The organism is Paraburkholderia sp. Ac-20340, assembly GCF_017104965.1.
Taxonomy (GTDB): Bacteria; Pseudomonadota; Gammaproteobacteria; order Burkholderiales; family Burkholderiaceae; genus Paraburkholderia.
In genome coordinates this window covers 1-57218 of record NZ_JAAGPR010000028.1, presented here as the reverse complement: position 1 = coordinate 57218, position 57218 = coordinate 1, and the positions used below count along the sequence as shown (strand labels likewise).

Annotated in this window: 56 protein-coding genes (1 of these 56 running past the window's edge); 26 read left to right on the top strand and 30 right to left on the bottom strand. The window is 61.1% G+C overall.

All coding sequences use genetic code 11. The annotated features are described in order from the left end of the window. The 5 genes from G3N59_RS27650 to G3N59_RS27630 all read right to left on the bottom strand — a co-directional run. On the bottom strand, window positions 1-76 hold the beginning of the coding sequence (locus tag G3N59_RS27650; protein ID WP_205986008.1) for a cupin domain-containing protein. It extends 293 nt beyond the left edge of the window; the window shows 76 of its 369 coding nt (coding positions 1-76); it begins with the start codon at window positions 74-76; its stop codon lies beyond the left edge, outside the window. A gap of 39 nt (window positions 77-115) precedes the next feature. Next, window positions 116-1417, bottom strand: a complete 1302-nt coding sequence (locus tag G3N59_RS27645) for an FAD-binding oxidoreductase (RefSeq protein WP_205986007.1) — start codon at window positions 1415-1417, stop codon at window positions 116-118. 106 nt (window positions 1418-1523) lie between these two features. Continuing rightward, complete coding sequence (locus tag G3N59_RS27640; protein WP_205986006.1) at window positions 1524-1883, bottom strand: cupin domain-containing protein; 360 nt, start codon at window positions 1881-1883, stop codon at window positions 1524-1526. Window positions 1884-1998: 115 nt separating this feature from the next. Continuing rightward, window positions 1999-3198: a porin gene (locus G3N59_RS27635; protein WP_277397944.1), complete on the bottom strand. Its 1200-nt coding sequence runs from the start codon at window positions 3196-3198 to the stop codon at window positions 1999-2001. Window position 3199: 1 nt separating this feature from the next. After that, on the bottom strand, window positions 3200-3469 hold the full coding sequence (locus tag G3N59_RS27630; RefSeq protein WP_205986004.1) for a hypothetical protein: 270 nt from the start codon (window positions 3467-3469) through the stop codon (window positions 3200-3202). 39 nt (window positions 3470-3508) lie between these two features. Between G3N59_RS27630 and G3N59_RS27625 the strand changes: the two genes are divergently transcribed. The 4 genes from G3N59_RS27625 (at window position 3509) to G3N59_RS27610 (ending at window position 8895) form a co-directional block, all read left to right on the top strand. Next, complete coding sequence (locus G3N59_RS27625) at window positions 3509-4516, top strand: LysR substrate-binding domain-containing protein (protein WP_205986003.1); 1008 nt, start codon at window positions 3509-3511, stop codon at window positions 4514-4516. Window positions 4517-4656: 140 nt separating this feature from the next. After that, a complete protein-coding gene (locus G3N59_RS27620; RefSeq protein WP_205986002.1) occupies window positions 4657-6612 on the top strand; it encodes a phosphatase PAP2 family protein in 1956 nt (651 codons plus the stop codon). A gap of 366 nt (window positions 6613-6978) precedes the next feature. Further along, window positions 6979-8403: a PLP-dependent aminotransferase family protein gene (locus G3N59_RS27615; protein WP_205986001.1), complete on the top strand. Its 1425-nt coding sequence runs from the start codon at window positions 6979-6981 to the stop codon at window positions 8401-8403. A 123-nt stretch (window positions 8404-8526) separates the two neighbouring features. Further along, on the top strand, window positions 8527-8895 hold the full coding sequence (locus tag G3N59_RS27610; RefSeq protein ID WP_205986000.1) for a Rieske 2Fe-2S domain-containing protein: 369 nt from the start codon (window positions 8527-8529) through the stop codon (window positions 8893-8895). A 51-nt stretch (window positions 8896-8946) separates the two neighbouring features. Here the strand turns inward: G3N59_RS27610 and G3N59_RS27605 are convergent, their stop codons facing one another. The 5 genes from G3N59_RS27605 to G3N59_RS27585 form a co-directional block, all read right to left on the bottom strand. After that, entirely contained in the window at window positions 8947-10335 is a 1389-nt protein-coding gene (locus G3N59_RS27605; protein WP_205985999.1) for a HAMP domain-containing sensor histidine kinase, read from the bottom strand. Further along, window positions 10332-11075: a response regulator gene (locus G3N59_RS27600; RefSeq protein ID WP_205985998.1), complete on the bottom strand. Its 744-nt coding sequence runs from the start codon at window positions 11073-11075 to the stop codon at window positions 10332-10334. The genes G3N59_RS27605 and G3N59_RS27600 overlap by 4 nt, the downstream gene beginning before the upstream one ends. 7 nt (window positions 11076-11082) lie before the next feature. Continuing rightward, window positions 11083-11271 carry a hypothetical protein gene (locus tag G3N59_RS27595; protein ID WP_205985997.1) on the bottom strand — a complete coding sequence of 63 codons (189 nt, stop codon included), beginning with the start codon at window positions 11269-11271 and terminating at the stop codon, window positions 11083-11085. Next, window positions 11268-11639: a GFA family protein gene (locus tag G3N59_RS27590; protein WP_205986064.1), complete on the bottom strand. Its 372-nt coding sequence runs from the start codon at window positions 11637-11639 to the stop codon at window positions 11268-11270. Before G3N59_RS27590 ends, G3N59_RS27595 begins: the two co-directional genes overlap by 4 nt. A 321-nt stretch (window positions 11640-11960) precedes the next feature. Further along, window positions 11961-12359, bottom strand: a complete 399-nt coding sequence (locus G3N59_RS27585) for a hypothetical protein (RefSeq protein WP_205985996.1) — start codon at window positions 12357-12359, stop codon at window positions 11961-11963. Window positions 12360-12630: 271 nt separating this feature from the next. On the opposite strand from G3N59_RS27585, the gene G3N59_RS27580 reads away from it, so the two are divergent. After that, window positions 12631-12879 carry a toxin HicA gene (locus G3N59_RS27580; RefSeq protein ID WP_205985995.1) on the top strand — a complete coding sequence of 83 codons (249 nt, stop codon included), beginning with the start codon at window positions 12631-12633 and terminating at the stop codon, window positions 12877-12879. Continuing rightward, the gene (locus G3N59_RS27575) at window positions 12879-13202 is read left to right on the top strand and encodes a toxin-antitoxin system HicB family antitoxin (protein ID WP_205986063.1); all 324 of its coding nucleotides are present in this window, start codon (window positions 12879-12881) and stop codon (window positions 13200-13202) included. Before G3N59_RS27580 ends, G3N59_RS27575 begins: the two co-directional genes overlap by 1 nt. A 27-nt stretch (window positions 13203-13229) precedes the next feature. Here the strand turns inward: G3N59_RS27575 and G3N59_RS27570 are convergent, their stop codons facing one another. The 6 genes from G3N59_RS27570 to G3N59_RS27545 form a co-directional block, all read right to left on the bottom strand. Further along, on the bottom strand, window positions 13230-14465 hold the full coding sequence (locus tag G3N59_RS27570; protein ID WP_205985994.1) for an MFS transporter: 1236 nt from the start codon (window positions 14463-14465) through the stop codon (window positions 13230-13232). Window positions 14466-14476: 11 nt separating this feature from the next. Beyond that, window positions 14477-14959: a MarR family transcriptional regulator gene (locus G3N59_RS27565; protein WP_205985993.1), complete on the bottom strand. Its 483-nt coding sequence runs from the start codon at window positions 14957-14959 to the stop codon at window positions 14477-14479. Between the two features lie 183 nt (window positions 14960-15142). After that, a complete protein-coding gene (locus G3N59_RS27560) occupies window positions 15143-16537 on the bottom strand; it encodes a cytosine permease (protein WP_205985992.1) in 1395 nt (464 codons plus the stop codon). A gap of 169 nt (window positions 16538-16706) precedes the next feature. After that, window positions 16707-18362 (bottom strand): GMC family oxidoreductase N-terminal domain-containing protein, encoded by a 1656-nt coding sequence (locus G3N59_RS27555; protein WP_241024288.1) that lies wholly within the window; start codon window positions 18360-18362, stop codon window positions 16707-16709. 267 nt (window positions 18363-18629) lie between these two features. After that, a complete protein-coding gene (locus G3N59_RS27550) occupies window positions 18630-18980 on the bottom strand; it encodes a PilZ domain-containing protein (RefSeq protein WP_205985991.1) in 351 nt (116 codons plus the stop codon). A gap of 282 nt (window positions 18981-19262) precedes the next feature. Then, window positions 19263-19499, bottom strand: a complete 237-nt coding sequence (locus tag G3N59_RS27545; RefSeq protein ID WP_205985990.1) for a hypothetical protein — start codon at window positions 19497-19499, stop codon at window positions 19263-19265. Window positions 19500-19917: 418 nt separating this feature from the next. On the opposite strand from G3N59_RS27545, the gene G3N59_RS27540 reads away from it, so the two are divergent. Further along, window positions 19918-21918 (top strand): SMP-30/gluconolactonase/LRE family protein, encoded by a 2001-nt coding sequence (locus G3N59_RS27540; RefSeq protein ID WP_205985989.1) that lies wholly within the window; start codon window positions 19918-19920, stop codon window positions 21916-21918. A gap of 107 nt (window positions 21919-22025) precedes the next feature. Further along, window positions 22026-23978 carry an EAL domain-containing protein gene (locus G3N59_RS27535; RefSeq protein ID WP_205985988.1) on the top strand — a complete coding sequence of 651 codons (1953 nt, stop codon included), beginning with the start codon at window positions 22026-22028 and terminating at the stop codon, window positions 23976-23978. A 16-nt stretch (window positions 23979-23994) separates the two neighbouring features. Here the strand turns inward: G3N59_RS27535 and G3N59_RS27530 are convergent, their stop codons facing one another. Continuing rightward, window positions 23995-24285, bottom strand: coding sequence for a DUF1330 domain-containing protein (locus G3N59_RS27530; RefSeq protein WP_205985987.1), 291 nt, complete (start codon window positions 24283-24285; stop codon window positions 23995-23997). Next, window positions 24282-24959 carry a GntR family transcriptional regulator gene (locus tag G3N59_RS27525; RefSeq protein ID WP_205985986.1) on the bottom strand — a complete coding sequence of 226 codons (678 nt, stop codon included), beginning with the start codon at window positions 24957-24959 and terminating at the stop codon, window positions 24282-24284. Before G3N59_RS27525 ends, G3N59_RS27530 begins: the two co-directional genes overlap by 4 nt. A 137-nt stretch (window positions 24960-25096) precedes the next feature. Here G3N59_RS27525 and G3N59_RS27520 point away from each other — a divergent pair, with 137 nt between their 5' ends. The 12 genes from G3N59_RS27520 to G3N59_RS27465 all read left to right on the top strand — a co-directional run bounded on the left by G3N59_RS27520 (window position 25097) and on the right by G3N59_RS27465 (window position 38463). Next, entirely contained in the window at window positions 25097-25699 is a 603-nt protein-coding gene (locus G3N59_RS27520; protein ID WP_205985985.1) for an amino acid synthesis family protein, read from the top strand. Continuing rightward, window positions 25668-26498 carry an alpha/beta hydrolase gene (locus G3N59_RS27515; RefSeq protein ID WP_205985984.1) on the top strand — a complete coding sequence of 277 codons (831 nt, stop codon included), beginning with the start codon at window positions 25668-25670 and terminating at the stop codon, window positions 26496-26498. Before G3N59_RS27520 ends, G3N59_RS27515 begins: the two co-directional genes overlap by 32 nt. Window position 26499: 1 nt before the next feature. Beyond that, window positions 26500-27474: a flavin reductase family protein gene (locus tag G3N59_RS27510; RefSeq protein WP_205985983.1), complete on the top strand. Its 975-nt coding sequence runs from the start codon at window positions 26500-26502 to the stop codon at window positions 27472-27474. Between the two features lie 10 nt (window positions 27475-27484). Further along, entirely contained in the window at window positions 27485-28522 is a 1038-nt protein-coding gene (locus G3N59_RS27505; protein WP_205985982.1) for an LLM class flavin-dependent oxidoreductase, read from the top strand. 12 nt (window positions 28523-28534) lie between these two features. Continuing rightward, window positions 28535-30004, top strand: a complete 1470-nt coding sequence (locus G3N59_RS27500; protein WP_205985981.1) for an aldehyde dehydrogenase — start codon at window positions 28535-28537, stop codon at window positions 30002-30004. Between the two features lie 116 nt (window positions 30005-30120). After that, a complete protein-coding gene (locus tag G3N59_RS27495) occupies window positions 30121-31533 on the top strand; it encodes a cytosine permease (protein WP_205985980.1) in 1413 nt (470 codons plus the stop codon). Window positions 31534-31586: 53 nt separating this feature from the next. Beyond that, on the top strand, window positions 31587-32144 hold the full coding sequence (locus G3N59_RS27490; RefSeq protein ID WP_205985979.1) for a GNAT family protein: 558 nt from the start codon (window positions 31587-31589) through the stop codon (window positions 32142-32144). A 151-nt stretch (window positions 32145-32295) separates the two neighbouring features. Next, window positions 32296-32850, top strand: a complete 555-nt coding sequence (locus G3N59_RS27485; RefSeq protein ID WP_205985978.1) for a sigma-70 family RNA polymerase sigma factor — start codon at window positions 32296-32298, stop codon at window positions 32848-32850. Continuing rightward, window positions 32843-33931 (top strand): FecR domain-containing protein, encoded by a 1089-nt coding sequence (locus tag G3N59_RS27480; RefSeq protein WP_205985977.1) that lies wholly within the window; start codon window positions 32843-32845, stop codon window positions 33929-33931. Before G3N59_RS27485 ends, G3N59_RS27480 begins: the two co-directional genes overlap by 8 nt. 96 nt (window positions 33932-34027) lie before the next feature. Beyond that, window positions 34028-36460, top strand: coding sequence for a TonB-dependent siderophore receptor (locus G3N59_RS27475; RefSeq protein WP_205985976.1), 2433 nt, complete (start codon window positions 34028-34030; stop codon window positions 36458-36460). A gap of 8 nt (window positions 36461-36468) precedes the next feature. Beyond that, a complete protein-coding gene (locus G3N59_RS27470) occupies window positions 36469-37467 on the top strand; it encodes an alpha/beta hydrolase-fold protein (protein WP_205985975.1) in 999 nt (332 codons plus the stop codon). A gap of 102 nt (window positions 37468-37569) precedes the next feature. Next, the gene (locus G3N59_RS27465) at window positions 37570-38463 is read left to right on the top strand and encodes a class I SAM-dependent methyltransferase (protein WP_205985974.1); all 894 of its coding nucleotides are present in this window, start codon (window positions 37570-37572) and stop codon (window positions 38461-38463) included. Between the two features lie 20 nt (window positions 38464-38483). Here G3N59_RS27465 and G3N59_RS27460 read toward each other — a convergent pair whose 3' ends face one another. Beyond that, window positions 38484-38771 carry a PAAR domain-containing protein gene (locus tag G3N59_RS27460; protein WP_205985973.1) on the bottom strand — a complete coding sequence of 96 codons (288 nt, stop codon included), beginning with the start codon at window positions 38769-38771 and terminating at the stop codon, window positions 38484-38486. A 68-nt stretch (window positions 38772-38839) separates the two neighbouring features. Next, window positions 38840-40171, bottom strand: a complete 1332-nt coding sequence (locus G3N59_RS27455) for a leucine-rich repeat-containing protein kinase family protein (protein WP_346777946.1) — start codon at window positions 40169-40171, stop codon at window positions 38840-38842. 196 nt (window positions 40172-40367) lie between these two features. On the opposite strand from G3N59_RS27455, the gene G3N59_RS27450 reads away from it, so the two are divergent. Continuing rightward, window positions 40368-40991: a glutathione S-transferase gene (locus G3N59_RS27450; RefSeq protein ID WP_205985971.1), complete on the top strand. Its 624-nt coding sequence runs from the start codon at window positions 40368-40370 to the stop codon at window positions 40989-40991. 58 nt (window positions 40992-41049) lie between these two features. Here the strand turns inward: G3N59_RS27450 and G3N59_RS27445 are convergent, their stop codons facing one another. Continuing rightward, window positions 41050-41979, bottom strand: a complete 930-nt coding sequence (locus tag G3N59_RS27445; protein ID WP_205985970.1) for a hypothetical protein — start codon at window positions 41977-41979, stop codon at window positions 41050-41052. A gap of 317 nt (window positions 41980-42296) precedes the next feature. Here G3N59_RS27445 and zwf point away from each other — a divergent pair, with 317 nt between their 5' ends. The 5 genes from zwf to G3N59_RS27420 all read left to right on the top strand — a co-directional run bounded on the left by zwf (window position 42297) and on the right by G3N59_RS27420 (window position 48209). Then, window positions 42297-43928, top strand: a complete 1632-nt coding sequence (zwf, locus tag G3N59_RS27440) for a glucose-6-phosphate dehydrogenase (RefSeq protein WP_205985969.1) — start codon at window positions 42297-42299, stop codon at window positions 43926-43928. Window positions 43929-43978: 50 nt separating this feature from the next. After that, a complete protein-coding gene (locus tag G3N59_RS27435; RefSeq protein ID WP_346777945.1) occupies window positions 43979-44767 on the top strand; it encodes an ROK family protein in 789 nt (262 codons plus the stop codon). Between the two features lie 289 nt (window positions 44768-45056). Further along, the gene (locus G3N59_RS27430; protein WP_205985967.1) at window positions 45057-46367 is read left to right on the top strand and encodes an MEDS domain-containing protein; all 1311 of its coding nucleotides are present in this window, start codon (window positions 45057-45059) and stop codon (window positions 46365-46367) included. A 92-nt stretch (window positions 46368-46459) separates the two neighbouring features. Next, complete coding sequence (locus G3N59_RS27425; protein WP_205985966.1) at window positions 46460-47119, top strand: M24 family metallopeptidase; 660 nt, start codon at window positions 46460-46462, stop codon at window positions 47117-47119. Window positions 47120-47288: 169 nt separating this feature from the next. Then, window positions 47289-48209 carry a LysR family transcriptional regulator gene (locus G3N59_RS27420; RefSeq protein WP_205985965.1) on the top strand — a complete coding sequence of 307 codons (921 nt, stop codon included), beginning with the start codon at window positions 47289-47291 and terminating at the stop codon, window positions 48207-48209. 171 nt (window positions 48210-48380) lie between these two features. On the opposite strand, the gene G3N59_RS27415 is transcribed toward G3N59_RS27420, so the two are convergent. The 9 genes from G3N59_RS27415 to G3N59_RS27375 form a co-directional block, all read right to left on the bottom strand. Continuing rightward, entirely contained in the window at window positions 48381-49565 is a 1185-nt protein-coding gene (locus G3N59_RS27415) for an FAD-dependent oxidoreductase (RefSeq protein ID WP_205985964.1), read from the bottom strand. Beyond that, window positions 49562-49729, bottom strand: a complete 168-nt coding sequence (locus G3N59_RS27410; RefSeq protein WP_027819204.1) for a rubredoxin — start codon at window positions 49727-49729, stop codon at window positions 49562-49564. The genes G3N59_RS27415 and G3N59_RS27410 overlap by 4 nt, the downstream gene beginning before the upstream one ends. Before the next feature lie 19 nt (window positions 49730-49748). After that, window positions 49749-50804 carry an aromatic ring-hydroxylating dioxygenase subunit alpha gene (locus tag G3N59_RS27405; RefSeq protein WP_205985963.1) on the bottom strand — a complete coding sequence of 352 codons (1056 nt, stop codon included), beginning with the start codon at window positions 50802-50804 and terminating at the stop codon, window positions 49749-49751. Window positions 50805-51052: 248 nt separating this feature from the next. Beyond that, window positions 51053-51925: a hypothetical protein gene (locus G3N59_RS27400; RefSeq protein ID WP_205985962.1), complete on the bottom strand. Its 873-nt coding sequence runs from the start codon at window positions 51923-51925 to the stop codon at window positions 51053-51055. 125 nt (window positions 51926-52050) lie between these two features. Continuing rightward, window positions 52051-52437, bottom strand: coding sequence for a hypothetical protein (locus G3N59_RS27395; RefSeq protein ID WP_205985961.1), 387 nt, complete (start codon window positions 52435-52437; stop codon window positions 52051-52053). 55 nt (window positions 52438-52492) lie between these two features. Continuing rightward, entirely contained in the window at window positions 52493-53485 is a 993-nt protein-coding gene (locus G3N59_RS27390; RefSeq protein WP_205985960.1) for a DUF6708 domain-containing protein, read from the bottom strand. 6 nt (window positions 53486-53491) lie between these two features. Beyond that, on the bottom strand, window positions 53492-55153 hold the full coding sequence (locus G3N59_RS27385; RefSeq protein WP_205985959.1) for a hypothetical protein: 1662 nt from the start codon (window positions 55151-55153) through the stop codon (window positions 53492-53494). 1 nt (window position 55154) lies between these two features. Then, window positions 55155-56153, bottom strand: coding sequence for a hypothetical protein (locus G3N59_RS27380; RefSeq protein WP_205985958.1), 999 nt, complete (start codon window positions 56151-56153; stop codon window positions 55155-55157). Further along, window positions 56150-57218: hypothetical protein (locus tag G3N59_RS27375; protein ID WP_205985957.1), on the bottom strand; the 1069-nt coding region annotated here is incomplete at its 5' end. The genes G3N59_RS27380 and G3N59_RS27375, both read right to left, overlap by 4 nt.

Below are 57218 nucleotides of genomic sequence, written 5' to 3'. Positions count from 1 at the left end.
CGCCGAGGTCGCTCAGTTTGCCCCATGCGTCGAGGTCGGAAAGTTGAATGCCTTGCTGGATTGCGGTGAGACTCACGTTTGAAAACTCCGTGTGAATAAATAAAAGTAGCAGCGCTCAGCGGCGGCCGTGCCAGTAACCCGACGTCTGGTGCATCACCTTGCCGAGCGTGACCAGCAGCGCGCGATATTGATCCTTGCCGCGAATGCTGGCGCGCGGAATCGAACTCACGAGCCGGTAACGATCCGATCCGCCCAGAATGCCTTCGGACAAAATCTTGCAGATGATCTGGCTGGGCGTGACGCCAAAGCCCGAATAGCCCTGCACGAAATATGCATTCGGCCTGTCCGGCAGCGTGCCGATCTGCGGGAACAGATTGAGCGTCGATGCCATCGGCCCGCCCCACGCCAGATCGATCTTGACGTCCTGAAGATACGGAAAAACTTCGAGCATCAGCTTGCGATTCCATTCCTTGAGATCGGTTGGAATATGCTCGACCAGCGACGTGGAAGAGCCAAACAGCAAGCGGTTTTCGTTCGTCACGCGGTAGTAATTGATCACCGGACGAATATCGCTATACGCGCCGCGAATCGGGCTGATACGTTCGATCAGTTCGTCGCTCAACGGCTCGGTCATCGAGTTATAGGCGTAGACGTTGATGGTGCTTTTGTGCAATTCCGGCTCGATGCCGTTATTGAAGCCATCGCAGGCCCAGACGATCTTCTTCGCGCGCACGCTGCCTTTTGCGGTGCGCACGTGGATCGTGTCGCCGTAGGTAATCTGCAGGGCCGGGCTGTATTCGAAAATACGCACGCCATAGATTTCGGAAACAGCCTTCGCCTCGCCCAGCAGCAGATTCAGCGAATGCACATGACCGCCACCCATATGCAGCAGACCGGCGTGATAGACATCCGATCCAATCAGTCCTTTGACGTCCGCGCCTTCCACATAGCGAATCTCATGCGGGCTGCCCAGCGACTTGAAATCTTTCTCCCAGCTACGCAGCGTTTTTGCCTGGCGCGCGTTGTAGGCCAGATAGCCGTAACCGCTGCAAAAATCGGCGTCGATGTTGTAGCGCTCGATACGCTCGCGCATGATCTGCGGGCCCAGATCGCTGAGCGCGAAGATCGTGCGCAAGCCCTCTTCGCCCACGTCCTGTTTGATAGCGTCGAGATCGTGGCCGATACCGGCCATCACCTGGCCGCCATTGCGCCCGGTGCCGCCAAAACCCAGGTAACGCGCTTCGAGCACCACCGTATCGGTCACGCCCTGTTCGGCGAGTTCCAGCGCGGTATGAATGCCCGAAAATCCGCCGCCGATAATCACGACCTCGGCCTGAATATCGTTTTCCAGCGAGGGAAAACTCAATTCGTATTTCCGGGTCGCCGTGTAGTACGTCGCAGTTTCATCTGTGTGCATCGTAAATCCTGCTGGCGCATTGCACCGTCAAAACGTGTGTCATTAATCGGGCAGCGCCGCTGCGCGGCTTCCCGTCCAACCTGCGGCCGCCCTCGGCAATAAAACCTCAGGCCACCGCAAAATAGTGTTTGACGAAGCGTTCGGTATGAATCTCCCAGCTCACCGGCGTGCCCTTTTGCACAAACCAGCTATCGCCCGGGCCGTAACGCATCGATTCGCCGGTCAGACCATTGCGCAGTGTGACTTCACCCGCTACGACAATCGCCTGCTCCGTGAACGGATAGACCATGTCGAAGCGGCCTTGCGTGCAGCCAAACCAACCGGCGCTGACCGGCGAAGTGGGCGAGCCGTGTGTGAGCAGGCCGAAGACCTTGAGTTCGCCTTCCAGAATCGTCGCGCCGAGGTCGGCGACTGTGCCCAGTGCTTCCATATCCGGCACGCTTTCGCCGGCTTTGATGCTGTACATCGTGCTGCTCTCCGTTCGGGTTTAAACGACTGTAAGTGCCCAAAAACGGGGAGCGTCAGCACAGATTGGCAAGCTGAAGCGTCCCAGGGATAATCAGGACGCCCGCCCGACTTCCTTAAAAATTCACCCGAATGCCGGCCATGACCGCCAGTTGCCGGTCGGAATTGCTATTCACGAGATTCGGAATCTGCGCGTAATTGGTGCTCGCGCCCGTCTGCGAATCGATGCCCAGCCCCGCGCCCGACGACTTTTGCGCAATCGCCACCGCATAAAGCGCGGTCTGTTTCGAGAGCGAATAGTTCGTGCCGAGGTTGATCTGATGAATACGCGTCGAACTTCCGCCGCTGACCTTCGCGTTGTTGAAGATATAGGCCGCAGCCACCGTCCATGCAGGCGTGACCGTGTACACGGCATTGAGTTCGGCGATATCGAATGAGACATCGGAACCGGACGGATTCGCGCTGCTGGCGAAATACTGGCTGTTTTCCAGGCGCGTATGCGTATAGACCGCCGCCAGCGTAGTTTTATCGATCACGACCGAGCCGCCCACGCCCCACGCTTTCATCGACGACGCATTCTGCAACTGGCAATAGGAGGCATCCGCATTGGAACAGGCCAGATCGCCGATATAACCGCTCGCGCCGCCCAGCGCCGCATCGAGCGGCTGGTTCAACGACAGATAACCTGCGCTCAGCGAGAACGGCCCTTGATTGAAGGCCGCCGCCAGCGCATAGCCGCGCTTCGTGGCAAAGTCCCCCGCCTGACCGCCAAAACTGAACGTGCCGCCGAACGTAAAGCCGCCAAAATTCGCGCTGGTGAATTTGAGCGCGTTATTGAAATTGAAGGCTTCATTCAAGTTGTCGATATCGCCGAAATGCGAACCGTACAGGGTCGCCCAGTTGTTGCTGGACGCGTAGACGCCCAGAAAATCCGAATACGAATCGTATTGGCGGCCTGCGGTGAGCGTGCCGTAGCGCGCGTCGCCCAGACCGACCCACGCCTGCCGGTTGAACAGCGAGCCGCTTTGCAGCATTGCGCCGGTGCCGGTCAGGAACTGGTTTTCGAGGTCGAAGCTCGCTTTCAGACCGCCGCCCAGGTCTTCGCTGCCCATCAAACCCCAGCGCGAAGGCACGAGGTTGCCGCCGCTCATCTGCACTGCGTGGCCGCCGTGAACCGAGCCATCGGCGCTGGTCGTCTGCTGGTTGGTCGAGTAGACGAGGCCGGCATCCACGGTGCCGTACAGCGTGACGCTGCTTTGCGCCCACGCGCCGCCAGAGATCCACATAATCAGGATTGCTAATGCTTTGCCGGTCATTTTATTGTTCATCGTCGTTTTGAATCGTAGGGTCGTGAGTGAATGTCCACGGCATGGCGGTGACGACCATGCGGAACTCCGGCAGATAAAGCGTCGGCGCTGCGTCGCGCTCAGTGGCAATGTAGAAGGCCAAAAATGCCGAACGGCAGCACAAATCGGCAAGCCGCATGCGATATGGGGAAAACCCGCGCTGGTCGGGCGCAATGAAGATTGGGAAGCAGAATGGGTTTTTGACGCCGCCCGCATTGCGCCGCGCCGCCGGTAAAATCACCCGGCTTCATCCGCAATCCGCCCCCAAGGACCCCATCCGATGAAACTCCACCAGTTGCGCGTGCTGCTCGCCCTCGCGCAGCACGGCAGCATGCATGAGGCGTCGCGCAGCCTGCACGTCTCGCAGCCCGCGCTGTCCAAAGCGGTCGCCGAACTCGAGCGCGAACTGGGCGTCACCTTGATCTCCCGTTCCGTGCGCGGCGTGAGCCTCACGAATTACGGGCGCGCGCTCGTCAAGCGCGCGAGCGTCGTCGAGCATGAATTGCGGCACGCGCTGGAAGATATCGAATCGATGCGCGGTCACGCCGAGGCGCAACTGAATATCGGTTTTTCCGCCGTCGCGTCGAGCGGCCCGCTGCCCGAAGCCATTGCGGCATTCCGTACGCGTTTTCCGGCCGTGACGATCCGCGCCTATGAGTTGCGTCCGCAACAGATTCAGGAAGGCCTGCGCGAAGGCCATCTGGATCTCGGCCTGATTTCCACCAACAGCGGGCCAGGCACGGCCGCGTTCCAGTGGGAGCCCTTGTTTTCGGTGGGCATGATCGTGGCGGCGCGTCCCGGCCATCCGCTGGGCCGCACCACGCGCATCCGCGCGCTGGCCGAAGCGGAATGGCTCACGCTCGATCCGCTCGACGATCCCGGCAGCCCGCTTGCCAGCCTCATGCGCCTGCACCGGCTGGAGATGCCGCGCAAGGTGGTGCAAAGCGGCTCCAACCTGCTGGGTCTGCAACTGGCCACCAAAACGGATCTCATCAGCGTGTGGTCGGATTTCGTGTTTTACGGCGGCACCGGCCCGCTCAAACTCGATCCCGAAGCGCTCAAGCCGCTGCCGATCCGCGACGATCTACCGGATTACGACGTCTATATGGTGTATCGATCCACCGATCTCATGACGCAGACCTGCCTCGAATTCAGTAAGGAAATCCGCCATCGGGGCCGGCAAATGGTTTCACCCCGCCTGTCCCCTCGGGTCACGCCCGAAACTGCCGCACAAGCCGCCCCGCGTGGCAGAAAGACGTCAAAAGCGTCGAGCGAATCCTCTGGCTAAAACTTTCAAAACTTCCGCGATTTAACGCATAAGTAATAAATTCGTAATTGGGGAGTAATCGTTCGTAACCATAATCCGCCGCCGTGATTTCAGTTTTCTAACGCTCGTTCGCGAGCCCTCACGACGACGGAGCCCCTTGCATGTTCGCTTCACGCACCCGTTTTCCGCTGCGCCTCGCGGTGCTTTCCAGCGTTGCCGCGCTGGCCGCCTGCGGTGGCGGCAATAACAACAATTCGACCACGGCGGCCACGCCGAATCCGCCCGCCGACCCGGGTTTCGTCGATAGCGCGGCCATTCCCGCCGTCCCCGCTTTCGTCGATAACATCGCCACCAACCAGCGCGGCGACGCCCGTTACGCCACGCTCGCCACCAACGCCGGCGTGCGCGTGGGCGCGCGTTTTCTCGACCTCTGGCAGCCGCTCACGCTGCTCGTGGATGCGGGCGTGTCCGCCACCGCGAACGGCTCGTTCCCGGCCGTCACGCAATCGACGTGGACCGGCGTCCCCAACGACGGCACGCCCGGCGGCGCGATCCTGAACAGCACGGTGCTCGGCGCGAACGTGCAATACGTGGTCACCGCCACGACGAACCGCACGCAGACGCAGGCCGACGCGGCCTATTACGACGACCGCCGCGGCAAGGGCTATAGCGTGACCGACGGCATGGGCCCGCTCACCACCGTCTGGCGCACGGCCGCGCAGCAGACCACCAGCATCACCTCGATTCCGGGCGACGCCACCACGACGCTCTACAACGATTCGGGCAACAACATCGGCGTGGGCAGCACGACCAACACGAGCTTCGGCAAGGTCGTCGATCTGCTCAGCACGATGGGCAACAACGCGTCGACGGAACCGGCCAAGCGCTTCTACAAATACGCGCGCCCGTTCCGCTGGAGCAGCAGCGTGGTGGTCGATCCGACGCTCGTCCCGGCGATCAGCACGACGCCCGCAACCGACGGCGGCTTTATCAGCGGTCACGAAGCCGAAGCGATGCGCGACGCCATGACGATGGCGTACCTCGTGCCCGAGCGCTTCCAGGAAATGGCCAGCCGCGGTCTCGAACTCGGCGAAAACCGCATTCTCGCGGGCATGCATTCGCCGCTCGACGTGATCGGCGGGCGGATGTTCGCGCTCGCGGCCACGGCGGCGAATCTCTACGATCCGGCCAACGCCACGCTCAAGAGCGCGGCCTATACGCAGGCGCACGACACGCTCATGCAGTTGACCAGCACGAGCGCGACGAACTTCGCCACCTACGCGCATTCGGGCACGACCACGACGGACCGCTTCGCCGACTACGCGACCAACAAGTCCGAATTCGCGCGCCGCATGACCTTCGGCTTCTCGCAGATCGAATCGACCGAAGCGCCGCCGGTGGTGCCCAAGGGCGCCGAAGTGCTGCTCGAAACGCGCTTCCCGTACCTGAGCGCCGACCAGCGCCGCGTCGTGCTGAAGACGACCGAAATCGCTTCGGGCTACCCGGTCATGGACGACGACGAAGGCTGGGGCCGTCTGAACATGTTCGCCGCCGCCGACGGTTATGGCGTGTTCAACGGCAGCGTGACGGTGTCGATGGACGCCACCAAGGGCGGCTTCAATGCAGCCGATACGTGGCGCAACGATATCTCCGGCTCGGGCAAGCTCACGCTGCAAGGCAGCGGCACGCTCAAGCTCGCGGGCAACAACACGTATAGCGGCGGTTCGCAGGTGACGGGCGGCGTGCTCGAAGCCGATTCGGCCAACGCATTCGGCAGCGGCGACGTGTATGTGGGCGGCGGCGCCGTCGCAATCGCAGCGAGCGCCACGCCGGTGACGGTCACGGGCAAGTACACGCAGCTCGCCGGCACGACGTTGCAACTCGCGCTCGACGGCAACGGCGGCGGGCGTCTGCGCGTGGGCGGCCAGCTCACGATCGCAGGCGGCACGCTGCACGTTTCGTTCGTGAACGGCTATACGCCGAAGGCCGGCGACACGCTCGACCTGATCGACGGCAGCGGCGGTGCGAAGCAGTTCACGACCATCAATGTCGATGGTTTCAAGGCCACGCCGGTGTACACGAACACGGGCGTGTCGGTGAAGCTCTCGGCGTCGTGATTCGCTTGTTTTAAAGCGTAAAAAAGCCCCGGCGCGTCGACACGCCGGGGCTGAGTGCTTGCCACGCTACAGGCAAAAAACGAGCTGCAAGCTCTGCGGGTTTTAAGGGGTGATGACCCAGGCACTCGCGCAGTAATCCTGATGCCCGATGTCGACAGATCTGGATGTAAGCAGCGTCGGGCACTGATGCAATTATTCAATCCGGCCGATGCAGCGTATAGAAGCAGTTGCGCGCGAGCCCATCGCAGCAGCGCGCAAAATGCCGCATGCAGACATGATCCGGACATGAGGATTCCGTAGCAGATTCGTGCGCATCATCGTAGGATGCAGAGTTTTCGACCTGATCGCCGCGCGCCTGCCACCCCGATGCATCGATACGAAACCCTCGCGCACACCATGGCCGAAGAGATCCGCTCCGGCAGCATTCCCGTGGGCGCGCGCATGCCTTCCTTGCGCCACGTGATCGCGCAACATAACGTGAGCCAGGCCACCGCCACGCGTGCGTATTATCTGCTCGAAGAATGGGGGCTTGTGCGCGCGCAGGAGCGCTCCGGCTATTACGTGGCGCCTGGTGCGGGCGTGTCGTCCCCAACGGCTGAACGTGTATCGCTTGCCACGGCTGGCAAGGTCGATATCAGCGATCTCGTGTTTTCAGTGCTCGACGCCGCGCGCGAGCCCGATATCGTGCCGCTCGGTTCCGCGTTCCCCTCGCCGCAACTCTTTCCGCTCGAACGTCTCGCGAAATCGCTCGGCACGGCGGCGCGTCATCTGAATGCGTGGAGCACGGTGGTCGATCTGCCGCCCGGCAACGAGGCGCTGCGCCAGCAGATTGCGCTGCGTTATATGGGCATCGGCATCGCCCAGCCGATGAATGAAATCGTCGTGACCAACGGCGCGCTCGAAGCGCTCAATCTTTGTCTGATGGCCGTCACGCGTCCGGGCGATTGCGTGGCGGTGGAATCGCCCGGCTTTTACGCGGCTTTGCAGGCGATCGAACGGCTCGATCTGCGCGCCGTGCCCATTCGCGTCGATCCCGTCACGGGGCTCGATCTCGATGCGCTCGCGGCGGCGCTGGAGCGTCATCCGATCCGCGCATGCTGGTTCATGACCAACTTCCAGAACCCGACCGGCGTGACGCTCGGCGTCGATAAAAAGCGCGCACTGGTGGAGCTGCTCGCGCGCCACGACGTGCCGCTGATCGAAGACGATGTCTACGGCGAACTGCATTTCGAATCGGACTATCCGCTGCCCGCTCTTGCGTTCGACAAGCACGGCCTCGTCATGCATTGCAGTTCGTTTTCGAAGACGCTCGCGCCGGGATATCGCATCGGCTGGACGGCGGCGGGACGCTACGCGCAGAAAGTGCAGCGCCTCAAGCTGATGTCCACGCTTTCGGCGAGTATTCCCGTGCAGGCCGGGATCGCCGATTATCTGCAGCACGGCAGTTACGATCGCCATCTGCGCAAGGTGCGTGCGGCGCTGCGCGCGCAACTCGTCGAAATGGAGCGCGCGATCCGGCGCTGGCTGCCGCGCGGCGTGCGCTATGCGCGGCCAGGCGGCGGCTATTTCGTATGGCTCGAATTGCCCGAGGCTATCGATGCGATGGCACTGCACCGGCTTGCGATTGCGAGCGGCGTGAGTCTCGCGCCGGGGCCGATTTTTTCGCCCGAGCATGGCTTTCGCAATTGCATCCGGCTCAACTTCGGCCATCCGTGGAGCGACCGGATCGAAGCGGCCATGCGCGGGCTCGGCAAGCTGCTGACCGATCCTGCGGTGCGTGTGTCGCGTTGAGCCAACGCCAGACTTTTGCCGGGTGTCGTAAGATGGGCTCTCCAATGCTTTCTGGATGAGTCGACAGGTATGCCACTTACGGGACGAGGTGCGAGCGCAGCACTGCAGTGCGAGGACGACGCGATGGACTGGTCACGGGTCTGCGCCAGCGATGAGGTTGCGGCGGGTACGGCGCGCGCCGTGACGCTCGGCGCGCTGCGCCTCGTGGTCTGGCGCGATGGCGAAGGCGACGTGCACGTCTGGGACGACCGCTGCCCGCATCGCGGCGACCCGCTTTCGGGCGGCGACGTGAGCGGCGGCCTGCTCACCTGCCCGTCGCACGGCTGGCGCTTCGACGTGAACGGCCAGCAGGTGCGCATGTTGACGGTGGCCTCGCAGCGAACGGCATCGCAGCGCTGCACGAGCGCCAACGATGCCACGGTTCATCCCGCGCGCGAAAGCGACGGCTTTGTCTGGGCCTGCATCGACGCCCTCTCCGCCACGCCCGCTTGACGCCACGTCACGCCACGTAATTCCGCTTCGGATTCCGCGCCGGATTCCGCTTCATGCGCGCTGCAAAACAAGGCGCGCTTCCAGACCGCCGCCCGCGCGGTTATGCAGCGAAAGCTGCGCGCCCATCGCCACCGCCAGTTGACGCGCGATGGCCAGCCCCAGCCCGGTGCCGCCCGTGCCGCGATTTCGCGACGTTTCCAGCCGGTAAAACGGCTCGAACACCGCTTCGAGCGATTCCGCGGGAATGCCCGGCCCACGGTCGAGCACCGAGATCGTCACCTGCCCTTTGAGCGGCCCATCCAGCACCGCGATCTCCGCCGCGCCCGCAAACTTCAGCGCGTTATCGACGAAATTGCCGACGATACGTTTGAGCGCCTGGGCGCGCGTCACCACCGCGAGCGGCGCACCGGCATCGGCGCGTGTTTCGTAACGCACGTCGCTGCCCGCATCGATGTAATCGAACACGAGGCTGTCGAGCAGCGCATCCAGATCGAGCCGCACGGGCACTTCAGCCGCGCCGTGCAGCGTGCGCGCGTAGGTGACGCCTTCTTTCACCAGTTGCTCCATCTCCTGCAGATCCTGGCGGAGTTTCGAGCCCTGGTTATCGTCGTCCATCACATCCACGCGCAGACGCATGCGTGTGATCGGCGTTTGCAGATCGTGCGAAATGGCCGCGAGAATCTGCATACGCTCGGCCATATAGCCGGAAATACGCGCCTGCATCGCGTTGAATGCACGTGCGGCGCGGGCAACTTCGGAGGGACCGTTTTCATCCAGATGCTCGGCCTTGAGGTCGGGGCCGAGTGTATCGGCGGCCTGTGCGAGCGCCTTGAGCGGACGCGTCGCCACGCGCACCGCCAGCCAGCAGCAGAACGCCAGCACCACCAGTTGCACCGCCAGCACCAGCGGCAGCCAGCGCGAAAGCGGCAGCGCATGTTGCGGGCGCACGTCGATCGTGAGCGGCGTGCCGTCGCTCAGATGCAGATGCACCTGGAAGTGTTCGTCGTGGCCGGGAATTGCGTTGGCCGTCATTTCGTAGTGTTTGCCGATGCCTTTCGATATCGCCGATTCGTAGCGTTTCGACAGTTGCGCATCGGGCGCGACACCGGGCACGCCCTCGCCCAGCACGAACGCATAGCTGCGCCGCGCGAGCTTCGGCAACCACGCGGCGCGCTCGGCGGCCGGCAGATTGTCGAGCAGCGCGACCGAACTGGCCACTTCGCGCTCGACGTAATCCATCATCATGTTGGCGGTGGTTTCGTCGCGTTCGGTGAGCGTGAGCCAGACCGAAAGCGTCTGCGTGAGCGCGAGTCCCAGACACAGAATCAGCGCGAGCCGCGCGAACAAGGTACGCGGCCAGTGCAGGAAATGGCGCGCCAGGCCTTCGTTGCGGGCCGATGCCTGAGTCACCTGCGGCGCGTGCTGGGTGGCGGCGCTCATGTCAGCCCTTCTTCGATCACATTCACCGACGCCGAGAACACATAGCCCTCGTTGCGCAGCGTCTTGATGTAACGCGGTTCGCGCGCGCCGTCGCGCAGACGCTGCCGCAAGCGGCTCACCAGCAGATCGATCGAGCGGTCGAATGCATCGGCCTGACGCCCCTGCGTGAGATTGAGCAACTGGTCGCGCGTGAGCACGCGCTGCGGATTGTCGAGAAACACGCGCAGCAGGCGATATTCGGCGCCGGAGAGCGCCACGAGCATGCCTTCCTCGTCGAGCAGATGGCGCGCCGTGGTGTCGAGCCGCCATTCGCCGAACGCGAGCATCGTCGCCGTTTCCGTCACCTGCATGCCGGGCGGCAGCATGCGCGTGCGGCGCAGCACCGAGCGGATGCGCGCCAGCAGTTCGCGCACGGCGAAGGGCTTGGAGAGGTAATCGTCGGCGCCCATTTCGAGGCCGACGATACGATCCGTTTCTTCGCTGCGCGCCGTGAGCATCAGCACCGGCACGGCGCGAAAACGGCTCGCGCGCAGATCGCGGCAGAGCACGAGACCGTCTTCGCCGGGCATCATCAGGTCGAGCACGATGAGGTCCGGCGCGCCGTTCTCCAGCGCCGCGCGCATCTCGCGGCCATTGGCGGCCACCGACACGCGCATGCCGTTCTTTTCGAGGTAATCCGCGATCAGTTCGCGGATGCCGCGATCGTCGTCGACGATCAGAATGTGGTCGATTTTTTCCATGCGCCGATCATACTCCGCGCTGCGCGAGCCGACGCGCACCGTGCCGCCGGTCGTCATCGCTATCGTTTTCGGGGTCGTTGCTGGCTTCGTTGTTCTCGCGACGCGTGGCCGTGGTCAGCGTGCAGACCAGCGGATGCACCGCTTCGTTCGCCAGGCCGCCCGCCAGCAGCGCGAGCATTGCAAACAGCCGCCTCATGCGTCCTCCACCACCGAAAGACTCGCGCCGTCGTTGATGCCCGCTTCAAGCGCATAGACATCCACGCCATCGATGCAACCCAGATTCACGCGCCACAGTCTGGGATCTTTGCGCGTCTGATGAAACGGATAGATGCCGCAGTGTTTGCAGAAATAGTGCTTCGCCACCTGCGTGTTGAACTGATAGAGCGTGAGGTCCGCTTCGCCGGTCTTGATCGTGAGTTCGGCGGCGGCGAACGGCGGCGACATCAGCGCGCCCTTGCGGCGGCACAGGCTGCAGTTGCAGCGCGAAGCGGGCGTAGGCGCGGTGCGGACTTCGAAGCGTACCGCACCGCAGTGACACGAACCGTGCAGGACTTCGGCGTTCATTCCGGCGCTCATGGTGGTTCTCCTCGATGCATCGTTGGCGATGGAAGCTTTATAGCGCAGCGCCGCCAGCGCTTTGTATCCCAATGTATCTGCCTGTACCGGCGACACAAAATATTGCACGCCGGGCACAGAAACCTGCGGATTTGCGCCGTTCGAAGACGTCCAGCCGACGCCGGAAGCCGGATGCCGCGCTTTCGGCGGTCGAAGACGGTGAACGGGTGGCACACGCACGCATCGATTTGCCGATCGATGTGACGCCATCGGTGGTGCGCGGGGCGTCTCTCGAAAGCATTGGCGCGACAGGCGCGCCATTTTGTTTCGTTATCCCTGGCGCACTGCGCGCGTAAACCGGCGAAACGGCGCTAATGCGAACGGCGTCAGCGCCAGCACTGCTACGCAAAACGCCACCTGGGAAACAAAGAACGTCGCGAACCACTGTCCGTGGCGCGCGACGTAGTAGCCGTTGTGCAGCACATCGCTCACGATGATCGCAACGGTCAACGCGAGACCCGCGCGCGGGCGCACGAACAGTAGCAGCACGGCAAACGGATCGAGCAACGTGAGCAGGCTCCAATAAACCTGGCTTGCGAGCAACGCATCGGCGCCGTAGCCGTAATCCCAGAGCAGGCCATGCGCCGCGATGGCGCGCGCGTGATTGAAGGTCCCGGCAAGCAGGCAGAACGCGAACAAGATGCGAATGGCAAGAGAGCGGCGATGCATGGGGCAGCGGGTGGTCTCGTGAGCAGGATTCGCGCGAAGCGTAGCAGAGACATGCAACGGCAGCGGCGCAACGTGCGCGTCGTTCACGCCCAACGCTGGCCGTTCGGCCAGCTATTGCGCGCAAACCGGCGTTCATAACATCTTCAGGTCGGACTCGTTCCCGCAGTCCCTTCTGCTTCGCCCACCATTCGCATCCGGACCATGATCGGGCGCAAGGTTACGCCCCTTCCCAAAGTCATCCCGCTTGACGAATGGTGCCAATAATGACACCATGACTCACGAAGACAAGATTCTCGCGCAGATGCGCAGCGAACCCGCCAACGTGCGTTTTCACGATCTCTACAGGATCTGCGAATTGCACTTCGGCGGCGCCCGGCAGACCGGCACCAGTCACGCGGTGTTCAAGATGCCATGGCCCGGCGACCCGCGCGTGAATATCCAGAACGATCACGGCAAGGCCAAGGTGTATCAGGTGCGCCAGGTCCTCGCCGCAATCAACAAGCTCAAGGAGCTGCAATGATCAAGCATGACCACTTTACGTATCGCATTTCGTGGTCGCCGGAAGATGGCGAGCACGTTGGGCTATGCGCGGAGTTTCCCTCGCTCTCCTGGCTCGATAAATCGCACGAAGGCGCGCTGGTGGGTATCCGCCGGCTGGTGGCCGAAACCGTGAAGGAAATGGAAGCCAGCGGCGAGAAAGTGCCGGACCCTATCGCCGATCGCAAATACAGCGGCGAATTCAAGGTGCGCATTCCGCCTGAAGCGCATCGCGCGCTCGTGATCCAGGCCCACGAACAGGGCGTGAGCCTGAATCGCCTCGCCAGCGCGAAGCTCTGCGCGTAATCGGTCGCGTATGCGTCGTGCGCGCGCTCAGGTTTCGCGTCGGGCTTGATCGAGCCCGCCGCGCGCCATCACCCACACCGCCACTGCTGCCGCCGCGAACCCCGAGGAAGCGCCCACCATCAGCGCCCAGCGCGGTCCGCAATGGTCGGCCACCCAACCGACAATCGGCGCGCCTATCGGGGTGCCGCCCAGCGCCACGGCCAGCCGGATCGCCATGACGCGCCCGCGCATCGAAGGCTCGGTGGAAAGCTGCATCAGGCTGTTGGTTTCGGTGGTCACCGTGAGCGCCGCCACGCCGATCACCACCAGCGCAGCGCCAAACCAGCCGTAGCCAGGGGCGATTGCCGCCAGCGTGCAACCCACCCCGAACATCGCCGATGCAATCAGCAGCGAGGCAAAGCGCGGGTTGCTGCGATGCGCGCCGAACAGCGCGCCCGACACCGTGCCCACGGCCATCATCGACGAAAGCAGGCCGTAGCCGCCCGCATCGGCGTGAAAGACGCGCACGGCCATCGTCGAGATAAAGATCGGGAAATTCAGGCCAAATGTGCCGATCAAAAACAGCATCACCACGATCGCCTTCAGGTCCGGGCGGCCCCAGACATAGCGAAAGCCCGCCACGAGGCTGCCCTTCGCGGGCTTGGCGCGGGCACGCGTGCGCAGTTCGTGCGCGCGCAGGCGCGTGAGCGACACCAGCACGGCGATAAACGACAGTCCGTTGAAAATAAAGGCCCAGCCCGTGCCCACCGAGGCGATCACGATACCCGCCACGGCCGGCCCGACCATGCGCGCGGCGTTGAAGGAAGTGGAATTGAGCGCGACGGCGTTGGCGAGATCGGCGTCGCCGACCAGTTCGGACACGAAGGTTTGCCGCACCGGCGAATCGAACGCCGTAGTCGTGCCGAACAGAAACGCGAACACGTAGACGTGCCAGAGCTGCACCACGCCGGTCACCGTCAGCAGGCCGAGCGCCAGCGCGAGCGCGCCTTGCATGGCCTGCGTGAACATCAGCAGACGGCGCTGGTCGAGGTGATCGGCGGCGTAACCCGCCCACGGCAAAAATAGCAACTGCGGCCCGAACTGCAGCCCCATCACAATGCCCACTGCCGCGGCGCTGTGGTGCGTGAGACCCGTGAGGACCAGCCAGTCCTGCGCGGTGCGCTGCATCCACGTGCCGATATTGGAAACGATCGCGCCCGCCGCCCACACCCGGTAGTTGAAGCTGCGCAGCGAGCGGAACATGCCCGCGGAGGAGTCGCTCATGGCCGCCTCCGTTACGACTGCACGAGCCGCTGGAGCAGCGCGATGGCGTGAGCGAGCTGCGTCTGCTCTTCGCGATCCAGGCGCGCCTCGATTGTGCGCGCGAGCCAGTCCTGGCGTGCTGCGCGGCTTTCGCGCATCCAGCTTGCGAAGGCGTCGGTGAGCGACCAGAGCGTCTGGCGGCCATCGGCCGGGTCCGGCGCGCCGGTCAGCAAACCCGCCGATTCGAGCGCGGCGACCACCGTGCCCATCGACTGCGGGCGCATGCCCTCGGCGCGCGCGAGGCTCGAAACCGTGGCCGGCCCATCGCGCTCCAGACGCTGCAGCGTGGCCAGTTGCGATGGCGTGAAGTCTCCGGCGCTGGCCTGTTCGCGCAGGCGCCGCTTGAGTTTGCCGACCAGCGTGCGTAGCTCGCCGGCCAGCGCATCGGCCTGGGCGGAAACGGGTTCGGCGGATGCGGAAGGAGAGGTTTGGGCGGATGTCGGGCGGGAGCTCATCCGCGCATTTTAGGAAATATGAAGCCAAACTGCAAAGCTAAACTTCATATCTGTACGTACCCTTTTTCAGACGTACGTACGGCCGGATGGTCGACTTTCCTGCCCGGAAATGCAAAACCGCCTCCTCGATACCACTCGAGGAGGCGGTTTTGATCGACTGGCGTGACTGGCTTGTCTAGTGGCTCACACCGCTTTGGCGCGGCGAATCTGCGTAGGTGCGCGGAAGAACTTGCAGGCGGCGTAGTAGACCACCGAAGTCAGCACGAGGCCCACGATCCACGAAAGATCGGCACCATTGAGCATTTTGGCGACCGGGCCGGTGTACATATCCGTCGCGACGAACGGCAGTTGAACGACGATCCCGAAGAGGTAGGCGAAGATCGCGACGCCGTTGAAGCGGCCGTACACACCGCCATCGGCGCGGAAGAACGAATCGACGTCGTATTCGCCGTGGCACACGAGGTAGTAGTCGATCAGATTCACAGCCGTCCAGGGCACCAGCACGTAGAGCAGCAGCAAAATGAAGTTGGTGTATTCGACCAGGAAATTGCTCTGCCCGAACAAGGCGATCATCAGCGAAATGCTGAACAGAATGACCGCCGTGATGGCGCGCGCGCGCGCCTTGGCCTGCCAGTCCGGAAACAGCGTCTGGAAGATCGTGATGGTCGAAAGCGTGCCGCAATAGAGGTTCATTGCATTCGTCGCGGCGATGCCCACGGAGAGCACGATCACGACGAGCGGTGCAATGCCGTGCGTGACCTTGGTGAGGCCGGTGACGACATCGCCGTCGCTGACGAGCAGGCCCACCATTGCGCCCAGAATCATCGGGAAGATCGAGCCCAGCGAGCAACCCCAATAGCTCGACCAGAACGCGGTGCGTGCGCCGGTTTCTTCAGGCATGTAACGCGAGTAGTCCGACACATAGGGTGCGTAGGCGATCTGCCAGAGCGCCGCCACCGAAATCGTGCCGAGAAAGCCCGTGAGATTGGCGCTGTTCTTCGTGAAGAAATCGGCGGGCAGGCCGTGCACGAAGATAATCCATGCGAAGGTCAGCACGAGCACGAGACCCGAAAGCCAGGTCATGAGGCGCGTATAGGCGTGAATCAGGTTGTAGCCGAAGATCGTCGCAACAAGACTCAACGCACCGACCACCAGCACGCCGTTATTGACCGTGACGGCCGGCGTCAGACTGGCGAGCGCCTGGCCGCCAAGCACGAGATTCGAGGCGAAAAAGCCCAGATACATGATCACGACGAGCGCCACCACCAGCAGCGAGCCGATCGAACCAAACTGGCCGCGCGTCTGAACCATTTGCGGCACGCCGAGTTGCGGGCCCTGTGCGGAATGCAGCGCCATGAAAATCGCGCCCACCAGTGTGCCGATCACGATACCCAGCACGCCCCACCAGAACGGTTGCTTGAACACGGTGACGGCCAGCGCGCCAGTCACGATCGTCAGCATCATGATGTTCGAGCCGAACCAGATCGTGAACAGATCGCTGGCCTTGCCGTGGCGCTCGGAGCGCGGAATGCGCTGAATAGTGCTTTGCTCCAGATGGGCAATCGTATCTTCGGCCATGGGGTCTCCTTCTGAGTGGCGCAGTTCGATAACAGCGACACTGTTCAACAACAAAAAGCGCGACGAAAGAACGAAATAGCTTGCCCTTGCATAGCTTTTTTCTTGTTAAACAATCTGGTGCATAACCGCACATAGGCGAAGGCCGTTATGCACCACGAAAGCGCAACTTTCAGCCGATCGCGGCCGGCGTGGCCTCACTGGGCGCGTGCTGGCGCCCCAGAATCATGTCGGCCGCTTTCTCGCCGATCATGATGCAAGGCGCGTTGGTATTGCCGCTGATCAGGATCGGCATGATCGAGGCATCCGCGATACGCAGCCCTTCGATTCCGTTCACCTTCAAACTTGCGGGATCGACGACACTCATCGCATCCACGCCCATCTTGCAGGTGCCGACCGGATGAAACACGGTGGCCCCGTACTCGCGGATATAGGCCCAGAGTTGTTCGTCGGTCTGCACTGCTGCGCCGGGCAGCATTTCCTTGCCGCGAATTGCGTCGAATGCCGGATCGGCGAGAATTTTGCGCGCCAGCTTCAGGCCTTCCACCAGCACGCGGCCATCTTCGGGATTAGAAAGGAAATTGAAGTCGATCACGAGCTGGCCCTCGCGGTTCAGCGTCACCTCGCCGATGCTTTTCGGACGCAGCACGCAGGTATGCACCGCGTAGCCGTGACCCCATTCGAAAAGGCGGCCGCGATGGCTGCGATAACCGGGCACGAAATGGAACTGCACATCGGGCAGATCGGCCGATAGCGGCGTGCGCGCGAAGCCGCCCGCTTCGACGTAATTGGTCGTGAGCCAGCCTTTCTGCCCGAACATATAGCGCAGCGGCGCGGCAATCACATCGGGCAGCGCACCGAGCGAGAAACCCAGCGTTTTCGTGCTGTTCGAGCGAACTGTAATCAGGCCGTCGAGATGGTCCTGCAGATTCTTGCCCACCCCCGGCAGATCGTGGCGAACCTCGACTCCGGCCTGTTCGAGCGCCGCTTTCGGCCCGATGCCGGAGGCCAGCATCAGTTGCGGCGTACCCAGCGCGCCGGCGCTCAGAATGACTTCCCGGCGCGCGACGATCGCCTTCGCGACGCCGTTGGCAACAACGTTCACGCCCTTCGTGACCTTGTTTTCGAGGATGATCGATCGCACCGCACAATCGGTGAGGACCGTCAGGTTCGCACGCTGACGAACCGGCGCGACGAAGGCGCGATAGCTCGACAAGCGTTTGGCGTCTTTCTGGGTGACGTTATAGATGCCGCAGCCTTCGAACGCCCGGCCGTTGAAATCCGTGTTGCGCCGGATGCCAACACGCTCCGCCGCCTTCACGAACAGGCTGGAGACCGGGTTGGGATCGCGCGGCACATCCACGTGAAGCTCGCCCTTCGTGCCATGCAGGCTGGGGTCCTGACCCAGCCGGTTATTCTCGGACTTGCGGAAATACGGCAGCACGTCTTTCCAGCCCCAACCGGCGCAGCCGGTCGCCTCCCATTTGTCGTAGTCGCTCGCATGACCGCGAATGTAGATCATGCTGTTCATCGAGCTAGAACCGCCCAGCGCCTTGCCGCGCGGCGTGTGCAAGCTGCGATTGTTCAGGTTCTTCTGGGGCGCCGAGAAAAAATTCCAGCTGTACTTTTTGCTTTTGTAGAGCGTAATGGTGCCGGCGGGCGTCTGAATCCGCACGTTGTTGTCGTGACTGCCCGCTTCGATCAGGCACACGCTCACACCGGGGTCCTGGCTCAAGCGGTTCGCCAGCACGCAACCCGACGAGCCCGCACCCACGATCACATAGTCGAAGGCGTCCGTCATATCGATAGAAGTGGTCTCACCTGGCATGCTTTTTCCTCGTTTGAGCCGCACGGCCGGAGCGGCCGTTGCTGGATGCCAGATTTTCGGCAGCACAAAAAAATAGCGAAATGAGGTTTTTTGTGGTCGCTGGCAAGGAAAAAGCTCGCTCGAGAGGAGCGCGCGATGCGACGGGTGTGATGACTACGCGCGTGCGGCGTCGCCAGGAGAGCGGCACACCATGCCGCGAGTCCTGGGAGGAATCGATTACTCAGTTATCCAGATCAATGACAGCGCCGTAAAGCCGTCGAAGAACAATTATGGTGCGGCTTTTTCGATCAATGTGTGCAGGCGCGCCTTCGACCGGGGATCGAGCTGGTGCATTTCGCAGCCCACACGGGTCCAGCCTCGTTCGTGATCTTCCGAGACCCATCGAACGTCGAGGTATACCGCAACCACGATTTCGTCTTCGTCGTCGATTGCCGAAGACTGCAGCCAGCCCGACACGGTTTCGCCGCGAGAAAACAGGCCATTGCGCGCGTGCAGAAGCGCCCCGTTCGAGCTCAGGTCGGCGACCTGTGCGAGCGCCCGGCCATCCTTGTTCAGCAGCAGTGGTGCAAACAACATCGGTGTGCGGACGTCCCGCCGCAAATCCATTTCACTTGCCATGTGAATAACACCCGTTTCTCGTGATTTATTTTTATCGGCTGATCGCTTTCACGGACTTGTTAAAGTGCAGCCCCGAATTCCGTGTAAAGGAAACGCTGATGCAATTACGATGCCAGGCGGGGATTGTAACGTGCCAGCAAGAAGTCGCGCACTAACAATTAGTGCCATGCCACGCGCCTTTTCGTAATTCGCAGGAAACTGGCAAACCATTTGGCGTGAATCGGCTGCAATGTAATGAACTGAAATGCAGCGGGATTGGGATCATGAAATGCGCTGAAAGGGTTATGCATCGGCACAACCTTTTTTCAGGAGAGCGACAATGAAACACGCCATTTCACAACGCGCCACGCTCTGGCTGATTACCGCAATCGTTTGCACCTCGACTACTTTATCGATTAGCGGCTGTAAGCGCGCGAGCGAAGGCGAACATCCGCAGACCGATTCCGCCAGCGACAGCGATACCGGAAATCGCTTGAAGGCGATGGCATCCGCAGTCAGTCCCGCCATCAGTCCGGTCACGCCGCGCGAAAATCCGCCGCACGCCAATTCGAGTCCTTGAACTGATGCGTCAACTTACCCCCGCGTTGATTCCTGAACGTCGACCTTCTGCGCAAGCGTTTGCGCCATGAACCGAGCGGCAATCCGAACCGGCCGGTTGAGATCTACTTGCGCCCGCACGCCCCGCTCCGGTCCCGGAATCGGATTCGAATTCGGTCTCGGCTCCGCTCAAACATGGCCCTCATTAAAACCACTCAAATTCATCGAGCGCCTGCCGTTAACCGGTTAGTTACCCCGCACCCATTCGACGCGTCGTGGCTTTGAAAGCCCGGCGCAAGCGATCGAATCGTCAGGGCTCGGCCTGGAATCAGCGGAACTGGCAACCCGCAAACATCAGCACGCGCCTGGCCGCGTAACGTGTGACGGAACACCCCTTCTCATGCTTGTGAAACGACTCTGCACCGCGCTGTTCGCGGTCGCGCTCGCGACGGCGCTCGCGCCCATTTGCGAAGCGCAATATTCAACGGACTGGCTGGCCAATAGCTTCGGCACCAATGCCACACGCGTGGGCAACGTGGCGCGCTCGATGTGGGTCGCGCCCGAAGGCGTGATTTATACGTCGTCGATGTGGGACGAAAACGAAGGCGGCGTTGCGCTCTATCAGAACGGCCAGAGCATCGGCTCGATCGGCGGACATAGCGATTTTCAGGGCGGCGCGATCACCGGCAATGCGACGTCGCTATTCGTCGCCATGCAGTTCAACAGCGCCTACGGCAGCGGCAAGGTCGGCCGCTACAACCGCACGAGCCGTGCGCGCGATCTGCTTGTCAGCGTGAGCAACACGACGACCGAGCGTCTGGCCGATGTCGTCACCGGTCTCGCTACTTCGGGTTCACTGCTGTATGCGAGCGATTTCCCGGGCAATCGCGTGCGCGTGTTCACCACCGCAGGCGTATGGCAACGCGATATCAGCCTGGCGAGTCCAGGCGCACTGGCCATCGATGCCGCGGGCAATCTCTGGGCCGCGCAAAAGAGCACCGGCACTGTGTTCGAATTCGGCCCGAACGGCGAAAAGCGCAATACGATTTCACTCGGCGCAACGGCGCGGCCTTCGTCGCTCTATTTCGATTCGCAGACCGCGCAATTGATGATCGGCGATTCCGGCCCGGACATGAATATCAAGCTGTACAACGTCGCGGGCGTACCGTTTGCAACCGGCACGTTCGGCGTCAAGGGCGGCTATCTCAACACGGCGACGGGCCTCAAAGGTCAGGTGGGCGACAAGCGCTTCACGCGCGTGGATGGTATCGGCAAGGATTCGGCCGGCACGCTTTACGTGCTGAATAATCCCTGGGGCGGTTCGTGGGATCTCGGCCGCGACGGCGGCACCGATATTCACGCCTACGATGGCAAAGGCAATCTGCGCTGGAAATTGCAGTCGCTGAATTTCGAGGGCAACGGCGCGCCCGATGCAGGCACGGACGGCGCACTCTTCTACGGCGGCACCCATCTCTATACCGGCACGGCGGGCGGCACTTTCGTCGCCAATACGGTCGATCCCATTACGTACCCGTCCGACCCGCGCATCAATCTCGCCGATCACGAACGCGGCGAGCATTTCGCGCAACTCGCGTATGTGAACGGCCATCGCATTCTGGTCGCGGCGAGCCAGAATCCCGATACGTTCTACTTCTTCCATTTCAACGCGCAGAGCGGCTATATCGCCATTCCCGACGCAACGCTGCCCGGCACCGCATTCAACACCACGGCCCGCGTTCGCGACGGTTTCTGTCTCGACAGCAAAGGCGATATCTGGGCCGGACTCGACAAGACCAACACCATTTCGCACTATCCGTTGACGGGTTTCGACGCAAACGGCAAACCGTCATGGGGCACGCCGAAAACATGGCCTATTCCTAAGACAATTGCGCAACTCACTCGCATCATCTATCTGCCCGAAAGCGACACGCTGATACTCGCGCAAGGTATCAGCGGCAATAGCGACTGGACGGCGGTAGGTTCGCGCGTGGAGGTGTATCACGGCTGGCTCGCGGGCAATACAACAAAGCCCGATCCGGTGATTACGATTTCGGCGGCGAACGCTAAATCGATTGCAGCCAGCGGCAATGAACTGTTCGTGGGCTATGTGCATACGGTGCCCAATATCGACGCATTCAATCTCACGACCGGCAAGCTCGATACAACGTTCACCAATAGCCATCCCAGCGCGGTGTACGTGGGCAATGACGTCGATTCGATGTACGGCCTGCGTTCGTACCGGCGCGCGAATGGCGAATATGTTGTGACGAAAGACAATTACAACGGTTCGAATCTCGTGGTGTATCGCTGGACGCCTGCGCTCGCGGCAAGCTCGACATCGTCGACAACATCGACCGCCGTCACCAATGCGATGTTCGCATCGCCTTTCGGTTCGAAATAAGCGCAAACCGGCCGGGAGATTCGTCACGAACCTCCAGAATTTCCCTGGCCGGTCGTAAACGTGTGCATGACCTATCGTTCCCGCGGCAAAGCCCTTTGCGCCAGACAATGCTCGACCTTCTGATTCAATATTGGGGAACCATTCAAGGTTGTACTGCCGCGAGCGACAGCCCGGCCTTGAATCGCGCGCAGTTGCGCGTCATGGTCTATCAGTTGCCGATGATGTATGGGCTACTGATCATCAATACCTGGGGCGTGGTGCTGCCACATGAAAGCAGCTTCCCCTACTGGCAGGGCGTGCTTTGCCCGCTGATTTTCACGTTCGTGTGTCTGGTGCGCGTCGTGTCATGGCTGCGGCTCGCAAGAGTCAATGTCACGCCCAGACAGGCGGCCACGATCCTGCGCGGCACGCGCAAGCTCGCGTGGTTTTTCTCGATCGGCTTTACGGCGTGGTCGTTGTCGCTGCTGTCGCACGGCGATGAAGCGTTCAAGCTTCACGTGGCGTTCTATATGGCGATCACGGTTATCGGCGTGATCTTTTGCCTGATGCATGTGGTGAAGGCCGCTTTCACCGTCACGGCCATCGTCAATGGCGCGCTCGTCATCACCTTTCTGATGTCCGGCAAGGAGGTGTTTCAGGCGATTGCGATCGATACGTCGCTCGTCTCGATCGCGATGCTGGTGGTCTCGTTCACACACTTCAAGAACTTCGCCGCGCTCGTGGCCGCACAAAGCGATAACCGGCGCCTCGCGAATATCGACAGCCTCACCGGCCTGCCCAATCGCCGCGCGTTCTTCGATGCGCTCGATCAGCATTTCGATGGCGTGCAAGCGTCGGGCCAGCGGCTTGCCGTCGGCATGATCGATCTCGACGGCTTTAAATCGGTCAACGATATTCACGGACATAGCGCCGGCGACCAGGTGCTGGCCGAAGTGGCGGCGCGTCTTTCGGCTTCTTCGGCGGGCGCCACTGTGCTTGCGCGTCTGGGCGGCGACGAGTTCGGCATGATCGTCGCGGGCGACTGCTCGGACGGCCATCTTCTGCATCTCGGTCGACGCATCTGCGACGCGTTTCGCCTGCCTGTGACGCTGGGAGAGAGTTCGGTGCGGCTGGGCGCGACGATTGGCTTTTCGACCTACCCGCACAGTTCGCGCGATAAATCGGATCTGTTCGAAGCGGCCGATTACGCGCTTTACGAAGGCAAGCGCCGCGCGCGCGGCTCGGTGACGATTTTCTCGGAAGCGCATCGCAATGCCATCATTCGCGAATCGCAGATTGCGCAGGCATTGCGCTCGCCCGAACTCGAAAACGAACTCACGGTCGCGTTTCAGCCGATCTACGCGCTCGATCAGTCGCGCACCGTCGGCTTCGAAGCACTGGCGCGCTGGCATAGCGCGACGCTCGGCAATGTCACGCCGGGCGAATTCATTCCTGCCGCCGAACGCAGCGGGCTGATCACCGTGGTGACGCTCGCGCTATTCAACAAGGCGCTGGCGTGCGCGCGCCATTGGCCCACGCATATCGGCCTGTCGTTCAATCTTTCCGCCCACGATTTCGCCGATGAACGCGCCATGGCAGGCCTCGCGCAACGCATCCTCGAAAGCGGCATCGCGCCTAACCGGCTCGATTTCGAAATCACCGAAACGGCGATGGCGCAAGATTTCGAACAGGTGCGCAAAGCCGCGGCGGAATTGCGCAGCCTGGGCTGCGGTCTTTCCGTCGACGACTTCGGCACCGGCTATTCCAGTCTTTCGTATCTTTGCAATCTGCCGCTCACGCGCATGAAGATCGACCGCACCTTCGTGACCGGCCTGCGTGAAGGCACGACGGCCTTCACGGTCGTGCGGACCCTGCTCAATCTCAGCCGGCAGATGATGCTCGAATGCGTGATCGAAGGCGTCGAAACGGCGTCCGAAATGCGCACGGTCTCCGCACTCGGCGCCATGCTGATTCAGGGCTACTATTGCGCGCGGCCGATGGACGCTTCCGCCATCCCGGCCTATCTGGAAAGCGAATGCCCGACGCTTTCGGCGCTGAGCGCACCGCCAGCCGCCGCGTAATGCGGCGCGTTCGGCGTCAGACCGGCAAGCCTTCGACAATTGCAATCTGGGCGATGCAATAGCCGTCCCGTTTCGCTTTCGCCGCCTGATATTCGGGCGAGCGATAGCACGCGAGCGCGGTCTCCATATCCTTGAACTGGATCACCACATGACGCTGGAACACCTCGCCTTCCAGCGCCTCGAATGCGCCGCCGCGCGCAAGAAATACCGCACCGTATTTTTTAAACGCTTCCGGCGCCAGGTCCGTATAGCCTTTGTATTTGTCGGCATCCAGCACGCTCACGTGGGCAATCCAATACGCCGTCATGACTTCTCCTGTTCGTTTTCAAGAATACGTTGAGCGACAGCGGCGGCTTCGCTGATATGTTCGTGCACCGCCAGCCTCGCCAGTTCCGGATCGCGCAATTCACAAATCGCGCGGCAGATCTTTTCAATTCGCTGATAACCGCTGTTACTGCGATTCGTCGATTTCATGGTCATTGCGCGTAAGCGGCTGATCCGGCCATTGAGCCGCTGCACGACTTCCCACGCAACGCTCTGGCCCGCGATCGAGAATATCTTTTCATAAAGCGTCGACGAAACCGCAATGATCGCATTCACGTCGTCGCCGTCGAATGCGCCTTTGAATTCGGCCAGCAAGTCCTGAATCTGCAGAGCGGTTTGCGGCGTGAGATTCGCCGTGCAACCGGCCACCGCATTCTGTTCGAGCAGCAGGCGGATCTGGTAGATCTGCGCGGCCACTTCCCAGCTCATCGACGACACCGTCGGACCTTTCCCCGTCATGGTCTCGACCAGCCCTTCCGCCTCCAGATAGCGGATCACCTCGCGCACGACCGAGCGGCTCACGCCCATTTCCTCGCACAGGCTGCGCTCCACCAGCCGCTTTCCCGCCGGGAAATAGCCACTGATGATCGCATTGCGCAGCTTGTTCAGGCTCAGCTCGCGCAGCGTGACCGGCGGATTCTCAATTGTCAGATTCATAAATCTTTGTAGTCAGTCGTTCGGCCAGAGCGCCTTCCTGGCGGCCTTTTATGCCGGTTCAGGGTTAACACTCATGGCATGCCGTACTATGGTATACCAAACTATCTCACACAATCAACGCACGCAAGGAACGCGCAATGAGCCTGATTCGCAAGTCCATCCTCCACGTCGAGACCGTCTTCGTCGACGGCGACAAAGCCGCCCCGCAGCCGCTGAAGATGATCGGCGCCGTGGCCGTGATCAAGAACCCGTGGGCAGGCCGCGGTTACGTCGAAGACCTCTCGCCGGAAATTCGCGAACTCGCGCCGCAACTGAGTGCGCATCTGACGAAGCTGATCCTCGACGAAGCCGGTTCGGGCGAAGCGATCGAAGCGTTCGGCAAGAGCGCGATCGTCGGTCTGGACGGCGAGCTCGAACATGCATCGGCGCTGATCCACACGCTGCACTTCGGCAATACCTACCGTTCGGCCGTTGGCGCGAAGTCGTACCTGGCGTTCAACAACACGCGCGGCCCGGCCAATGCGCCGCTGCTGATCCCGATGATGGACAAGAACGACGAAGGCCGCCGTTCGCACTACCTGACGCTGCAATTCGCCATCCCCGATGCGCCGGCAGCCGACGAACTCGTCATCGCTATCGGCGGCGCCACGGGTGGCCGTCCGCATCACCGCATTGGCGATCGCTACAAAGACCTCGCAGAGCTCGGAAATGACGTCAAAAACCCTGCAGCTGTCCGATAAGCGCGTCGCGCACTACCTGGAACAGGGCAGCGGCGAGCCGCTGGTCCTGATCCACGGTGTGGGCATGCAGGCGCACGCGTGGTACCCGCAGATCGACGATCTGTCGCGCGATTTCCGCGTGATTGCCGTCGATATGCCGGGCCACGGCCAGAGCGATGCACTCGACACCGGCGCGGGCCTGCAACAGTTCGTGGCATGGGCGATCGCCTTCATCGAGGCGCTCGACGCCGGCCCGGTGAACCTGGCCGGTCACTCGATGGGTTCGCTGATCTCGGCGGGCGTGGCGGCTACGCGCCCCGACCTGGTCAAACGCGTGGCAGTCCTGAACGGTGTGTATCGCCGTACGCCCGAAGCGCGCGAAGCGGTGCTGCAACGCGCCGCCGAACTGCGCTCCGGCACCATCGACGTGGAAACGCCGCTCAAGCGCTGGTTCAACGCCGAGGAAGCGCAGCAGGTTGCCGCGCACAAGGTCGAAAGCTGGCTGAAGTCGGTCGATCTCGCGGGCTACGCCACGGCGTACACGGCCTTCGCGAAAGGCGATGAAGTCTACGCCGACGGCTGGCACTCGATCGCCTGCCCGGCGCTCGTGCTGACCGGTTCGGACGACCCGAACTCGACGCCGGAAATGGCGCGCCAGATGGCCGGCGCGGCACGCAACGGCCGCGCGGTCGTGCTGGAAAACGAGCGCCATATGGCGAATCTGACCGCGCCCGAAGCCGTCAATCGCGCCCTGCGCGACTGGTTACAGGTTGAAGCGCAACGTGCCGCGCAGACCGAATCCTTGAAGTCGGAAGTCTGATATGAGCCAAGAGACCGTCCAAACGACCGCTGCCGCTGCTGTGAACGCCGCGCCCGCCGTCATCAATCCCCGCGAGCTTCGCGACGCGTTCGGCGCCTTCATGACGGGCGTGACGATCGTGACCACCACCGGCGAAGACGGCAAGCCGCTCGGCTTCACCGCGAACTCGTTTTCGTCGGTGTCGCTCGATCCCGCGCTGCTGCTGGTGAGCATCGCCAAGACGTCGAGCAACTATCAGACGTTTTCGACCACCGGCCACTTCGCGATCAATATTCTCGCGGAAGGCCAGAAGGATCTGTCGAATACGTTTGCCCGCCCGAGCGACGACCGCTTCGCGAACGTCGACTGGAATCTCAGCGCGATCCATAACCCGCTGCTCGACGATGTCAGCGCCTGGTTCGACTGTTCCACGCATGCCGTGATCGACGCGGGCGACCATGCGCTGCTGGTCGGCAAGGTCGAAGCGTTCCATTCGGCAGGCTATGCGGGCCTCGGTTACTACCGCGGCGGCTATTTCACGCCGGCCAAGGTGTCGGCCGAAGTGATCGCCGGGCCGAAGGTGATCGTCAGCGCGATCATCGCGCGCGACGACAAGGTGCTGCTCACGCGCACGGCCGATAACAAGTGGGGCCTGCCGTCGCAGGAAATCGGCAAGGAAGGCGCGGACAAGGCGCTCGCCGGGATTTTCGGCAAGTACCAGCCCGATGCGTCTGCAAGCTTTATTTATTCGGCGTACAACAACACCGAAACCCATTACCAGTACATCGCGTTCCTTTGCAGCGCGCCGGACGATGCGGGCGACGCAGTCGACGCGTCCAGCCGCTTCGTGAGCCTCGACGACATCGAGCCGGATCAGTTCCAGGACAGCGCCGTGGCCAGCATGCTGCAGCGCTATCGCAAGGAGAGCCAGCTCAAGAGTTACGGCATGTATTACGGCGACCACAGCAACGGCACGGTCCGCCCGCTTCTTTCCTAAAGGTCACACCATGCGTTTTTCGCTTTTTGTCCACATGGAGCGAGTCTCCGACCAGACCAGTCAAAAGCAGCTGTATGACGAAATGGTCGAGCTCTGCCAGATCGCCGATCGCGGCGGCATGCACGCCGTCTGGACCGGCGAGCACCACGGCATGAACTTCACGATCGCGCCGAACCCGTTCCTCAATCTCGCCGATCTCGCCAACAAGACGAAGAACGTGCGTCTGGGCACGGGCACGGTGATCGCGCCGTTCTGGCACCCGATCAAGCTCGCCGGCGAAGCCGCGATGACCGACATCATCACGGGCGGCCGTCTGGATCTGGGCATCGCGCGAGGCGCATACTCGTTCGAATACGAGCGCCTGATGCCGGGCCTCGACGCATGGGGCGCAGGCCAGCGCATGCGCGAACTGATTCCGGCCGTCAAGAAGCTCTGGGAAGGCGATTACGCGCACGAAGGCGAGTTCTGGCAATTCCCCTCGACGACCTCGTCGCCGCAACCGCTGCAACAGCCGCATCCGCCGATCTGGGTTGCCGCGCGCGATCCGAACAGCCACGAATTCGCGGTGTCGAACGGATGCAACGTGCAGGTCACGCCGCTGCATTTCGGCGACGAAGAAGTCGAAAAGCTGGTCGGCCATTTCAATGCTGCGTGCGAGAAGTTCAGCAATATGCCGCGCCCGGAAATCATGCTGCTGCGCCACACGTATGTCGCCAGCAACGAAGACGACGCGCAGGTTGCCGCAGAAGAAGTGAACGCGTTCTACAACTATTTCGGCGCGTGGTTCAAGAACGAGCGTCCGGTCAGCCAGGGCATGATCAAGCCGCTGACGAAGGAAGAAATGGATGCGCACCCGTTCTATACGCCGGAAGCGATGCGCAAGAACAATGTGATCGGCACGCCCGAAGAAGTGATCGGCCGACTGAAGGCTTACGAAGCGCTGGGCTTCAACGAGTACTCGTTCTGGATCGACACCGGCATGAGCTTCGAGCGCAAGAAGGCGTCGCTCGAGCGCATGATCAACGACGTGATGCCCGCGTTCAAGTGAGGTAGGAATTCCATGAGTTTTCAATTTCAGCTGTATATCGACGGCCAGTTCGAAGCGGGCGCGGCTACTTTCGGCAGTGTCAGCCCGGCCACGGGCCAGGTCTGGGCGCAGATGCCCGAAGCCCGTACCGATGAAGTCAATCGCGCCGTAGCGGCCGCCAGCCGCGCGCTGGGCGACCCGGCGTGGGCCGGGCTGACGGCATCGGCGCGCGGCAAGCTGCTGCACAAACTCGCCGATCTCGTCGAAAAGGCCGCGCCGCGACTCGCTGAAATTGAAACGCACGATACCGGCAAGATCATCCGCGAAACCTCGAGCCAGATTGCGTACGTGGCGGAGTATTACCGCTATTACGCCGGCATCGCCGACAAGCTCGAAGGCAGCCACATCCCGGTCGACAAGCCGGATATGCAGGTCTGGCTCGAACGTCAGCCCGTGGGCGTGGTGGCCGCGATCGTGCCGTGGAATAGCCAGTTGTTCCTTTCGGCGGTGAAAGTCGGTCCGGCGCTCGCGGCCGGTTGCACCGTCGTGCTCAAGGCCTCGGAAGAAGCCCCCGGTCCGCTGCTGGAATTCGCGAAGCTCATTCACGAAGCCGGGTTCCCCGCCGGCGTCGTGAACGTGATCACGGGTTTCGCGGCGGAATGCGGCGCCGTCCTCAGCAGCCATCCCGATGTCGATAAAGTTGCCTTCACGGGCGGCCCGGAAACGGCGAAGCATATCGTTGCGAACACATCGAAAAACCTCGCGAAGGTTTCGCTCGAACTGGGCGGCAAATCGCCGTTCATGGTGTTCGCCGATGCCGATATCCAGAGCGCGGTGAATGCCCAGGTCGCGGCAATATTCGCGGCCAGCGGACAGAGCTGCGTGGCCGGTTCGCGCCTGCTGATCGACGCATCGATCAAGGATCAATTCCTCGCGATGCTGGTCGAGCGCGTCTCGCGCATCCAGATTGGCGCGCCGGAAGAACTGGCCACGGAATACGGCCCGCTGTGCACGGAGCGTCAGCTTCGTCACATTGAAAATATCGTTGCGAACTCGGTGCGTCAGGGCGCGAAAGTGCTGGCAGGCGGCAAGACGCTGGAGCGCGCGGGCTTCTATTACGCCCCGACGATTCTCGATTGCACGGGCGTGGAAAACGCGGACAGCATCACCACCGAACTGTTCGGCCCGGTGCTGTCGGTCGATACCTTCTCCAGCGAGCAGGAAGCGATCGAAAAAGCCAACAGCACGGCTTACGGTCTGGCGGCGGGCATCTTCACGACCAACCTGACGCGCGCGCACCGCGTGTCGAAGCGCGTGCGTTCGGGCATCGTGTGGATCAACACCTATCGCGCCGTTTCGCCGCTCGTGCCGTTCGGCGGCTTCGGTCTTTCCGGCCACGGCCGCGAAGGCGGCCTGAGCGCCGCGCTCGAATACACCACGACGAAATCGGTCTGGCTGCGCACGTCGGACGAACCGATCAGCGATCCGTTCGTCATGCGCTAGTCGCGCAGCGAACGACCACCACGTCGTTACGAAGCCATGGATGCCCTGCCCGCCACGCCCCTTGCACATAAGGCGCCTGTGGCGCGGCGTGGCCCGGCAATAAAGATGGAGACACTATGAAAAACCCGGCGAACGATAACAGCGTTCTGACCATCGAAAGCAATTCGATCGAATACGTTGCACCGGAGAATCGGCACGGCAAGCCCGCCGATCTCTTTACCCTGTGGTTCTGCACGAACGTCGCGCCGCTCGCGGTGATTTCGGGCGCGACCTCGGTGCTGATTTTCCACCTCGATCTGGTTAGCGCGATTCTTGCCATCGCTGCCGGGCAATTCTTCGGCGCCATTTTTCATGCGCTGACGTCGGCGCAAGGCCCGCTGGTTGGCGTGCCGCAAATGATTCAAAGCCGCGCGCAATTCGGCCGCTACGGCTCCTTGCTGGTCGTGGGCTTTACGACGCTGATTTATCTCGGCTTCTTCGTTTCCAACATTATTCTTGCGGGCAAGACGCTGCATACGGCCGCGCCTTTCGTGCCCGTGCATGTGGGCACCGTGCTGGGCGCCGTGCTCGCGACGCTGGTGGGGGTGATCGGCTATCACTTCATTCACCGCTTCAACAAGATTGGCGCGTGGTTCATGGGCGGCGCGCTGGTGGTCGGCATGGTCATGCTGATTCCGGCTCTGGATGCGCAAGCCTTCCATCAAGGTCATTTCGATCTCGCCAACTGGTTCGCGATGTTCGGTCTGTGCGCCGTGTGGCAAATCAGCTTTGCGCCCTACACGTCCGATTATTCGCGCTATATGCCCGCCACCACGGGCTTTGCGAAGACCTTTGCCTTCACCTACTTCGGCACTTCGCTGGGTACGATCTTCGCGTTCCTGTTCGGCGTGCTGGCCGTCAGCACGGGGCACGCCACCGACGCGATGGACGCCATCCGCACGCAAACCGGCGCATTCGGTTATGTGCTGATCGGCCTCTTCCTGATCAACATCATTGGTCATAACGGCATGAATCTCTATGGCGGCGTGCTGTCGATCATCACCGCCGCGCAGACGTTCCGCCCGAACTGGGTGCCGGGCCGCAACGTGCGCATTGTGGTTTCGACCGTGCTGCTGATCGCATCGACCGTCACCGCGCTGTGGGCGTCGAGCAACTTCATCGCGATCTTCCTGACCGCGATCTTCGCGATGCGCATCGTGCTCGCGCCGTGGATCGCCATCAATCTGGTGGACTTTTATCTGATCAACAACCGTCGCTACCGCGTTTCGGAAATCATCAGCAGCAATGGCGGCATGTATGGTTCGGTCAACGTCAAGGCGATCGCCATCTACGTGTTTGGCATCCTGATTCAGGTGCCTTTCATGGAAGAGAGCTTCTTCCACGGTCCGTGGGCTTCCATCCTGGGCGGCGCCGATGTGTCGTGGATGGTCGGTCTCGTCGCCACCGCACTGACTTACTATGTGCTGGCTTCGAAGAACGGTTCGCCTTCGCCGCGCCGATCGCCGGCCGGTGCGCAGGCTTCGGAATAAGTCATCACGTAACGCTGTAGAATCGCCGGGGATTTCAATACTCCCCGGCAACCATGCTCACGCTCCGCCCTCCCGCGTTGACCGATGCCGAAGCCCTGCTCGCCTTCGAGATCGACAACCGCGCCTATTTCGAGCACTGGATCAACGCTCGCTCCGCCAGCTACTATCACCTCACCGCCGTACGCGAATCGATCGAGCTGGCGCAGGACGATCGCGAGAACGATCGGGCCTATCAATATCTCGTCTGCTTCGACAACGCAATCGTCGGCCGGATCAATCTGGTCAGCGTGACGCGCCCGTACTTCAATAAGGCGACGCTCGGTTACCGCATCGGCGAAGGCTTTGCCGGCAAAGGCCACGCGTCGCAGGCGCTCAGGCTCGCCGTGGAGATCGCCGCGGCTGAACTCCATCTGTCGCGAATCGAAGCGATCGTGCGGCCGCAGAACGTGGGCTCGACGCGCGTGCTGGAGCGCAACGGCTTCGTCGCCTTCGGCCAGGCCAGGCGCAGCATGTACCTGCACGGCGAGTGGCACGACCTCGTCCACTTCGAGCGGCATCTGCACGAATCCCACCAACCGCCCTCCGCCGGGCCCCTGCGCAGCGGCCGCTAGTCCCGCCGCCCCACCCCAAAGACCCGTTCGCCACACAAAGAAATTGCCGCTTGCGCTAATTTTCATAAACGATAATAATTCTCATTCGTAAAATTATCGTAAGCGACATGAAACCGGGCGGCCGTGCGCCGCCGGTCTCGCAGATCCACTCGTGCAGCCGTCTTCCAGCCTCGCTCACACGTTCGCCGCGCACTATCGTGCGTTGCTCGCGTTCGCCTCGCGCCGCGTGAAGTCGGCGGAAGCGGCGTCGGATCTCGTGCACGACGCGTTCGTGAAAGTGGCCTCGCTGCCGGGTTCCGCCGACGTGCGCCAGCCCCGCGCGTTCTTTGTGCGAGTGATCGAAAACCTGATCGTCGATCGTTTTCGCGAGCATCGCACCAGCAGCCAGTTCCGCATCGACGTAACGCCGCACGACGACGATAATGACGCCTGCGCCGAGCTGGCCGTCGATCCTGTCGATCCGAGCCTGCTCGCCGAGGCCTCGCAGACCGCCCGCGCGCTGGAACAGGCCGTGAGCGCGTTGCCCGCGCGTTGCCGCGAAGTGTTCCTGCTGCGCAAGGTCCACGGCCTTTCGCACGAAGCCATTGCCGAGCGGCTGCAGATCAGCCGCAACATGGTCGAAAAACACTTGCGGCGCGCGTTGCTGGGGCTGGTCGAGTTCGACCGGGGCGCTCGCGACGACTCAGCGCCGCCGGCCCATGACTAAGGATTACCAGCCACTGGGTATGCCCGTTTCTTCTTCAGGCGGTCGCTCGACCGCCAGTTCAGCCACCGGTTCCGAGGCGAATCCAGTCGATGCGCGCGCAACGACACGCGCGCGGCGTCTGCACGCCGAAGCAGCGGTGTGGATCGTGCGGATCGACGCGGGCCGCGCGACGCCCGGCGATGCACGTCTTGCACGCTGGTGCGCGCGCTCGCCGCAACATCGCGCGGCATTCGATGCTGCGCTCGGGCAGTGGCAACAGGCGGACGCGCTGCGCACGCGTTCCGCTACACCGCCACAACGCACGCCGCGCGCACGTGCCGCCTCGATCTTCAGCTTTGGCTTTAGCGCACCGCGGCTCGCGTTCGCGTGCGCCTGTGCCGTGGCCGCGATCGGCATCACGCACTATCTGCACGAGGCGGACTTCGCGACTTCGGCAGGCGAATTGCGCACGGTCGCGCTGGACGACGGCAGCGTCATGCGGCTCGATGCCGATTCCGCCGTCGACGTGCGCTATAACGCGCACGAACGCCGCGTCGTGCTCGAACGCGGCCGCGCAGCCTTCGATGTCAAACACGGCGACGCGCGCCGCTTCATCGTGCAGGCCGCCGAGGGCAACATCGCCGATATCGGCACGGCGTTCCAGGTGAGCCTGCCCGATGCTGCATCTTCGAAACACAGCACCGCGACGCTCGTCACCGTTACGCAAGGCCGCGTGGAAGTGGGCAACGCCTCGGGCGCGCTTCAGGCCACTGCGGGCCAAAGCATTCAATACAGCGACGCAGCGCACGCGCCCGCTAGCGTTCCGGTGGATACATTCGCGGCAACGGCCTGGCAACGCGGCCGCCTGGTGTTCACCGACACGCCGCTCGCAGAGGTTGCCGCCGCACTCAACCGCTATTGGAAAGGCCACTTCATCTACGTGCGCGGCAACGCGGCAACGCTGCGCGTCTCCGGCAATTTCGCCATCGATGCGCCCGCCCAGGCGCTCGCCACGCTCGCCGAAACACTCTCGCTGCGCGCCACGCAGATCGCGGGCCGCGTCGTCATTCTGTCTGCTCAGGACGTCTCGACCGCGCAGTAAAAAATATTTTGTGCGGGACGTCCGGTTTTTGCGCGCCCAAACGTCTATTCCCTCAGCAAGACCAGAAACGTACAGCATCAGTTCGGGGGAATTTCGTTGTTCACGCAAGCATCTTTCCGTCCGCTCGCGATCAGCGCGGCGGCAGCAGCACTCTTTGGCGCGGCACTGCCCGCATTCGCCGATCAGGACACGACGGCTAACGCCGCCAGCACGCAACGCGACGCGCGTATCGATTACCGCATCGCGCCTTCGGACCTGAACACGGCGCTCAACCGCTTCGCCGAAACCAGCGGCGTGCAGCTGGCTTACGCAAGCTCGCTCGTTGCCGGCAAGCACTCGCCGGGTTTCAACGGTCATGCCGATGCCGCCAGCGCGCTTACGCAACTGCTGCGCGGCACGGGCCTGCGCGCCGTGCGCGGCCAGAACGCTGCATTCGTGCTGGAAACCGATCCGCAACCGCCCGGTTCGGATTCGAGCACGACAGCCGATACCGCGCTGCCCGCGGTGAAAATCAGCGCGCAAAATGCGGGCGATTCGCACGATCCCACCGTTTCCGGCGCTGCGCTCAAATCGAATGTAGCGCTCACGCGCACGCCGCAATCGGTATCGATCATCGAGCGCAAGCAGATGGACGAGCAGAATGTGCAGACGGTCGCGCAGGCGCTGCGTTATTCGGCTGGCGTCGTGCCGGAAACACGCGGTATCGGCGATCGCTATGACAGTCTGCAGATGCGCGGTTTTGGCGGTTTCGGCGGCAATGCCGTGTATGTGAACTTCCTCGACGGCCTCAATATGGGGCGCGGCCTTTCCTATGCGGTGCCGCAGATCGAACAATACGGCCTGCAACGCATCGAAGTGCTGCGTGGTCCCAGTTCGATTCTCTATGGCCAGGCCAATCCTGGCGGCGTGGTGGTGCTGGAAAGCAAGCGCCCCGAAGCGGATCACGTCAACGAAGTCATGCTGGGTGCGGGCACGCATAACCGCTGGGAAGGCGCATTCGATCTGGGCGGCGCGCTCGATACCGATAAGCGCGTGCTGTACCGCTTCGTCGGCCTTGCGCGCGACGCCGATACTCAGGTCAACGGAACGAAGGAGCAGCGTATTTACGTGGCGCCGTCGCTCACGCTGCGCCCCGATGCCAACACCGAACTCACGCTGCTCGCGAGCTATCAGTACGATCCGAACAACGGCTACTACGGTTTTCTGCCGCGCTACGGCACCGTGTCGTACAACCCGAATGGGCAGATCGGCACTGGCTTCAATGACGGCGACCCCAACTACGACCACTTCCGCCGCGAACAGGTGACGCTCGGCTACGCCTTCAGCCATCGCTTCAACGACACCTTCACGGTGCGCCAGAACACGCGCTACATGCACATGTGGAGCGACTATCAGACGGTTTATTCGAGCGGCTATACCAACTCGACCAACCGCTATCTGAAGCGCCTCACCACGGCTTCGATGGAGCATCTCGATGCGCTCTCGACCGACACGCAACTCGAAAGCGACTTCAACACCGGCCCGCTGCATCATGCCGTGCTCACGGGCATCGACTATCAGATGACGATGGCCGACCGCCGTCTTTCGTCCGGCTCCGCGTCGTCGCTCGACATCACGGCGCCCGTGTACGGTCAGGCCATCGCGGACCCGAAGCTCGCCAGCTACACGCGCCAGCGCACCGACGATCTCGGCCTCTACGTGCAGGACCAGATCACGCTGGACAAATGGTCGTTCGTGCTCGGCGCGCGCGAAGATTTTGCGTCGACCAATGCGAACGAGTACGTCAAGCACACCTCGTCGAGCCAGTTCGATCGCGCCTTCACATGGCGTGCGGGCGTGCTCTATGCCTTCGATAACGGCCTTTCGCCGTTCGCGAGCTTCTCGCGTTCGTTCCAGCCGGTCACCTCGGGCACGACGCAGGATGGCAGCGCGCTCAAGCCGTCGACGGGGCGTCAGTTCGAAGTCGGCCTCAAATATCAGATGCCGGGCACCACGAGCTTCACGACGCTCTCGCTCTACGATCTCGAACAGCACAATGTCTCGACGCCCGATCCGACCAATTCGAGTTATCGCGTGCAGACGGGCGCCGTCAAAAGCCGCGGCGTCGAACTGGAAACGCATCTGAATCTGACGCGCGAGCTTTCGCTGATCGCCGCATATACGTATACGAGCGCGTGGGTGTCGAGCGCGAACGACACGTCGCTCGGCCATACGCCCGCTGCGGTGCCCAAACAGACCGCCTCGCTGTGGGCCGATTACACGCTGCATCGCGGCACGCTCAAGGGCCTGGGCATGGGCGCAGGCGTGCGCTATATCGGCAGCACGTATGGCGCCGCCGACGATTCGTTCAAGGTTGGCTCCTTTACGCTGGTCGATCTCGCTCTGCACTACGAACTGCGCAACTGGCGTTTCGCTCTCAATGCCTCGAATCTGTTCGACCGCCAGTACGTAGCGGCATGCGCAAGCGCGACGCAATGCTTCTGGGGCGTTCGCCGCGAAGTGATCGGTACGGCACGCTACCAATGGTGACATCGACAATGAAACGATTCTTGCTGACGGGTTTCGTACTGGCGGCGACGGCTTGCGCAAACGCGCCGCCAGTCAATACGGATTCCGAATCGATTTCGGCAACGCATGCCTTGCTTCCCGATACCGATTCGTTCGTACTCGACGCCGGGCCGCAAGGCCCGAGTTATCGCGTCTGGCTCTATCATCCGGATGCAGCCAGTGCCATAGCGCCGCGCGCAGCAGCCGAAGGTGCCGATGCCTGCGCGCGTGAAGGTGCCCCGCCGCTACTCGTGCTGCTCGATGGCAACGCCACATTTGCCCTCGCGGTGAGCGCCGCGCGTCTGCAGGCGCGTTTGATCGGACCGGTGACGATTGCCGCCGTCGCCGCCGATAACGATGCGCTCTTCGACGAACGCCAGCGTTTCCGCGATTTCACCACGCCCAGCCGCGACGGCTGGGGCGTGGCGCGCGACGCACAAAACAAGCCGCTGCAAACCGGCGGCGCGCAGGCTTTCGAAACGTTCGTCAACGACGTACTGCCGCACGCTATCGAAGCGCGTACGCATGAAACGCCGGGGTCTCGCATGCTGTTCGGCCACTCGCTCGGCGGCTATTTCGTGCTGCACGATGCGCTATCGCATCCGCAGGCGTATTCGCGCTATATGGCGGCCAGCCCTTCGCTCTGGTGGGATGCCGGCGCATTGCTCGACCAGGTGCACGACGCTGCGCGTACTGCGCACGTAACGGCGACTTCGCCGCTGATTCCGCTCGCGATTCGCGTCGGCGGCGACGAGCAGCGCCTCGCGCCCAACAGCCCACCCGCACGTGTCGAACGCGTGCAGCGCGCTGCGATGATCGACAATGCGCGTGCTTTCACGACGGTGCTGCAAGCGACGCCCGCGCTCGGTTTCAATGCCGATCTGCAGATCTACCCAGGCCAGAACCACGTTTCATACTTGCCTGCCGCGATCAGCGAAGCGGTGACGCTTGCCGCGCAACACACGTGCGCCAAACCGCAGCCACGCTAGGCGACAACCCATAACGTTAGCGAGCGTGATGCACGATGCCCGGCCAGCGCGGTAGCGAATAACCGGGTATCGTGTGGGCTGATCAAAACCGCGCCCTCGCCCATGAATCCGACCCAACGTTATCGAGTTCCCGCACGTCACGCGCTAAAGCGTGCGGCGTTCGTCGCCGCTGCGTCACTTGCGCTCTTTGCTGCGGGATGCGCCGCGCCCACCCAGCAGGCTGCGCAGAATACGCAGCCTCAGCAGGCAACGGCGGCTTCTCTCGATGCCGCCATTAGCGGTGCGCAGCGTAGCGATCGCGCCAAAGCACGCGACGTGTATCGGCACCCGAAGGAAACGCTGCAATTCTTCGGCGTCGAGCCGACGCAAAAGGTGCTGGAGATCGCGCCCGGCGGCGGCTGGTACACGGATATTCTCGCGCCCTGGCTGCACGATCGCGGCCATCTTTACGAAGCGCAGTACATCAGCACGTCGCTGGAACTCGCAGCGGAAGATCGCGATACCGATGCCGCCTTCCTGCGCAAGATCGCAGGGAATCAGTCGATATATGGCAACGTCGTGATGGGCTCGCTGCACGCGGGCGCGTTCAAAGGCTTCGACGCTCAAGGCCAGTTCGATCGCGTCCTCACGTTCCGCAACATCCACAACTGGATCAAGGATGGCCAGATCGATGCGAACCTGCACGCTTTCTGGGTCGCGCTAAAACCCGGCGGCGTTCTGGGCGTGGAAGAGCATCGCGCCAGGCGCGGCGCGACCGTGCAGCAGATGATCGATAGCGGCTATGTGACGGAAGATTATGTAATCGAGCATGCGCAGGCAGCGGGTTTCGTGCTGGCCGCGCGCAGCGAGATCAACGCAAATCCGAAAGACACCAAGGATTATCCGCACGGTGTCTGGTCGCTGCCGCCCAGCTATCAAGGCGGTGACGTGGACCGCGCGCGCTTCGCCGCGATTGGCGAGTCGGATCGAATGACGCTGCGGTTTATCAAGCCTTGATATCGCCGGTCAGCGAAGGTTCACGCATCGACCGACATCGATTGTTGTGAAGCCACCAGTTTGGGCGGCGGATTGCATTGGCAGATGCACAGATCGTCGCTCAATGCTGCGTGGCGGCCATCCGGCGCGGTCATGACCTGACGCGGTCCGTCGCACTGGATTTTCCCCGTGCTGTTGCATGCGGGGCATTGCACATCATCGCCTTCGTGCGCGACATCGCTACCGGTGAACTGGATTGACGTGTGCGTTGCGATGACCGTGCCATTTGCGGTGGTCTTGTCGCCATTGAGTATCAGATAACGCTTCATAGATCACAGAGTCCTGTAACGATTCATCAGTCTGGCGTAAAGAACGCATTTTTCCTGTATTGCGTCGATTACGCCAGCAATAGTTCAAGCCGCTCGATAATCGCCTTGAAGAGCGGTCGCGCTGCCACGCTTTCATTCAGACATTCGCGCACCAATGCCGCCAGCGCGTCGCCCTTGGCGTCCGCTGCGTAAATCGCGCGCTGCGCCAGTTCTTCCAGCAGACAGCCAAACGCGCGCACTTCGATCCGTTCGAATGCTTGCGCTCGTGCGTCGTCATCGACGCCATGAAACGAAGCCGCGCCGAAATCGCCCAGCAGCGCATGGCCCGCGCCGTCGTGCAGGATGTTGTGCGCATAGAGATCGCCGTGCATGATGCCGCGCGCATGCAAATGTTGCGCCGCCGAAGCAATCCCACGTGCAATGCCCAGCGCGGCATGCCAGTCGAATCGCACATCGGCGGCATAGATATCGCGCGTGCAGGAGTCGAGGCTGGGCGGCCCGGCAAGATTGCTGAATGCCGGATCGATCAGCGCCATCACCAGGCCGTGCTCGTCGAGCGGATGCCCCGCAATCTTGCCCAGCACGGGAATCAGATTCGGATGCTGCCCGGCCTGCAGGCACGCGGCCATTTCCAGATCGGGCAAACCGTCGCTCGTCACCGCGCCCTTGAACAGTTTGACGGCCACGGCATCGAGCGGATGCCCATCCTTGAGCAGACGCGTCGCGCGATGAATCACGCCCGATGCGCCTTCGCCAAGCGTCTGACCAAGCGCCAGCGTGGACCACGCAATATCGGGCACCGGCGCGTTCGTCATGGCTGCCTGTTCGCGCGCCGCGTTAAACGGATTGCCTGCATACGCCAGCCACGCGAGGCGCGGCAAGCTCAGCAGCCAGCCGGGCAACGCATCGAATTGATTCGCCGATATCCGCAGCAATTCAAGCCGCGAGCATGCCGCCATCGTTTCGGGCAACGCACGCAGACGATTGCCCGCCAGCATCAGCTTTTGCAGATGGGGCCGCTCGCCAAGTTCAGGCGGCAAGGTGTCGATGTCGTTATCGGTGAGAATCAGCCAGCGCAATTGCGCGGGCAATGCGCTGGCAGGCACGTGCCGGATGCGATTCGATTTGAAACCCACCATGCTCAGCGCGGCACACTCGCCCAGCATCCGCGGCAGTTCGGTGAATGGGTTTTGCGAGGCAAACAGAATGCGCAGCCGATGCAGGCGCGGTAAGTCGTCCGGTAAGGACGTGAGCGCGTTGCCGGAAAGATCGAGCACCTCCAGCGTGTCGGCGAGGTCGAAAATCTCGCGCGGAAATTCGGTCAAACCGCACGCGAGTTTGAGATGACGTGCGCCGGCAAGTTGCCCGGCGCGCAGTGAGTCGAGAGTGGCAGTGGTCACGCTGGGAATCGCTCTGGCATGAAAGAGAATGCGCGGCGGCGAGGCGCGCCGCCCGTTTATCGACATTCTAGCGGCATGGCAGCGTCACGCCGCGCGGGCAGTGCCGTGCCGGGAACTTGCGCCAGCGCGCCGGGCGCGCGATCATCGTTCACCGCACGACTTTCTGAATCCGGTTTTCGAACTCACTCCCAGCGCCATGATCGAAATTCTCGGCAAGACCCCGTCTATCAATGTCCGCAAAGTGCTCTGGACCTGCACCGAACTCAATCTGCCTTTTACGCGCGAAGATTGGGGATCGGGATTTCGCTCCACACAAACGCCCGAATTCCTGGCGCTGAATCCCAATGCCCTCGTGCCGGTGATCAAGGACGGCGATTTCGTGTTGTGGGAATCGAATTCGATCATCCGCTATCTGGCGGGGCGTTATGACGGCCAGCCTCTCTATCCCGTCGATCCTTTCGCACGCGCGCGCGTCGATCAATGGATGGACTGGCAGGCAACCGATCTGAATCGCTCGTGGAGTTATGCGTTTCTCGGCCTCGTGCGCCAATCTGCGGCCCATCAGGACGCGCAGGAAATCGCCCAGTCAATCGCGCAATGGACGCGCAATATGCACATTCTGGAAGCGCGACTGCAAGACACCGACGCATTCGTTGCGGGCGCAAGCTTCTCGCTCGCGGATATTCCCGTTGGCCTTTCCGTCAATCGCTGGTTCGGCACGCCGTTCGAGAAACCCGAATTGCCCGCTGTGAGCGCTTATGTCGAACGATTAAATGAGCGGCCAGGTTTTATGGCGTATGGCAATCGCTCGCTGACGTAAAAAGCATAAGGTTTAAAACGCGGCCCGGTGCGATACCGGGCCGCGCCATCGGCCAGAATCAGTTATCGATGTAATCGATGCCCGTCAACGGCCCGAGATGCGCAACCGTCACGAAATGCGACACTTCTTTCGTGTCGAGATTCAGTTCGCGCACATTGCCGCCCAGATCGGTAACGAATGCACGGCGGCCGTGCGCGTCCAGCGACACGCCAATCCCCTCTTTCAGCTCACGCGCCAGCACTTCATGGCCCAGCAGCCCTTCGGCCGTGATACGCGCGCGGTTGAGCGTGTTGCCGTCGTGCGAATCGTCGCCGCGATCGGTCCAGTAAAGCATGCCGTTGGCATGGTCGATATCGAGGTCGATCGGCTCCGGCAGATCGGCCAGCAGGCATTCGATATCGGGTCGCCCGGCCGGATGCGCGCCGGCGGGCAGGTCGATACCTGCGCGGAAGATACGGCCCAGGCCGGCATCGGGCGGCCCCTTCTGGGTCCAGTAGACGTGCCCATTAGGCTTGTCGAGCGCGATGCCCACGCAATGGCGCGTGGCGTCTTCGGTGTCGTCGGGGAAATTGCCGGTGCGCACGAGTTCCGTGACTTCCGTGCCGTCCAGGCGCGCGCGCATCACGCGCATGCCTTCGCGATCGCACCAGTAAAGGTGGCCGCTTTCCTTGTCGAGCACGAGCTCCTTGGGCGTGCCCGCGAGACCCGACGCCACCAGCACTTCATGCGCGCTGCCGTCGAGATTCGCGCGCTCGATCGTGCCGTCGTTCGGCGGCAGCGCGCCAGAAGCCGGATCGCCATCGATCAGATGAATGCCGGTGCCCATATTGGTCCAGTACACCACCGCGCTTTCGGCATCGACCTTGATGCCGTCCGGCGTTCGCGTGAGATTGGCGAGCACCACTTCGTGCGTACCATCCGCGCACAACCCAATGATCGCGGGCGGACGCGCCTGCAACACGTAAAGTTTGCCTTGCTTCGTTGCCATCGTAGATGCCTCCATCTGGTCAAGATAACCGTCGCTTTACCGCTGGATTCGACCCAAAGACGCGCCAACACCAAACCACAATCGGGCCACTTTGCGCAGGCTACCTCAGCTTGCGATACAACTCCGTGAACCTTGCCAACTCGCGCTGCAACGCACCAGAACGAGGCGCTTTACGACCTTCCGCTTACGCGCATTTACAGAATGCCTACACATCGCGCGGGAACTGAGCGCACGTTGGCGCTGTCATTCAAGGTATCGATTTTGCTGGCCTCGCATGGTCACGCCCTTCACTCGAACCGGATAGCCGAAGCGAAATCATGCCCACGAATCCCGCCACTCCCGCCACCCCCGACTCAGCCGCCAGCGCCAAGGTGTCTTCGCAGCCTCACGATGCTCCCACGGCATCTCCCGCACCGGCCGGCCGCCATCGCGCTCCGCCCTGCACGCTCGTGATCTTCGGCGCGGGCGGCGATCTCACCAGGCGCCTGTTGATGCCCGCGCTCTACAACCTCGCCGTCGATGCGCTGCTCGACGATGGCATGCAGATCATCGGCATCAATCATGGCGAGCGCGAAACGCAGCAATGGCGCGACGATCTGCACAGCGCGCTCGAACAATTCGCCGCCGATAAGGCCAGCACTTTCCACGCAGGGAAACTCGACGATCAAGCCTGGAACTGGGTCGCGCAGCGCCTGCGCTACGAGGCCGGCGAATTCGAGGACGACGCGCTTTATCAGCGTCTTGCCAAAGAGCTCTCCGGTAGCGATGGCAATACCAATGCCAATACCAATCGCAACGTCGTGTTCTATCTCGCCGTGGGCGCGCGCTTTTTCAAGCCGATCATCGAGCGTCTTGGCAAAGCCGGATTGCTCAAACAAGGCGATGGCGACAATGCCGCTTTCCGCCGTATCGTGATCGAAAAACCCTTTGGCACCGACCTCGCCTCCGCACGCGATCTGAATCGCCATTTGCTGGATTTCGCGCAGGAATCGCAGATCTATCGCATCGACCATTTTCTCGGCAAGGACACGGTGCAGAGCATTCTGGCGGTGCGTTTCGCCAATGCCTTGTTCGAGCCGATCTGGCGGCGCGAGTACATCGACAGCGTGCAGATCACCGCCGCCGAAGTGATCGGCGTGGAAGGCCGTGGCAGTTTCTACGAGCAGACCGGGGCGTTTCGCGACATGGTGCCGAACCATCTGTTCCAGTTGCTCGGCATGATTGCAATGGAGCCGCCCAATTCATTCGACGCCGAAGCCGTACGCGACAAGAAAGCCGAAATCTTCGACGCACTCAAACCGCTCGCACCGGATGACGTGGTATTCGGCCAGTATGAAAGCGGCCCGGCAGGCGGGGCGTATCGCGACGAACCGAATGTCGCGAAAGATAGCCGCACTGAAACCTATGCCGCCGCGCGCGTGCATATCGACAACTGGCGCTGGGCGGGCGTGCCGTTTTATTTGCGCACCGGCAAGCGACTCGCGTCACGGCGCACGGAAATTGCCGTGCAACTGAAAAGCGTGCCGTTCCGGCTCTTTCGCGACACGCCCGTCGATGCCTTGACGCCCAACGTACTCACACTGCGCATCGACCCATCGCATGGCACGAGTTTCGATTTCAACGTCAAAACACCGGGACCAGTGATGGAAATCGGCGCGGTGCGTTCGTCGTTCGATTACGACGACTTCTTCGCGCAACACGCGAATGTGGGTTATGAAACGCTGCTTTACGATTGCATGCTCGGCGATGCAACGCTATTCCAGCGCGCCGATAGCATCGAAGCGACCTGGGCAGCAGTGGACGATGTGCTGCATCCGAAAGACGGCGATGCGGTGCCCGTGCACGACTACGCTTCGGGCAGCGCGGGCCCCCAAGAAGCCGACGCGTTGCTCGCGCAGGACGGCCGCGCATGGCGCACGCTAACGCCGGCAGAATCAAAAAAGCGGTAATACAGTGCAGTGAAGCAAGCTGCAGGCATTCAATATCGATGGAGGCGCGCGTGACAAGCCAGAAAACTGCCGTAAAAAAGACTTCGAAAAGCACGGCTCAAAAGATTGAAAACATCCTTGCTATCGATATTGGCGGCACCGGCCTGAAAGCCGCCATTGTCGATGCGCAGGGCAATATGCGCACGGAGCGCGTGCGCGTGGCCACGCCCCACCCTTGCCCGCCCGATCTTCTCGTCGAGACCTTGCATACACTGGTTGCGCCGCTGATCCAGCAATACCCCGCCACGCATGTGTCGATCGGGTTCCCCGGCTTCGTGCGCAACAATCACGTGTTGACGGCCCCGCATCTGGGCGTCGAAGGCTGGAGCGATGTGCCGCTCGCGCAGAAGCTCGGCGAGCGACTGGGCATTGCGTCGGTACGCATGATCAACGACGCGGAAATGCAGGGCTTTGCCGCCATCGAAGGTCACGGTCTGGAGTTTGTGCTCACGCTGGGCACGGGTGCGGGCACCGCGCTCTTTCGCGATGGCGAATTGATGCCGCATCTGGAACTTGCGCATCATCCGGTCAGCAAGAAACACGCGTATGACGAATATATCGGCGATGCGGCGCGTCGCAAGGCGGGCAACAAACGCTGGAATCAACGCGTGCAGAAAGTTATCGGCATTCTCGAATCGCTCGTGCATTACGACAAGCTCTGGATTGGCGGCGGCAACGCCGAACGCCTGTCTTTCGATTTGCCGCCCAATGTCGCAACCGTGCCGAACGATCGCGGCATTGAAGGCGGCGCGCGATTGTGGCATCCGCGCTCGGTGCGCGAAAAATTGCCGGTTTCCTGATGCGATGCCGAAAGCCGTCGCGGCCGGATAACGAGGCTCGACGGTCGAATTTCATTTCGATCTGGATTCCTTATCGATTCGCTCATTCTCGTTTTCGGCGCCAATAGATCGCCGCATTCCGGCACCAAATAAGTAATATTTACCGACCCAGCACGAATAAAACGGCAGAAAGAACCCGTTCTACCGACGCGCGACGAATCAGACGGAGTATATTGTGCGCTGATGCAGCGGTTGCGCGCCGCCGCCTCGCAGCCATCCTCGATGGCGCGCCTTTTTACTCCGTCGCTCCATGCAAGAAGAATCCATTCAGGCTCACGCGCCTTCGGGAATCGCGTCGCTGCCGCTGCTCTCGTGGGGCAGCCATATCGGCCAGCTTTTTCGGTCGGCCGACGATCTGCGCGACACCCTCGTGCCGTATTTCCAGGCAGGTCTCGCGAATAACGAGCGCTGCCTCTGGGTCACCGAAGCGCCGTTCGGCGCCGACGAGGCGCGCGCCGCCCTGCGCGCCGTCGTGCCCGATCTGGACGCGCGCGAGCAGCAAGGACAGATCGAGATCCAGGACGTCCGTGGTTTCTACTCGAAAGGCGAACCGCTGCACGCGGAGGCCCTGATCGCCGGCTTGCTGGAGCGCGAGCGCGAAGCCCTGGCCGCCGGTTATCGCGGGCTGCGGACCAACGGCAACTGCTCGTGGGTCGGCAAGGCGGAATGGGACGATTTCCTCGATTACGAATCCAGCGTGCAGGAGATGGTGCGCGGGCGGCGGCTGATCTGCATGTGCAGCTACCGGCATGACGGCATCGACGCCGCCGAAGCCCGCGACGTGCTGGACCGCCATCAGTTCGTGCTGCGCAGCGCGGCGTCCGATCTCGCGGCCAACGCCAACGATACCGCCAGCGCCAAACCTGCCGCCGATGCCGAAGACCAGCGCGAAATCGACGCCATTCAGGCGATCGCCGTGCTGGGTCACGATCTGCGCAATCCGCTCGCGGCAATCGGTGCGGGCGCGCGTCTGTTGCGACTGGGCAAGCTGGACGAACGCGAGCGCGCGATTTCCGAAACCATTGGCCGCAGCGTGCGCCATATGACGGCGCTCATCGACGATATTTCCGATGCGAGCCGCAGCCGCTTTATCGACGGCATTCCCGTGCGTCTCGCGCACGAAGGGCTCGAAGCGGCGCTGAATCACGCGGTCGAGGAACTGCGCCTCGCGCATCCGCAACGGCAGATCGATCTGTCGATTTCGCTCACGCGGCCGGTCGCCACCGACCCGGTCTATATGGCGCGCATGCTGTCCAATCTGGTGAAAAACGCCCTCACGTATGGCTCGCAGAACGCGCCGGTTCAGGTCACGGCCAGCGATACCGACGGCTTCACGCTAAGCGTCAGCAACCAGGGCCCGGCGATTCCGCCCGAGATGCACGAGCGCCTGTTCGCGCCGTTCACGCGCGGCAATGTGCGCGAAGAGCAGCGCGGCCTGGGGCTCGGGCTTTATATCGTCGCTGAAATTGCGCGCGCGCACGGCGGCACCGTCGATCTGGTGTCGAACGACGCGCAAACCCGCTTCACCTTCCACATGCCTGCGAGCGATATGGGCAACTGAGTGCGCTTTCATCCCGATGGGCGTTGTCAAAGTTTCGATATATACGCGAGAATATATTGATACCGATAACCCCAACGATGGAGCCCCCGCACGTGAACAGCGACACCCGAGAAGCCGTCGGCGCACCGTTTTCCCCTGCTGCCATGGAGCATGCGCGCGTGATGACCTGGCAGGCGGTCGACAGGATCGCCGCCGCTATCCGGCCCGGCATGCGCGAATCCGAAGCCAATGCGCAAGGCAAGGCGATTCTCCAGCAGATGGGCATGGATCGCATCTGGCATCCAATTCTGATCCGCTTTGGCGAAAACACGCTGCGCACCTTCAAGGAGCGCTCCGAAAGCGATCCCGTGCTGGGCGAGAACGATATTTTCTTCGTCGATCTCGGTGTCGTGTGGGACCGCCACGAAGGCGATGCGGGCGCCACCTTCGTGACCGGCGACGACCCGGACATGCAGCGCTGCGCGCAAGCCGCAAAGATCGTTTTCGATGAGGTCGAGCATCACTGGCGCAGCACCGGTTGCAGCGGCGCGGCGCTCTACGACTACGCGGCTCAGCGCGCGCAGGCGCACGGTTGGCGTCTGAACGTGGATATCAAGGGTCACCGCGTCAGCGACTTCCCGCACGCGATCTACAAGGCCGGCAATCTCGCCGATTTCGATCAGGCGCCCGCGGCGGGATTATGGATTCTGGAGATCCAGATCGCGCATCCCACGCGTGCCTTCGGCGCGTTTTACGAAGACCTGCTCGCGTAAAACAAGGGCTTGACGCCATGCGGCACACGGCATATCCGGCATGCAGGCTGCCAGATGAAGCCCGCCTGGCATGGCGTTTCGCGCCGACCAGGCAATTTCCCTGATTTGACGAACCGATATATCGACACGTATACAACAAGAATAAATCCCCACACGATCGGCGGTTCGCATGTCCCGGGAAGTCATCGACTCCTATCTGCTCAAGGTTCTCCACACACTCGTCACCGAAGCCAGCGTTTCGCGCACCGCGCTGCTGCTCGGTCAATCGCAACCCACGGTAAGCGTCGCGCTGCGCCGCTTGCGCGCCATGACGGGCGATCCGCTGCTTGTGCGCAGCGGCAGCCGCATGGTGCCCACCAGTCACGCCCTCACGCTGATCGAACCGGCCGCGCAGGCGCTCGCCGGTATCGCTGCGATTCTCAATCCCACGACCGCATTCGATCCGGCCACCACGCGGCGCACGTTTCTGATCGGCTCGCCCGATTATCTCGACGTGTTCTTTCTACCCGCCATCGTCGATGCGTTTCATACGCAGGCGCCGCGCGCACGCATCGAATTCCAGCATCTGATGATGGTCGATGGCGGCTATGGACACGGGCTCGAAAGCGGCACGCTCGATCTGGTGATCGGCAACTGGCGCACGCCGCCCGAGCATCTGCATTTGCAGCCGCTCTGCAAGGACGATCTGGTGTGTTTGATGCGCGCGCAACATCCCATCAAGCCCGGCAACCTGAATCAGGCCGTGTATGAAGAGGCCGAACATCTGGCGGTGACGACGCATAACGCCACGGGGCTGGGCACGATCGACGCGGAGCTTTCGCGTAATGGGCTCTCGCGCAACGTCACGACGACGCTGCCCTACTTCGGCATGGCGCCTTATGTGCTGATGCGCTCGAATCTGCTGTTCACGACAACGCGCGCACTGGCGACGCACTACTGCAATCTGTTGCCGCTGCGCATCGAGCCCTTGCCCGGCGAGCCGCGCGCGCTCACGTATTACCAGCTCTGGCACGATCGCACGCATCGCAGCACGGCGGCCGTGTGGCTGCGTCATCTCGTGGCCGGTGTCGCCAAAGGATTGATTCGCTAAGGCTTGATTCGCTCATACTTTAAAAGCAACAAAAAAAGCACCGCGGGCGCGGGCTCGCGGTGCGAAACGCCTCGTATCGGCCCCCGCAGACAGGAAGAATGCGGGCGCCGATACGCGAGCGCGACAGGTGGTCGGTCAGATAAAGCAGCCTGTCGGAGAGCCCAATCGATACTACGGAGTGCTTGCCATCTCCTTCAACAATGCGGCCTTGTCGGCCGTTGCCGCGCCAAGCAGCGCGAAGCCACTCATGCGCTGCGTGGCGTCGTCTGCGCAGATGGCCCGCAAGGCATGGGCGCTATCGGGCGCGCCCGCTTCAACGCGCCAACGCCCGGGCGCACGGTCCGGCGTCACTACCACGGCCGGCACGGCAGGCGTTTTGACGACAATCGGCATGACCGGAAAGTCCACCCGCGTCAGCCTGCCGCTGAGCGTTTGCGCGAGCGCGCGCGCCGCGTGCATGATCGGCAGCACGTAGGGTTGCACGCGGCCTTCGATGGCCGCGCAATCGCCTAGCGCATAGACATCGGGCGCGCTCGTGCGGCACCACGCATCGGTGGCGATGCCGCCTTCGATCTGCAAACCCGCGGCGCTCGCCAGCGAAGTGCGCGGCACGAGGCCGATGGCGGACACGACAAGATCGGCGTCGAGTGTGCTCCCGTCGCTCAAGGTCAGCCGATAACCCGGCTCGCGCTTCGCGATCGATTGCACGCCGCGCTCGAGGCGCAGGTCCACGCCCGCGGCGGCAAGCCCGCGCGCGAACGTCTCGCCCGCTTCCGCAGGCAAGAGACGCGCGAGCGGCGCGGGCGCAGGATCGATCAGCGTCACCGCATAGCCGGCCGCCAGCAGATCGTTGGCGAACTCGCAGCCGATCAACCCCGCGCCCAGCAGCGCCACCGACCTGCATGCCGCCAGCCGCTCGCGAAAGCGCGCGTAATCGCCGAGATCGTTCACCGAAAGCACGTCGGCCGCACCATCGCCTTCGACCGGCACGCGGCGCGGGTCCGCACCGGTTGCCAGCACCAGCGCACGATAACGCAGCCGCTGCCCATCGACGACAATCGCATGTTCTTCCGGCACCAACCGCTCGACCTGCCGGTGCGTCCAGACGCGCGCATTCAGTTGCTGCGCCATGGCGGCCGCATCGAAACGCGCGATCTCATGCGGCGCGGTGCGCGTCGCCAATGCATTCGACAAGGCAGGCTTCGAATAGAAACGCCCGTCGTCGCGGCTCACGATCAGCAACGGCGTTTCGCTATCGAGCTTGCGCCATTCGCGCGCGACCGTATAACCCGCCAGCCCCGTACCGACGATCACCATCGGTTCCTGCGTGGCGTCGTGTTGCGTGTTGAGCGTCATGCCACCACCTGCATTTCGAAGTCATGCTTGCCGGTTGCGCAATCGGGGCACATCCAGTCGTCGGGCACATCTTCCCAGCGCGTGCCCGGCGCGATGCCCGCTTCGGGGATTCCTGCGGCCTCGTCGTAACGAAAGCCGCAAATCACGCATTCCCAGATCTTCATGTTGTTGCTCCCGTTCGCATCAACGCACGTACGACTGGCCCAGACCGATTTCAGCGAGCGCACGGCGATACGCGCCTGACGAGCGATCGGCAAGAATCGGCGCTTCCTGCGAGCGGTCGATCGGCAGATCTTCCGGGCATTGCAATTCGACGATCGCGCGGTCTTCCTCGAATACCTGACGATTAAAGGCATAGACATCGTCGAGCGGCAGATCCTGATCGAAGTTGCGCGCGATCGGCACGAACAGTCGAGTGAGACGCGCGGAAACCGGGCTCGCCGCATTGAGAATCGCGAGGCGCCCGTTCTCCGGGAAATGCACCGTGAGGCGCGCGAAGAATGGCACATCGACTTCGAACACGCGGCGCCACACAAAATCCTCCGGCGCGCGATGCTGCATCGACTTGGGGAAATTGCTCACCGTGCTCACGTATTCGGCGCGCAGACCGTTCGGGCGGCGCTCGACGGAATATTGCGGCACGACCGGGTTATGGCGATCGGCGAAGCTGTCGTGATGAATCCACGCGAAGTGCGCAACGTCGATAAAGCCTTCCGTTTGCCGCCCCGCCGAGGCGCGAATATCGATCGATGGCGGCAGGATCTGCTGATAGCCTTCGGTGTTCCAGGCCGGAAATTCAGGCAGCGCAATCTCGCCACCGCCGAGCGACACCCACACCAGGCCGTATGCTTCCTGCGCGGCGTAAGTGGTCAGGCAAAGCCGATCGGGAATCGGTCCTTCGGGCTGCGAAGGAATATGCACGCACTTGCCGCTCGCCTCGTAAGCCAGGCCGTGATACGGACAGACCAGATTGCCGTTATCGATCCAGCCCTCGCTCAACGGCGCACCGCGATGCGGGCATACGTTGCGCGCGGCCACCACGCGCCCCTGCGTGCGATAGACCACCAGCGCTTCGTCGAGCAGCGTGACGGCGAGTGGCTTGTCCTGAACTTCCGCGGCAAAGGCGACGGGATGCCAGTAGCGGCTGAGGATGTCCCAATCGTGGGCGTCGAAGGTGCAGTGGCGGGGCATGGCCGGCTGACGTGGCCGCGTGAGCGCGGCAAGCTGGGCTTGCGTCATGGTGCTGTCTCCTGGATCGTGTTGTGGGGCGATACGGTCGCGGCGGTGTTCGCTGCGTGGAGACAACGATAGCCAGATGCGCGGGCAGAACCCATACCTGCGCGGTCATGTAGTCTATGTAGGGGGAAGCATGGCGGGAATTAATGCTTGGTGCTGCCTGAGTGTGGCATCCCGTGACGGTGTTAACGCGAGCACTCGAGACTGCATCAGGCCAGCGTTGCGAGCTAGAGAGGATGCGAGGTGTTATTTCACCGAGCGGCGCTTGAAACATAGCTTGCAGCTCGCTCAGCACGGGTCGCATCCCGCAGTTCGTTACCTTGCGCGTCACAGATGTAGTAACCGCCTTGACGCGGATCGAAGCGATAGAAGTGGGTCTTGGAACTGGCGACTGGAGATGTGTCGTAGCCGGTGAGATCCGCACCAGGGTGGCATAGACGTTCAACTTCCTCTGGCCAGCGAAAGCGCGCATTCCAGTATGCTGCCCATCGGTCGATCAGGAATCCGAAACCAAGGTAGTAGAAGATATCGAATGTCTTTCGAAACTGGCCGGAAGCTTTGCGTGGTTCGAAGCCCGGTTCTGGATGTTCGGACGGTGCGATCGCTTCCAAACCCTCCTCCATGTAGCGGCGGATGAATTCCCAACGATAGAAGGCGAGGCTCAGACCGGAGTCGGATACATCAAAGTTTCCCGTGACCGGGATCACCTCTGATTTTGCTTTTTCCGCGTACAGTTTCGTAGGAAAATATATATTAAGATCAACAGATCCTAATCGAACAATCTTTGCAAAAGGATATGCATCACGCCATGGAAAAGTAAATAGCTTTTTTCCATAAAAAACGTGCACAACCTGGGCCTGACGATTGAACAAAACTCGCCCACCCGGAAAACTTATCGCGAAAATAAATAGGCCAAATAAGCTTAAAGCAAGAAACTCACCGATCAAAGAAATAAATGATATATTCTTTACACTAATACATCCAGCGACAGTTGCCACAAGCGTAACGGTGTGCCAAGTTGATGCCAAATAGGCATTAGACAAGATGGATTCTTTTAAAAAAGTATTCTCCATATATTTCTCGTTGTAGCGTGCAGAGTCGGTGATATCAGTCCAAAATTTCACATCACCTCTCCACATAGCCAGTGTTGGACGAGGCAAGGCTAACCGATCTTTATGACATCTCAATCGCGCCAACTCTTCTTCGAAGCTACGCCTGTTTTTATTGATTTTACTGAAAATATTCATAATTAACTTTGACTACGTGGCAACTCAAAATTGACGTCCTGGTCACTAAATACGTTGGACCAGTAGGTGATAGCAGTCCCACCAATTTGCGTCTGAGTGTTGAATGTCAGAATTACGGCGCCACCCTGCAATTCAACTCTGCCCGGAACGTTCAGGGATTGCCCTACTCCAAACGCATTAATCTCCTTGTACTGGGTGATCTTGTATGCACTGATTTGTGATTGCGAGCCTGGGAAAACTACCGTCATCCTCTTTGCTGACAGCCGATTGAAGGGAGCCGGACCTATACTGGGAATTGCGACCGTCGCAAGCTTTTCCATGACATGCCGGTTTGAGTCGATATAAGTCTCTTGAGACAGGCGCGCAAACGCCAGGCGTTCGGCATCCATTGTGGGAAACTGGGGATGCCTGCCCCAGATGCACTGGCCTATCATCGATGCCAATTCACTTCATGACACTCGACGGATAGGTTGCAGCCCGCTCTGCACGAGTCGCGTCCCGCAGTTCGTTGCCTTGCGCGTCACAGATGTAGTAACCGCCCTGACGCGGATCGAAGCGATAGAAGTGGGTCTTGGAACTCGCGACTGGCGAAGCGTCGTAGCCAGTGAGGTCCGCATCGGAACGGCACAAACGTTCGACTTCCTCTGGCCAGCGAAAGCGCGCATTCCAGTATGCTGCCCAGCGATCGATCAGGAAACCAAAGCCAAGGTAGTAGAAAATATCGAACGTCTTTCGAAACTGGCCAGAGGCTTTGCGTGGTTCGAAGCCCGGTTCTGGATGTTCGGACGGTGCGATGGCTTCCAAACCCTCTTCCATGTAGCGGCGGATGAATTCCCAGCGATAGAAGGCGGAGTCCAACCCAACATCCGCAACATCGAATTTTCCTGTTCTCGAGATAATCGCCCGCGTCGTCTTGTCAGCGCAGTATTTCGTTGGGAAAAAGATGTCCAAATCCACAGAGCCCAACCTAACGATCTGCGCGAATGGATATGCATTCCGCCATGGAATAGAGATTAATCGTCTTCCCCAAAAAAAATGCACAATTTGTGCTTTCCTATTGAATCGAATTCGCCCACTTGGCATCTTAATTAGCCACAAAACAAGCCACAATAGCATCAGAGAAAAAAATTCCCCAAAAAAAATTAAGAACGATATTTTTCTTGTCGTTATACACCCCAAAATAGTCGCAATAAGAGTAACGGTATGCCAAGTTGAAATTAAATAACTATCAGAAACAGTAGATTCCGCAGAAAATTGAGATTCGATATATTGATTGTTGTAGCGCGCCGAATCATTTAAATCCGTCCAAAATCTCACATCACCTTTCCACATTGCCAAATCGGGAAGTGGCAATGCCAAACGATCTTTGCTATTTTTTAATCGAACCAGCTCCTCCTCGAAGCTGCGACGATAATTTTGTTTTTTATTTTTAAACACGATTTTTTATTTATCTCGATTGCGTGGCAGCTCAAAATGGATGGCTGGGTCGCTGAATCCGTTGGGCCAGTATTTGACTGCGGTTCCACCAATTTGTGTCTGCGTGTCGAAAGTCAGAACTCCTGTATTGTCCTGCACTTCAACCCTGCCCGGATCGTTCAGGGATTGTTCCACGCCCATCGCATTAACTTCCTTGTACTGGGTAATCTTGTACGCACTGATCTGTCGTTTCCAGCCCGGGAAAACTACCGTCATCGTCCTTGCTGGCAGCCGATTGGAGAGAGCCGGACCTACGCCTGGAATCGCGAGCGTCACAAGCTTTTCCATAACGTGCCGGTCTGAGTCGATATAAGGCTCTTGAGAAAGGCGCGCAAACGCCAGGCGCTCGGCATCCATCGTGGGATACTGAGGACTCTTGCCCCAGAAACACTTGCCCAGCCAGTCGTTGATGTCCTGCTCCGCAGCCTGCTGTTTATTATAGGCAGCTATCAATGTATTAAGAATATCCAAGGACAAGATAAACCAACCCACCGGACCTGCCTCTATTTCGGCGAACGTTGATATCGCCTCGATCGCAATTGTTTCAGCGAGTTTCTTCCTAAGAAAATAAGCTGCCGCAATTCCAGCCTCGCTAAACTGCACTGTCGCACTAATAATCGAAGCCGTTTTTACACCGCCATGTTGGTCAAATACGTCGAATGCGGTCTTAACGCCCCCAAGAAACCCCGCCACACCCGCCGCCCCAATCGCCAGCCGATCCGCAAACTCTCCTGCCGCCTTGATCTTGTCGTCGGTTGCGACCCTCCCCGCCACCAACGAATCACGCTGCTGCTTCACCGCCAGCATCGCACTACGCATCGCCGAACCCGACGCCACCATCACCGCTGCATTCGTGCCAATATCCAGCGCCGTAGCCAACGTCAAACCATCGTTGCCCAATTCATTGACCGCATTGAGCAGGTTATCGGCCGCCACATAGACACCCAGCGCGCCCGCCCCCAGCTTGATCTTGTGCCAGAGCGACAACCGCGATGAAAGCCCCTTCACCACCTCTGGCGACACCGCAACCCGGGGCTTGTATGCCTGCACCCGGTACAGATCCATTTCCTTTTCCATCGCCTCGCTGATTTTTGTACGCGAGGTCTTCAGCCTGCGGAACGGCGTGATGCCCTTGATCTTCGCATCGTTGCGCAACACCTCCGGAACCTGATCCAGCGGCGTGGGCTGGCGTAGCAGCAGGTTGCCGTCCAGCATTTCGAGCATGCGTGCGTAGCGTGTTCCCGGAAACGCCTCGCCAGTCCTGATCAGGCCTTTCTTGAGCAGCAGCGCCTGCACCACCCGCGACAACTCCTGCGAAGCGCTATCGGCGGGGATTTTCTCCAGCATTTCGCCAAGCTTGTCCATCGCCTTGCTTGCATCCCTGTCGCCCACTACCGAGACTGCCTTGCGCGTACTGTCGATATATTCGGTCTGACCAGGATACCCCTGCATGGCGTAATAGAGCACGCCAGTCGGCCCTTCAGGCAGCAACTGGTCCGCCAGCGCCCGAGCACCCTCCTCGTGGCACGCCAGACCCAGAATGCAGCGGGAAACCGCTCCGCGCATTGCGCGAAAGTTGAACGCTTCCTTCGTGTCGTAGTGAGCAAGCGAGGGGATCATCGACGTCAATTCACTTCATGGCACTCGACGGATAGGTTGCAGCTCGCTCAGCACGGGTCGCATCCCGCAGTTCGTTACCTTGCGCGTCACAGATGTAGTAACCGCCTTGACGCGGATCGAAGCGATAGAAGTGGGTCTTGGAACTGGCGACTGGAGATGTGTCGTAGCCGGTGAGATCCGCACCAGGGTGGCATAGACGTTCAACTTCCTCTGGCCAGCGAAAGCGCGCATTCCAGTATGCTGCCCAGCGATCGATCAGGAAACCAAAGCCAAGGTAGTAGAAGATATCGAATGTCTTTCGAAACTGGCCAGAGGCTTTGCGTGGTTCGAAACCCGGCTCGGGATTCGAAGCGGGTGCGATGGCTTCCAAACCATCCTCCATGTAACGACGGATGAACTCCCATCGGTAGAAGGAAGAGTCCAAGCCCGCATCTGAAACATCGAAGTTTCCCGTAACCGGGATGATTTCCGATTTTACTTTGTTCGCATATGAACCCGTTGGGAAATATATATCAAGAGCAATAGACCCTAAACGAACAATTTTCGCAAAAGGGTGAGCATTACGCCACTGTAAAGCGATTAACTTTTTACCATAATATAGATGAACCAATTGAGCTTGACGATTGTATCGAATTCTTCCACTAGGCAGACTAAGCATCCATAAAAAACAAATAAGAAGTGCAGCAGTAAATAACTCGCAAAATGTCGTGAGAAAAGAAATTTCGTGAGTTTTAATACATACGGCAGTTGTCGCTAAGAAGGAAACCGTGTGCCATGCTGATACCAAATAACCATAAGATATTCCGGATTCAAACATGAACTCCGTCTCGATAAAGCGCTCGTTGTAAATTGACGAATTACTCACATCTGTTCGGAATTTCGCATCGCCTTGCCACATTGCAAGCGTCGGACGTGGCAAGGAAAGTTGATCTTTATGGTTCTTTAATCGAATCAGCTCTTCGTCGAAACTGCGTCGAGCGCTAGACTTTTTACTTTTAAACACGATCATTGATCACCTCGATTACGCGGCAAAACGAAATAGATGACTGAATCACTAAATCCGTTGGGCCAATAGGTGACAGCAGTCCCGCCAATTTGCGTCTTAGTATCGAAAGTCAGAATGCCGGCACCACCCTGTACTTCAACCCTGCCGGGATCGTTCAGAGATTGCTCCACGCCCAGCGCATTAATCTCTTTGTACTGGGTGATCTTGTACGCACTGACTTGTGGTTGCCAGCCCGGAAAAACTACCGTCATCGTTCTTGCTGGAAGTCGATTAGAGAGAGCCGGACCTATGCCAGGAATCGCGACAGTCGCAAGCTTTTCCATGACGTGCCGGTCAGAGTCGATATAGGGCTCTTGAGACAGGCGCGCAAAAGCCAGGCGTTCGGCGTCCATCGTGGGAAATTGAGAATGTTTGCCCCAGAAGCAATGGTCCAGCCAGTCGTTGATGTCCTGCTCCGCAGCCTGCTGTTTGTTATAGGCAGTAATGAGGGTGTTGAGAATATCAAGCGTCAAGATTGACCAGCCGATAGGACCTGCTTCTATTCCCGCGATATAACCCATAGCAGCAATGCCGCTGAAGCGTGCCGCCCATCCCCCAAGTAGATACGCTGCCGCGACGCCAGCTTCGGTAAACTGCACTCCTGTACTAAGGATCGACCAAGCCTTTACGGCACCGTGTTGATCCGAAGCATCAAAAGCAGTTTTGATGCTCCCAAGAAACCCCGCCACACCCGCCGCCCCAATCGCCAGCCGATCCGCAAACTCTCCTGCCACCTTGATCTTGTCGTCGGTTGCGACCCTCCCCGCCACCAACGAATCACGCTGCTGCTTCACCGCCAGCATCGCACTACGCATCGCCGAACCCGATGCCACCATCACCGCTGCATTCGTGCCAATATCCAGCGCCGTAGCCAACGTCAAACCATCGTTGCCCAATTCAGCGACCGCATTGAGCAGGTTATCGGCCGCCACATAGACACCCAGCGCGCCCGCCCCCAGCTTGATCTTGTGCCAGAGCGACAACCGCGATGAAAGCCCCTTCACCACCTCTGGCGACACCGCAACCCGG

Coding starts and splice junctions, on each gene's coding strand:
- G3N59_RS27505 (WP_205985982.1), top strand. CDS start 27,485: ATGCGTTTTTCGCTTTTTGTCCACATGGAGCGAGTCTCCGACCAGACC.
- G3N59_RS27550 (WP_205985991.1), bottom strand. CDS start 18,980: ATGGCAAGTGAAATGGATTTGCGGCGGGACGTCCGCACACCGATGTTG.
- G3N59_RS27595 (WP_205985997.1), bottom strand. CDS start 11,271: ATGAGGCGGCTGTTTGCAATGCTCGCGCTGCTGGCGGGCGGCCTGGCG.
- G3N59_RS27560 (WP_205985992.1), bottom strand. CDS start 16,537: ATGGCCGAAGATACGATTGCCCATCTGGAGCAAAGCACTATTCAGCGC.
- G3N59_RS27520 (WP_205985985.1), top strand. CDS start 25,097: ATGAGCCTGATTCGCAAGTCCATCCTCCACGTCGAGACCGTCTTCGTC.
- G3N59_RS27610 (WP_205986000.1), top strand. CDS start 8,527: ATGGACTGGTCACGGGTCTGCGCCAGCGATGAGGTTGCGGCGGGTACG.
- G3N59_RS27525 (WP_205985986.1), bottom strand. CDS start 24,959: ATGAATCTGACAATTGAGAATCCGCCGGTCACGCTGCGCGAGCTGAGC.
- G3N59_RS27495 (WP_205985980.1), top strand. CDS start 30,121: ATGAAAAACCCGGCGAACGATAACAGCGTTCTGACCATCGAAAGCAAT.
- G3N59_RS27415 (WP_205985964.1), bottom strand. CDS start 49,565: ATGACGCTCAACACGCAACACGACGCCACGCAGGAACCGATGGTGATC.
- G3N59_RS27600 (WP_205985998.1), bottom strand. CDS start 11,075: ATGGAAAAAATCGACCACATTCTGATCGTCGACGACGATCGCGGCATC.
- G3N59_RS27465 (WP_205985974.1), top strand. CDS start 37,570: ATGAATCCGACCCAACGTTATCGAGTTCCCGCACGTCACGCGCTAAAG.
- G3N59_RS27645 (WP_205986007.1), bottom strand. CDS start 1,417: ATGCACACAGATGAAACTGCGACGTACTACACGGCGACCCGGAAATAC.
- G3N59_RS27620 (WP_205986002.1), top strand. CDS start 4,657: ATGTTCGCTTCACGCACCCGTTTTCCGCTGCGCCTCGCGGTGCTTTCC.
- G3N59_RS27405 (WP_205985963.1), bottom strand. CDS start 50,804: ATGACGCAAGCCCAGCTTGCCGCGCTCACGCGGCCACGTCAGCCGGCC.
- G3N59_RS27380 (WP_205985958.1), bottom strand. CDS start 56,153: ATGATCGTGTTTAAAAGTAAAAAGTCTAGCGCTCGACGCAGTTTCGAC.
- G3N59_RS27470 (WP_205985975.1), top strand. CDS start 36,469: ATGAAACGATTCTTGCTGACGGGTTTCGTACTGGCGGCGACGGCTTGC.
- G3N59_RS27615 (WP_205986001.1), top strand. CDS start 6,979: ATGCATCGATACGAAACCCTCGCGCACACCATGGCCGAAGAGATCCGC.
- G3N59_RS27640 (WP_205986006.1), bottom strand. CDS start 1,883: ATGTACAGCATCAAAGCCGGCGAAAGCGTGCCGGATATGGAAGCACTG.
- zwf (WP_205985969.1), top strand. CDS start 42,297: ATGCCCACGAATCCCGCCACTCCCGCCACCCCCGACTCAGCCGCCAGC.
- G3N59_RS27590 (WP_205986064.1), bottom strand. CDS start 11,639: ATGAACGCCGAAGTCCTGCACGGTTCGTGTCACTGCGGTGCGGTACGC.
- G3N59_RS27580 (WP_205985995.1), top strand. CDS start 12,631: ATGACTCACGAAGACAAGATTCTCGCGCAGATGCGCAGCGAACCCGCC.
- G3N59_RS27430 (WP_205985967.1), top strand. CDS start 45,057: ATGCAAGAAGAATCCATTCAGGCTCACGCGCCTTCGGGAATCGCGTCG.
- G3N59_RS27445 (WP_205985970.1), bottom strand. CDS start 41,979: ATGGCAACGAAGCAAGGCAAACTTTACGTGTTGCAGGCGCGTCCGCCC.
- G3N59_RS27510 (WP_205985983.1), top strand. CDS start 26,500: ATGAGCCAAGAGACCGTCCAAACGACCGCTGCCGCTGCTGTGAACGCC.
- G3N59_RS27395 (WP_205985961.1), bottom strand. CDS start 52,437: ATGGATGCCGAACGCCTGGCGTTTGCGCGCCTGTCTCAAGAGACTTAT.
- G3N59_RS27515 (WP_205985984.1), top strand. CDS start 25,668: ATGACGTCAAAAACCCTGCAGCTGTCCGATAAGCGCGTCGCGCACTAC.
- G3N59_RS27540 (WP_205985989.1), top strand. CDS start 19,918: ATGCTTGTGAAACGACTCTGCACCGCGCTGTTCGCGGTCGCGCTCGCG.
- G3N59_RS27635 (WP_277397944.1), bottom strand. CDS start 3,198: ATGACCGGCAAAGCATTAGCAATCCTGATTATGTGGATCTCTGGCGGC.
- G3N59_RS27480 (WP_205985977.1), top strand. CDS start 32,843: ATGACTAAGGATTACCAGCCACTGGGTATGCCCGTTTCTTCTTCAGGC.
- G3N59_RS27460 (WP_205985973.1), bottom strand. CDS start 38,771: ATGAAGCGTTATCTGATACTCAATGGCGACAAGACCACCGCAAATGGC.
- G3N59_RS27585 (WP_205985996.1), bottom strand. CDS start 12,359: ATGCATCGCCGCTCTCTTGCCATTCGCATCTTGTTCGCGTTCTGCCTG.
- G3N59_RS27410 (WP_027819204.1), bottom strand. CDS start 49,729: ATGAAGATCTGGGAATGCGTGATTTGCGGCTTTCGTTACGACGAGGCC.
- G3N59_RS27565 (WP_205985993.1), bottom strand. CDS start 14,959: ATGAGCTCCCGCCCGACATCCGCCCAAACCTCTCCTTCCGCATCCGCC.
- G3N59_RS27450 (WP_205985971.1), top strand. CDS start 40,368: ATGATCGAAATTCTCGGCAAGACCCCGTCTATCAATGTCCGCAAAGTG.
- G3N59_RS27570 (WP_205985994.1), bottom strand. CDS start 14,465: ATGAGCGACTCCTCCGCGGGCATGTTCCGCTCGCTGCGCAGCTTCAAC.
- G3N59_RS27535 (WP_205985988.1), top strand. CDS start 22,026: ATGCTCGACCTTCTGATTCAATATTGGGGAACCATTCAAGGTTGTACT.
- G3N59_RS27625 (WP_205986003.1), top strand. CDS start 3,509: ATGAAACTCCACCAGTTGCGCGTGCTGCTCGCCCTCGCGCAGCACGGC.
- G3N59_RS27420 (WP_205985965.1), top strand. CDS start 47,289: ATGTCCCGGGAAGTCATCGACTCCTATCTGCTCAAGGTTCTCCACACA.
- G3N59_RS27555 (WP_241024288.1), bottom strand. CDS start 18,362: ATGCCAGGTGAGACCACTTCTATCGATATGACGGACGCCTTCGACTAT.
- G3N59_RS27530 (WP_205985987.1), bottom strand. CDS start 24,285: ATGACGGCGTATTGGATTGCCCACGTGAGCGTGCTGGATGCCGACAAA.
- G3N59_RS27605 (WP_205985999.1), bottom strand. CDS start 10,335: ATGAGCGCCGCCACCCAGCACGCGCCGCAGGTGACTCAGGCATCGGCC.
- G3N59_RS27500 (WP_205985981.1), top strand. CDS start 28,535: ATGAGTTTTCAATTTCAGCTGTATATCGACGGCCAGTTCGAAGCGGGC.
- G3N59_RS27490 (WP_205985979.1), top strand. CDS start 31,587: ATGCTCACGCTCCGCCCTCCCGCGTTGACCGATGCCGAAGCCCTGCTC.